The organism is Bacillus sp. BPN334 (assembly GCF_008368885.1).
GTDB classification, from domain to species: Bacteria; Bacillota; Bacilli; order Bacillales; family Bacillaceae_G; genus Bacillus_A; species Bacillus_A wiedmannii.
This window is the reverse complement of the sequence record NZ_QOZW01000005.1, coordinates 1-57459: the sequence shown is the minus strand read 5'-3', so window position 1 is coordinate 57459 and position 57459 is coordinate 1. Positions and strand designations below refer to the sequence as shown.

68 protein-coding genes, 2 pseudogenes and 1 riboswitch (1 of these 71 only partly in view) are annotated in these 57459 nt (G+C 34.7%); of the genes and pseudogenes, 49 read left to right on the top strand and 21 right to left on the bottom strand.

From position 1 onward, the window contains the following. Positions 1-591, top strand: the final stretch of a protein-coding gene (locus DN393_RS04505; protein WP_064476734.1) for an NAD(P)/FAD-dependent oxidoreductase. 603 nt of this gene lie to the left of the window's left edge; the window shows 591 of its 1194 coding nt (coding positions 604-1194); its start codon lies beyond the left edge, outside the window; its stop codon occupies positions 589-591. 23 nt (positions 592-614) lie between these two features. Beyond that, on the top strand, positions 615-1964 hold the full coding sequence (locus tag DN393_RS04500) for a TrkH family potassium uptake protein (RefSeq protein WP_001204688.1): 1350 nt from the start codon (positions 615-617) through the stop codon (positions 1962-1964). A 38-nt stretch (positions 1965-2002) separates the two neighbouring features. On the opposite strand, the gene DN393_RS04495 is transcribed toward DN393_RS04500, so the two are convergent. Continuing rightward, the gene (locus tag DN393_RS04495) at positions 2003-2338 is read right to left on the bottom strand and encodes a DUF3905 domain-containing protein (RefSeq protein ID WP_002070938.1); all 336 of its coding nucleotides are present in this window, start codon (positions 2336-2338) and stop codon (positions 2003-2005) included. Between the two features lie 147 nt (positions 2339-2485). Here DN393_RS04495 and DN393_RS31410 point away from each other — a divergent pair, with 147 nt between their 5' ends. From DN393_RS31410 to cbpA, 11 genes are all read left to right on the top strand, one after another. After that, positions 2486-2638 (top strand): hypothetical protein, encoded by a 153-nt coding sequence (locus tag DN393_RS31410; protein ID WP_000240799.1) that lies wholly within the window; start codon positions 2486-2488, stop codon positions 2636-2638. A gap of 228 nt (positions 2639-2866) precedes the next feature. Further along, complete coding sequence (locus DN393_RS04485; RefSeq protein ID WP_088048360.1) at positions 2867-3943, top strand: putative 2-aminoethylphosphonate ABC transporter substrate-binding protein; 1077 nt, start codon at positions 2867-2869, stop codon at positions 3941-3943. 24 nt (positions 3944-3967) lie between these two features. Beyond that, positions 3968-4969 carry a putative 2-aminoethylphosphonate ABC transporter ATP-binding protein gene (locus tag DN393_RS04480; RefSeq protein WP_064476731.1) on the top strand — a complete coding sequence of 334 codons (1002 nt, stop codon included), beginning with the start codon at positions 3968-3970 and terminating at the stop codon, positions 4967-4969. After that, complete coding sequence (locus tag DN393_RS04475; RefSeq protein ID WP_142315487.1) at positions 4970-6727, top strand: putative 2-aminoethylphosphonate ABC transporter permease subunit; 1758 nt, start codon at positions 4970-4972, stop codon at positions 6725-6727. Positions 6728-6748: 21 nt separating this feature from the next. Next, the gene (phnX, locus tag DN393_RS04470; RefSeq protein ID WP_064476729.1) at positions 6749-7543 is read left to right on the top strand and encodes a phosphonoacetaldehyde hydrolase; all 795 of its coding nucleotides are present in this window, start codon (positions 6749-6751) and stop codon (positions 7541-7543) included. Between the two features lie 15 nt (positions 7544-7558). Continuing rightward, positions 7559-8656 carry a 2-aminoethylphosphonate--pyruvate transaminase gene (phnW, locus tag DN393_RS04465; RefSeq protein WP_064476728.1) on the top strand — a complete coding sequence of 366 codons (1098 nt, stop codon included), beginning with the start codon at positions 7559-7561 and terminating at the stop codon, positions 8654-8656. Next, positions 8653-9837: a saccharopine dehydrogenase family protein gene (locus DN393_RS04460; protein WP_064476727.1), complete on the top strand. Its 1185-nt coding sequence runs from the start codon at positions 8653-8655 to the stop codon at positions 9835-9837. Before phnW ends, DN393_RS04460 begins: the two co-directional genes overlap by 4 nt. A gap of 40 nt (positions 9838-9877) precedes the next feature. Beyond that, positions 9878-10660: a DeoR/GlpR family DNA-binding transcription regulator gene (locus DN393_RS04455; RefSeq protein ID WP_000117658.1), complete on the top strand. Its 783-nt coding sequence runs from the start codon at positions 9878-9880 to the stop codon at positions 10658-10660. A 430-nt stretch (positions 10661-11090) separates the two neighbouring features. Continuing rightward, positions 11091-13391 (top strand): NEAT domain-containing leucine-rich repeat protein, encoded by a 2301-nt coding sequence (locus tag DN393_RS04450; protein ID WP_098625569.1) that lies wholly within the window; start codon positions 11091-11093, stop codon positions 13389-13391. 249 nt (positions 13392-13640) lie between these two features. Next, the gene (locus DN393_RS04445; RefSeq protein WP_064476725.1) at positions 13641-14270 is read left to right on the top strand and encodes a class II aldolase/adducin family protein; all 630 of its coding nucleotides are present in this window, start codon (positions 13641-13643) and stop codon (positions 14268-14270) included. A 124-nt stretch (positions 14271-14394) separates the two neighbouring features. Beyond that, a complete protein-coding gene (gene cbpA / locus DN393_RS04440; protein WP_064476724.1) occupies positions 14395-15018 on the top strand; it encodes a cyclic di-AMP binding protein CbpA in 624 nt (207 codons plus the stop codon). 67 nt (positions 15019-15085) lie between these two features. On the opposite strand, the gene DN393_RS04435 is transcribed toward cbpA, so the two are convergent. Beyond that, entirely contained in the window at positions 15086-15856 is a 771-nt protein-coding gene (locus DN393_RS04435) for a divergent polysaccharide deacetylase family protein (RefSeq protein ID WP_046958227.1), read from the bottom strand. A gap of 398 nt (positions 15857-16254) precedes the next feature. On the opposite strand from DN393_RS04435, the gene DN393_RS04430 reads away from it, so the two are divergent. After that, on the top strand, positions 16255-16536 hold the full coding sequence (locus DN393_RS04430; RefSeq protein WP_000495533.1) for an aspartyl-phosphate phosphatase Spo0E family protein: 282 nt from the start codon (positions 16255-16257) through the stop codon (positions 16534-16536). Positions 16537-16565: 29 nt separating this feature from the next. Here the strand turns inward: DN393_RS04430 and DN393_RS04425 are convergent, their stop codons facing one another. Continuing rightward, entirely contained in the window at positions 16566-18062 is a 1497-nt protein-coding gene (locus tag DN393_RS04425; RefSeq protein WP_149173334.1) for a DUF3149 domain-containing protein, read from the bottom strand. Between the two features lie 194 nt (positions 18063-18256). Here DN393_RS04425 and DN393_RS04420 point away from each other — a divergent pair, with 194 nt between their 5' ends. The 4 genes from DN393_RS04420 to DN393_RS31880 all read left to right on the top strand — a co-directional run bounded on the left by DN393_RS04420 (position 18257) and on the right by DN393_RS31880 (position 21448). Beyond that, positions 18257-18703 (top strand): MarR family winged helix-turn-helix transcriptional regulator, encoded by a 447-nt coding sequence (locus tag DN393_RS04420; RefSeq protein WP_000203340.1) that lies wholly within the window; start codon positions 18257-18259, stop codon positions 18701-18703. A 160-nt stretch (positions 18704-18863) separates the two neighbouring features. Continuing rightward, positions 18864-20558 carry a M3 family oligoendopeptidase gene (locus DN393_RS04415; RefSeq protein ID WP_064476721.1) on the top strand — a complete coding sequence of 565 codons (1695 nt, stop codon included), beginning with the start codon at positions 18864-18866 and terminating at the stop codon, positions 20556-20558. A 139-nt stretch (positions 20559-20697) separates the two neighbouring features. Further along, positions 20698-21231: a DinB family protein gene (locus DN393_RS04410; RefSeq protein ID WP_064476720.1), complete on the top strand. Its 534-nt coding sequence runs from the start codon at positions 20698-20700 to the stop codon at positions 21229-21231. A 100-nt stretch (positions 21232-21331) separates the two neighbouring features. Beyond that, the gene (locus DN393_RS31880) at positions 21332-21448 is read left to right on the top strand and encodes a DUF6254 family protein (protein WP_000038254.1); all 117 of its coding nucleotides are present in this window, start codon (positions 21332-21334) and stop codon (positions 21446-21448) included. A gap of 11 nt (positions 21449-21459) precedes the next feature. Here the strand turns inward: DN393_RS31880 and kinB are convergent, their stop codons facing one another. Next, positions 21460-22668 (bottom strand): sporulation sensor histidine kinase KinB, encoded by a 1209-nt coding sequence (kinB, locus tag DN393_RS04400; RefSeq protein WP_064476719.1) that lies wholly within the window; start codon positions 22666-22668, stop codon positions 21460-21462. A 207-nt stretch (positions 22669-22875) separates the two neighbouring features. Next, positions 22876-22919, top strand: a riboswitch (PreQ1 riboswitch). A 93-nt stretch (positions 22920-23012) separates the two neighbouring features. Here kinB and queC point away from each other — a divergent pair. From queC to queF, 4 genes are read left to right on the top strand one after another with little or no spacing between them, the layout of a single operon-like run. Beyond that, positions 23013-23675 carry a 7-cyano-7-deazaguanine synthase QueC gene (gene queC, locus DN393_RS04395; protein WP_000711595.1) on the top strand — a complete coding sequence of 221 codons (663 nt, stop codon included), beginning with the start codon at positions 23013-23015 and terminating at the stop codon, positions 23673-23675. Continuing rightward, entirely contained in the window at positions 23675-24166 is a 492-nt protein-coding gene (gene queD / locus DN393_RS04390) for a 6-carboxytetrahydropterin synthase QueD (RefSeq protein ID WP_149173333.1), read from the top strand. Before queC ends, queD begins: the two co-directional genes overlap by 1 nt. After that, positions 24159-24875: a 7-carboxy-7-deazaguanine synthase QueE gene (gene queE / locus DN393_RS04385; protein ID WP_000036302.1), complete on the top strand. Its 717-nt coding sequence runs from the start codon at positions 24159-24161 to the stop codon at positions 24873-24875. Before queD ends, queE begins: the two co-directional genes overlap by 8 nt. 18 nt (positions 24876-24893) lie before the next feature. After that, positions 24894-25391: a preQ(1) synthase gene (gene queF / locus DN393_RS04380; RefSeq protein WP_064476718.1), complete on the top strand. Its 498-nt coding sequence runs from the start codon at positions 24894-24896 to the stop codon at positions 25389-25391. Between the two features lie 55 nt (positions 25392-25446). Here queF and DN393_RS04375 read toward each other — a convergent pair whose 3' ends face one another. Continuing rightward, positions 25447-25632, bottom strand: coding sequence for a YkvS family protein (locus DN393_RS04375; RefSeq protein WP_001165081.1), 186 nt, complete (start codon positions 25630-25632; stop codon positions 25447-25449). Between the two features lie 264 nt (positions 25633-25896). Between DN393_RS04375 and DN393_RS31405 the strand changes: the two genes are divergently transcribed. Further along, complete coding sequence (locus DN393_RS31405) at positions 25897-26052, top strand: hypothetical protein (RefSeq protein ID WP_064476896.1); 156 nt, start codon at positions 25897-25899, stop codon at positions 26050-26052. Between the two features lie 88 nt (positions 26053-26140). Next, on the top strand, positions 26141-26743 hold the full coding sequence (locus DN393_RS04370; RefSeq protein ID WP_064476717.1) for a hypothetical protein: 603 nt from the start codon (positions 26141-26143) through the stop codon (positions 26741-26743). Between the two features lie 35 nt (positions 26744-26778). On the opposite strand, the gene DN393_RS04365 is transcribed toward DN393_RS04370, so the two are convergent. Next, complete coding sequence (locus tag DN393_RS04365) at positions 26779-27357, bottom strand: GNAT family N-acetyltransferase (protein ID WP_064476716.1); 579 nt, start codon at positions 27355-27357, stop codon at positions 26779-26781. A gap of 244 nt (positions 27358-27601) precedes the next feature. Here DN393_RS04365 and DN393_RS04360 point away from each other — a divergent pair, with 244 nt between their 5' ends. The 12 genes and pseudogenes from DN393_RS04360 to DN393_RS04300 all read left to right on the top strand — a co-directional run bounded on the left by DN393_RS04360 (position 27602) and on the right by DN393_RS04300 (position 37469). Beyond that, positions 27602-27796 (top strand): hypothetical protein, encoded by a 195-nt coding sequence (locus DN393_RS04360; RefSeq protein ID WP_000344283.1) that lies wholly within the window; start codon positions 27602-27604, stop codon positions 27794-27796. A gap of 26 nt (positions 27797-27822) precedes the next feature. Beyond that, complete coding sequence (locus DN393_RS04355; protein WP_064476715.1) at positions 27823-28140, top strand: hypothetical protein; 318 nt, start codon at positions 27823-27825, stop codon at positions 28138-28140. Positions 28141-28616: 476 nt separating this feature from the next. Next, entirely contained in the window at positions 28617-28976 is a 360-nt protein-coding gene (gene nrdI, locus DN393_RS04345) for a class Ib ribonucleoside-diphosphate reductase assembly flavoprotein NrdI (protein WP_000634376.1), read from the top strand. After that, positions 28963-30090: pseudogene (locus DN393_RS04340) on the top strand (ribonucleotide reductase N-terminal alpha domain-containing protein); the annotation flags it as partial. The gene nrdI and the pseudogene DN393_RS04340, both read left to right, overlap by 14 nt. Before the next feature lie 382 nt (positions 30091-30472). Then, positions 30473-31423: a ribonucleotide reductase large subunit gene (locus DN393_RS04335; RefSeq protein WP_308665587.1), complete on the top strand. Its 951-nt coding sequence runs from the start codon at positions 30473-30475 to the stop codon at positions 31421-31423. 93 nt (positions 31424-31516) lie between these two features. Beyond that, a complete protein-coding gene (gene nrdF, locus DN393_RS04330; RefSeq protein ID WP_048561423.1) occupies positions 31517-32485 on the top strand; it encodes a class 1b ribonucleoside-diphosphate reductase subunit beta in 969 nt (322 codons plus the stop codon). A 216-nt stretch (positions 32486-32701) separates the two neighbouring features. Beyond that, positions 32702-33082 carry a GntR family transcriptional regulator gene (locus DN393_RS04325; protein WP_000687513.1) on the top strand — a complete coding sequence of 127 codons (381 nt, stop codon included), beginning with the start codon at positions 32702-32704 and terminating at the stop codon, positions 33080-33082. Further along, positions 33079-33777: an ABC transporter ATP-binding protein gene (locus tag DN393_RS04320; RefSeq protein WP_064476714.1), complete on the top strand. Its 699-nt coding sequence runs from the start codon at positions 33079-33081 to the stop codon at positions 33775-33777. Before DN393_RS04325 ends, DN393_RS04320 begins: the two co-directional genes overlap by 4 nt. Next, the gene (locus tag DN393_RS04315; RefSeq protein ID WP_149173332.1) at positions 33774-34568 is read left to right on the top strand and encodes an ABC transporter permease; all 795 of its coding nucleotides are present in this window, start codon (positions 33774-33776) and stop codon (positions 34566-34568) included. The genes DN393_RS04320 and DN393_RS04315 overlap by 4 nt, the downstream gene beginning before the upstream one ends. Before the next feature lie 14 nt (positions 34569-34582). Beyond that, positions 34583-35485, top strand: a complete 903-nt coding sequence (locus DN393_RS04310; protein ID WP_000528799.1) for an ABC transporter ATP-binding protein — start codon at positions 34583-34585, stop codon at positions 35483-35485. After that, positions 35485-36261: an ABC transporter permease gene (locus DN393_RS04305; protein WP_064476712.1), complete on the top strand. Its 777-nt coding sequence runs from the start codon at positions 35485-35487 to the stop codon at positions 36259-36261. Before DN393_RS04310 ends, DN393_RS04305 begins: the two co-directional genes overlap by 1 nt. Before the next feature lie 194 nt (positions 36262-36455). Further along, complete coding sequence (locus DN393_RS04300; RefSeq protein WP_000558815.1) at positions 36456-37469, top strand: CPBP family intramembrane glutamic endopeptidase; 1014 nt, start codon at positions 36456-36458, stop codon at positions 37467-37469. A gap of 29 nt (positions 37470-37498) precedes the next feature. Here DN393_RS04300 and DN393_RS04295 read toward each other — a convergent pair whose 3' ends face one another. Together DN393_RS04295 and DN393_RS04290 are read right to left on the bottom strand one after the other, a co-directional pair. Continuing rightward, positions 37499-37681, bottom strand: coding sequence for a DUF3913 family protein (locus tag DN393_RS04295; protein ID WP_000707104.1), 183 nt, complete (start codon positions 37679-37681; stop codon positions 37499-37501). Positions 37682-37781: 100 nt separating this feature from the next. Continuing rightward, the gene (locus DN393_RS04290; RefSeq protein WP_001175491.1) at positions 37782-38234 is read right to left on the bottom strand and encodes an Lrp/AsnC family transcriptional regulator; all 453 of its coding nucleotides are present in this window, start codon (positions 38232-38234) and stop codon (positions 37782-37784) included. Positions 38235-38357: 123 nt separating this feature from the next. On the opposite strand from DN393_RS04290, the gene DN393_RS04285 reads away from it, so the two are divergent. From DN393_RS04285 to DN393_RS04275, 3 genes are all read left to right on the top strand, one after another. Further along, positions 38358-38771, top strand: coding sequence for a carboxymuconolactone decarboxylase family protein (locus tag DN393_RS04285; protein WP_098653912.1), 414 nt, complete (start codon positions 38358-38360; stop codon positions 38769-38771). 10 nt (positions 38772-38781) lie between these two features. After that, positions 38782-39336, top strand: a complete 555-nt coding sequence (locus DN393_RS04280; protein WP_064476710.1) for a cysteine hydrolase family protein — start codon at positions 38782-38784, stop codon at positions 39334-39336. Between the two features lie 85 nt (positions 39337-39421). After that, positions 39422-39820 (top strand): SseB family protein, encoded by a 399-nt coding sequence (locus tag DN393_RS04275; RefSeq protein WP_000435201.1) that lies wholly within the window; start codon positions 39422-39424, stop codon positions 39818-39820. A 27-nt stretch (positions 39821-39847) separates the two neighbouring features. Here DN393_RS04275 and DN393_RS04270 read toward each other — a convergent pair whose 3' ends face one another. Next, positions 39848-40768, bottom strand: coding sequence for a S66 peptidase family protein (locus DN393_RS04270; protein WP_064476709.1), 921 nt, complete (start codon positions 40766-40768; stop codon positions 39848-39850). 115 nt (positions 40769-40883) lie between these two features. Here DN393_RS04270 and DN393_RS04265 point away from each other — a divergent pair, with 115 nt between their 5' ends. After that, the gene (locus DN393_RS04265; protein ID WP_064476708.1) at positions 40884-41978 is read left to right on the top strand and encodes an NAD(P)H-dependent flavin oxidoreductase; all 1095 of its coding nucleotides are present in this window, start codon (positions 40884-40886) and stop codon (positions 41976-41978) included. A 17-nt stretch (positions 41979-41995) separates the two neighbouring features. On the opposite strand, the gene dltD is transcribed toward DN393_RS04265, so the two are convergent. The 5 genes from dltD to DN393_RS04240 form a co-directional block, all read right to left on the bottom strand. Continuing rightward, a complete protein-coding gene (dltD, locus tag DN393_RS04260; protein WP_064476707.1) occupies positions 41996-43171 on the bottom strand; it encodes a D-alanyl-lipoteichoic acid biosynthesis protein DltD in 1176 nt (391 codons plus the stop codon). After that, the gene (gene dltC, locus DN393_RS04255) at positions 43168-43407 is read right to left on the bottom strand and encodes a D-alanine--poly(phosphoribitol) ligase subunit DltC (RefSeq protein WP_000807310.1); all 240 of its coding nucleotides are present in this window, start codon (positions 43405-43407) and stop codon (positions 43168-43170) included. Before dltC ends, dltD begins: the two co-directional genes overlap by 4 nt. Before the next feature lie 68 nt (positions 43408-43475). Beyond that, the gene (dltB, locus tag DN393_RS04250) at positions 43476-44642 is read right to left on the bottom strand and encodes a D-alanyl-lipoteichoic acid biosynthesis protein DltB (RefSeq protein WP_064476706.1); all 1167 of its coding nucleotides are present in this window, start codon (positions 44640-44642) and stop codon (positions 43476-43478) included. Beyond that, positions 44639-46153, bottom strand: a complete 1515-nt coding sequence (dltA, locus tag DN393_RS04245) for a D-alanine--poly(phosphoribitol) ligase subunit DltA (RefSeq protein WP_064476705.1) — start codon at positions 46151-46153, stop codon at positions 44639-44641. Before dltA ends, dltB begins: the two co-directional genes overlap by 4 nt. Before the next feature lie 12 nt (positions 46154-46165). Continuing rightward, positions 46166-46312 (bottom strand): teichoic acid D-Ala incorporation-associated protein DltX, encoded by a 147-nt coding sequence (locus DN393_RS04240; RefSeq protein WP_000440293.1) that lies wholly within the window; start codon positions 46310-46312, stop codon positions 46166-46168. Between the two features lie 328 nt (positions 46313-46640). Here DN393_RS04240 and amaA point away from each other — a divergent pair, with 328 nt between their 5' ends. The 5 genes from amaA to DN393_RS31395 all read left to right on the top strand — a co-directional run bounded on the left by amaA (position 46641) and on the right by DN393_RS31395 (position 49710). Continuing rightward, positions 46641-47810 carry an N-acyl-aliphatic-L-amino acid amidohydrolase gene (amaA, locus tag DN393_RS04235; protein WP_064476704.1) on the top strand — a complete coding sequence of 390 codons (1170 nt, stop codon included), beginning with the start codon at positions 46641-46643 and terminating at the stop codon, positions 47808-47810. Positions 47811-48036: 226 nt separating this feature from the next. Next, entirely contained in the window at positions 48037-48213 is a 177-nt protein-coding gene (locus DN393_RS31400) for a hypothetical protein (protein ID WP_064476703.1), read from the top strand. Next, positions 48206-48652, top strand: a complete 447-nt coding sequence (locus DN393_RS04230) for a flavodoxin (RefSeq protein WP_000041146.1) — start codon at positions 48206-48208, stop codon at positions 48650-48652. The genes DN393_RS31400 and DN393_RS04230 overlap by 8 nt, the downstream gene beginning before the upstream one ends. Positions 48653-48676: 24 nt before the next feature. Continuing rightward, positions 48677-49450 carry a hypothetical protein gene (locus DN393_RS04225; protein ID WP_048561412.1) on the top strand — a complete coding sequence of 258 codons (774 nt, stop codon included), beginning with the start codon at positions 48677-48679 and terminating at the stop codon, positions 49448-49450. 98 nt (positions 49451-49548) lie between these two features. Next, positions 49549-49710: a hypothetical protein gene (locus DN393_RS31395; protein ID WP_064476702.1), complete on the top strand. Its 162-nt coding sequence runs from the start codon at positions 49549-49551 to the stop codon at positions 49708-49710. A gap of 2 nt (positions 49711-49712) precedes the next feature. Here the strand turns inward: DN393_RS31395 and DN393_RS04220 are convergent, their stop codons facing one another. Beyond that, positions 49713-50615 carry an aminoglycoside phosphotransferase family protein gene (locus DN393_RS04220; RefSeq protein ID WP_064476701.1) on the bottom strand — a complete coding sequence of 301 codons (903 nt, stop codon included), beginning with the start codon at positions 50613-50615 and terminating at the stop codon, positions 49713-49715. An 83-nt stretch (positions 50616-50698) separates the two neighbouring features. Here DN393_RS04220 and DN393_RS04215 point away from each other — a divergent pair, with 83 nt between their 5' ends. Continuing rightward, a complete protein-coding gene (locus tag DN393_RS04215; RefSeq protein WP_064476700.1) occupies positions 50699-51217 on the top strand; it encodes a hypothetical protein in 519 nt (172 codons plus the stop codon). A gap of 63 nt (positions 51218-51280) precedes the next feature. Here DN393_RS04215 and DN393_RS31390 read toward each other — a convergent pair whose 3' ends face one another. The 3 genes from DN393_RS31390 to DN393_RS04205 all read right to left on the bottom strand — a co-directional run bounded on the left by DN393_RS31390 (position 51281) and on the right by DN393_RS04205 (position 53057). Beyond that, a complete protein-coding gene (locus tag DN393_RS31390) occupies positions 51281-51430 on the bottom strand; it encodes a hypothetical protein (protein WP_064476699.1) in 150 nt (49 codons plus the stop codon). 18 nt (positions 51431-51448) lie between these two features. Further along, entirely contained in the window at positions 51449-51622 is a 174-nt protein-coding gene (locus DN393_RS04210) for a hypothetical protein (RefSeq protein WP_064476698.1), read from the bottom strand. 70 nt (positions 51623-51692) lie between these two features. Continuing rightward, a complete protein-coding gene (locus DN393_RS04205) occupies positions 51693-53057 on the bottom strand; it encodes an MATE family efflux transporter (protein WP_064476697.1) in 1365 nt (454 codons plus the stop codon). 181 nt (positions 53058-53238) lie between these two features. On the opposite strand from DN393_RS04205, the gene uppP reads away from it, so the two are divergent. Further along, entirely contained in the window at positions 53239-54033 is a 795-nt protein-coding gene (gene uppP / locus DN393_RS04200) for a bacitracin resistance undecaprenyl-diphosphatase (RefSeq protein ID WP_064476696.1), read from the top strand. Positions 54034-54062: 29 nt separating this feature from the next. On the opposite strand, the gene DN393_RS04195 is transcribed toward uppP, so the two are convergent. Both DN393_RS04195 and DN393_RS04190 read right to left on the bottom strand, forming a co-directional pair. Next, a complete protein-coding gene (locus tag DN393_RS04195) occupies positions 54063-54650 on the bottom strand; it encodes a thioredoxin family protein (protein ID WP_002070995.1) in 588 nt (195 codons plus the stop codon). A gap of 33 nt (positions 54651-54683) precedes the next feature. Then, positions 54684-55114 (bottom strand): annotated as a pseudogene (locus DN393_RS04190) (regulatory YrvL family protein). A gap of 162 nt (positions 55115-55276) precedes the next feature. Here DN393_RS04190 and DN393_RS04185 point away from each other — a divergent pair. Beyond that, positions 55277-55696, top strand: a complete 420-nt coding sequence (locus tag DN393_RS04185) for a MarR family winged helix-turn-helix transcriptional regulator (RefSeq protein WP_000081442.1) — start codon at positions 55277-55279, stop codon at positions 55694-55696. A gap of 136 nt (positions 55697-55832) precedes the next feature. Further along, positions 55833-55988 (top strand): hypothetical protein, encoded by a 156-nt coding sequence (locus DN393_RS04180; protein ID WP_000184929.1) that lies wholly within the window; start codon positions 55833-55835, stop codon positions 55986-55988. A 22-nt stretch (positions 55989-56010) separates the two neighbouring features. On the opposite strand, the gene DN393_RS04175 is transcribed toward DN393_RS04180, so the two are convergent. Then, positions 56011-57246, bottom strand: a complete 1236-nt coding sequence (locus DN393_RS04175; RefSeq protein ID WP_098111732.1) for a dicarboxylate/amino acid:cation symporter — start codon at positions 57244-57246, stop codon at positions 56011-56013. Between the last annotated feature and the right edge of the window lie 213 nt (positions 57247-57459).

The following is a 57459-nucleotide window of genomic DNA, read 5'->3' as shown; positions in this document are numbered from 1 at the left end:
GAGCATACAGAGGCCATACATATAAAAAAACGCCAAAATGATTTAATTTGTTACACGAAAACAGGAAATCAAATTGTAGCAAAGAATATTATTATGGCGACAGGATATGAAGCACTTTTCGGAAAGAAAGAAAAAAATACAACAGTGGAAACATCATATGCAGTGGTGACAAATAAGGTAGATTCATTTGAAGGCTGGCATGAACAATCATTAATTTGGGAAACAGCACGGCCTTACTTATATTTTCGAACGTATCAAAACCGTATTATTGTAGGCGGATTAGATGAAGCGATGAAAATTCAAACAATCGGTGATACGAAATTATTGCATAAGCGTGATATCCTTATTAACATTGTAAAAGAGATGTTCCCGCAGTATAAGAATATACAGGCAGAGTACTATTGGGCGGCAGCATTTGGCGGTAGTCATGATGGTCTCCCTATTTTAAAAGAAGACAAAGAGATACATAATTTATTTTACGCATTGCCGTATGGAGGTAATGGAACTGTGTATGGAATGGTATTTGCCAAATTATTTGAGCAGTTATTTACAAATAAAGAAAGTGAAGATTTTTCTTTATTTAATCGATAGAAAAAAGGTAGCGAAGTGATGGAATGAGAGATATAAAAAAGTTTTTACAAAAATTACGTCCTGTACAACTTATTGTTTTGTTTTATTTATTAGCAGTAGTTGTATCGGTGATATTGCTTAGTTTCCCGTTTGTTACGAAGGCTGGTGTGAAATGGACATTTATCGATGCCCTCTTTACATCTGTTAGTGCGGTAAGTGTTACGGGACTGTCTGTTGTTACAATTTCAGATACATTTACTACGGCAGGAATTATTATGTTAGCCCTTATTTTACAATTAGGCGGCTTAGGAATTATGGCACTTGGTACATTTGTTTGGATTATAACGGGGAAAAAAATCGGTTTGCAGAGAAGAAGACTCATTATGGCAGACCATAATCAAGGGAATTTATCAGGCCTTGTAGAATTGATGCGTTCTATTTTAATTGTAATTATTTCGATAGAACTTATTGGAGCAATACTATTAGGTACAAGATTTCTACTTTATTTTCCAACTTGGCAAGAAGCTTATTTCCACGGTTTCTTTGCCGCTGTTAGTGCAACTACGAACGGAGGATTTGATTTAACTGGACAATCACTAATTCCGTACAAAAAAGATTATATTGTGCAAATGATTCATATGTTACTTATTATTTTAGGAGCGATTGGCTTCCCGGTGTTAATGGAAGTAAAGCAATTCTTTAGTAAAAGGAGACAGCAACTATTCCGCTTTTCGTTGTTTACAAAATTGACGACAACGACATTTTTTGCACTCGTTATCGTTGGAACAATTATGATTTTTCTACTAGAGCGAAATCAGTTTTTAGCAGGAAAGTCATGGCATGAAACAGTTTTTTATACATTATTCCAATCTGTGACGACGCGAAGTGGTGGACTGGCTACAATGGATATACGTGAATTGTCACAACCGACGCTTTTATTTATGAGTATATTAATGTTTATAGGGGCATCTCCAAGTTCGGTTGGGGGCGGAATACGTACAACAACATTTGCTGTTAGTATATTATCGTTATACACTTTTGCAAGAGGTGGAAGAACGGTCAGAGTCTTCAAACGTCAGTTACATGAAGAGGACGTGCTAAAAGCATCTGTCGTTATGACGATGGGGATTTTATTATGTGCCACAGCACTCTTTATTTTATCTATTACGGAAAATGTACCGCTTATGAGTTTAATTGTTGAAGTGTGTTCTGCTTTCGGGACGACAGGGCTATCGACAGGTATTACGCCAGATTTAACAACTGTTGGTAAACTTGTACTCATTGTACTTATGTTTATTGGGCGTGTCGGTATTTTAACATTTATACTGGCTAGTGGGGGAAGAGAACAGCCACCTCGCTATAAATACCCGAAAGAGAGAATTATTATTGGATAGTATGAAACCATTCTACCTATGTGAGGTAGAATGGTTTTTTAGTCGTTAATGCCAAATTGCGGATGCATAAAAGCGTCATTCTTATTATCCACTTCTTTTTTTAGCAACTCTTGATTTTCTTCTGAAATCCACCCAATATCATTTGTAGGATGAATCCATTCTTCTCCAGCCATAATGGCAGGGTCTACTTCATCAGTCCAATTGTGAAGTGGACTATTCTCGGAATCATATTTACTGTCTCCGATTACGACGTCATATTGATTTATGAAAGGTTGTTGCATCTTCTTTCCTGTTCCTTTAAAAGATGGGAAATTCATTTGATGCGGGAGCGTTTCATCTAAAATTGGTGACTGAATTTTATCTTTCTTCTTCAAAATAATCGCCCCTTTTATAATACTTTCTTCATAGGTAGTATTTCCATCTAGCGGCTCTTATGTACTTGTTAACACTTGCCAGTAATAATTATTTAATGTTGCTTCAAACTAGGGTAGAAAGTGAATTCTTGAGAGCAGGTGAATGTATTGGTAAAAAGAAAAGTGAAACAAAATGCGGCAATCAACAATAATAAAACTCCGAAAGAAAGCTTACCAGATGCAGAATTTGCATTAGAGTATGAAGGAGAAAATAGCGCGAAGTATGCAAATCGTAATTCAAAAAAAGGTAAACAAAAATGAGGCGTTTTTTACAAACGCCTCATTTTTTTGTGGGATTATAAAGGTTTTTTTAATTATTTGTAAATTTAGTGTTCATTATTGGCAGAAAAATGCGAAAAAACATAGAAATAGCAACGTATTACACAAAAACAAACAACAAACAAAAGATTAATGTTGGTTTAATACTGCTTTTACACTAGTTGTTTATATTTGAGTTGTACATAAGATTTATAAAAGGAGAGAGAGACAGTGAAAAAAACAATCTTTAAAGCTGTAGCAACTGGAATGGTATTTTCGTTATTAATGGGGTGTGGTGCAAAGAAAGAAGAAAGTGCTGGGGCAAAAGTAAAGGATGATAAATTATCTGGATCATTAACTGTTTACACAGCGATTGAAGAAGAACTTGTACCAATTTATCTTGATTCTTTTAAAAAGAAGTATCCAGATGTGAAACTGAACATTGTTCGTGATTCAACTGGAGTTATTACAGCGAAATTGCTAGCTGAAGGAAAAAATACACAAGCAGATGTTGTATGGGGAACAGCAGCGTCTAGTCTATTAGCTTTAGATAAAAAAGATATGTTAAAAGGATACTCTCCAAAAGGCGCAGATCGTGTTCTTCCGCAATTTAAAGATGATAAGCAACCAGAAAAATGGGTAGGTAATACGGCATTTATGACGGGGATTGCTATAAATAAAGAAGAATTAAAGAAGAAAAATTTACCGATGCCAGAATCATACGAAGACTTAACGAAACCAGAATATAAAGGAACGCTTGTTATGCCACATCCAGCTTCTTCTGGAACAGGATTTTTAACAGTTTCTGCATGGTTACAAATTATGGGTGAAGATAAAGGCTGGGATTACATGAAGAAACTTCATGATAATATGGCAACTTATACTCATTCAGGTTCAAAACCAGCGAAATTAGCAGGCGCAGGTGAATATCCAGTTGGCGTATCAATGGTTTATAGTGCTTTGAAAGAGAAACAAAAAGGTGCACCGGTTGAAGTTGTATTGCCGAAAGAAGGATTAGGTTGGGAAGTAGAAGCGAACGCACTTATTAAAAAAGATAATGCAAAAAATGAAAAATTAGCGCAAGCATTTTTGGATTGGGCAATTACTGATGATGTAATGAAGTTATACTTCGAGAAAAATGGATTTGCGACAATTAAAAATGATTATAAACTTCCAGATGGATTCCCTAAAGATGTGACAGAAAAGTTATACAAAAAGAATGACTTTAAGTGGGCAGCAGAAAATCGTGACAAAATTTTAGAAAAATGGGAAAAAGATTTTGGCCAAAAAGCAGAACCGAAAAAGTAAGTAAGTGAGTGGGAGAGAGAAAAAATGAGCGAATATTTATCAATTCAACACATTCAAAAAAAGTTTGATGCATTTACAGCGTTAAAAGATATTTCTTTTACTGTGAAAAAAAATGAGTTTGTATGTTTATTAGGCCCAAGTGGTTGTGGGAAAACAACATTGCTTCGAATTTTAGCAGGGCTAGAAGAGGCAACAACAGGTAGTATAGCTGTGGATGGAAAAGATATTACAGCATTACCTCCTGGAAAGAGGAATTTCGGAATGGTGTTTCAATCGTATGCATTATTTCCGAATTTAACAGCACTTGAAAACATTGAATACGGCTTAAAGACAAAAAAATATGGAAAAGCAGAAGTAAAAGAGAAAGCGTTAGAGGCGTTAGAACTTGTAGATTTGCTGAATGTAAAAGATAAATATCCTGCTCAAATGTCTGGTGGACAACAGCAGCGAGTAGCACTTGCACGTGCGCTCGCTCTGTCTCCGGATATTTTGTTACTCGATGAGCCGTTATCTGCTTTAGATGCAAAAGTGCGTGAAAAGTTACGTAGAGAAATGCGTGATTTGCAAGAAAAAGTAGGAGTAACAACTATTATGGTTACGCATGATCAAGAAGAGGCATTAACGATGGCCGATAAAATTGTTGTAATGAATCATGCGGAAATTATGCAGATTGGCACACCAGAGGAGATTTATCAAAGACCAGCCAATCCGTTTGTGGCAGATTTTATTGGTTCTATTAATTTCTTTTCGAAAAACAATGAAGAACATGCAATTCGTCCTGAGCATGTAACAGTTGTACAAAAGGATGGTATTAAAACGGTTGTTGAAAACATGGAATTTCGCGGATCTGTATATCGGACGGAAGTGCGAGTCGTAGAAGAAAAAGCACATCTTTATAACGAGAAAATTGTAGTGGATATATTGGCATCAGAAGTAGAAGCAACCGCAATTAGAAAAGGAAAGCCGATTCAAATCTCTTTCTCAGAAAATCATATGTTGTCATATGGAAAGAAGGTCATTGTATAGATGGAGATGTTAGAAGATTTCAAGGTAGAAAGTACGAAAAAAAAGATTAAGAGACGTATCGGTAAAGAAGAGTGGATACAAAGACTATTAATTATTGGTATGCTTCTCGCGTTTTTGATCATGCTTGTATTACCTTTATTACAATTGTTTACACAAGCTTTTTATGATAAAGATGGAGCTTTCATTGGTGTTGCGAATTTCAGTAAATATTTCACAACACCAACGCTAGTTCAATCATTACAAAATACGATATGGATTTCGGGCGCGACAACAATTATTGCAGTGACACTCGCTTTCGCTTACGCCTATGCGATCGCTCGTACGAATGTGTTTGGAAAGCGTGTATTTCAATATATTGCGTTGTTACCATTATTCGCACCTACGATGATGCATGGTATCGCACTGACATATTTATTTGGTAATCAAGGGTTAGTAACGAAAGGAATGTTTGGTTTGTTTGAAGGGATACAAATCCCTTTATATGGACCAGTAGGAATTGTAATGGCTGAAGTCATGTATACATTTCCGCAAGCATTTCTTATATTATTAATTGCTTTTCAAGGCTCTGATTATCGTTTATATGAAGCTTCTAATATGTTAGGAGCGAGTAAAGCAAAGCAATTTTTCACTGTTACTTTACCTAGTGTAAAGTACGGATTAATTAGTGCGATGTTCGTTGTGTTTACACTTAGTTTCACTGATTTTGGGGCACCAAAAATTGTTGGTGGGCAATATAATGTACTTGCTACTGACGTATATAAGCAAGTAATTGGGCAGCAAAATATGCCGATGGGTGCAACTGTCGGAATGATTTTATTAATCCCAGCTATATTTGCCTTTGCAGTTGATCGCATTACGCAAAGAAAGCAGGCGAATCTTTTATCTTCCAAATCAGTACCTTACAGAATAATAAATAATAAGAAAAGAGATGTTATTTCATTCGTATATTGTAGCGTAGTAACGCTTATGATCATTCTATTATTTGTGGCAGTTGGTATTGCTGCAAGTGTGAAAGTATGGCCATATAATATGAGCTTTACATTTGAGCATTTCAATTTTTCCAGTTTAACAGGAGATGGACTTGGAGCATTTAAAAATAGCGTAATTGTTTCAGCGATTACTGCAGTAATTGGAGCGGTTTTAACATTTATGTTCGCTTATGCGATTGAGAAAATAGATCAGCTACAATTTTTCCGAAAAGCAGGTTACTTTTTCTCTATCGTTCCTTTAGCGATACCAGGTTTAGTACTTGGGGTAGGCTACGTCTTCTTCTTTAGTCAACCAACAATACAAATCTTTGGACTTTCCGTAACGAACCCGTTCCATTCTCTATACGGAACAATTGCTGTGCTAGTACTAGTCAATATCATTCATTTTTATTCTGTAACATTTGTTACGGCAACGACAGCTTTAAAGAAATTAGATCGAGAGTTTGAACTTGTTTCACAGTCGATGGGGATACCGTTTTATAAAACATTCTTTCGAGTTACGGTACCGATGTGTTTACCAGCCATTTTAGAAATGGTAATGTACTACTTCGTAAATTCAATGGTAACTGTCTCAGCAGTTGTATTCCTGTATGCAGCTGATTTTAAACTAGCTGCCGTATCAATTGTAAATATGGATGATGCAGGAAATGTAGCACCAGCAGCTGCAATGAGTGTACTTATTGTTGTTACAAATATTGTAGTGAGAGTTGTATATGAATGGGGAACGAAAGCACTTCGTAACCGAACGTCACAATGGCAAAAAAGATAAATAAGAAGGGTGATGGATTGAATGAAAGTAGAAGCAGTTATTTTTGATTGGGCAGGTACAACAGTTGATTACGGATGTTTTGCACCACTGGAAGTATTTATGGAGATTTTCCATAAACGCGGTGTTGCAATTACTGCAGAAGAAGCCCGTAAGCCAATGGGATTATTGAAAATTGATCATGTTAGAGCATTAACTGAGATGACTCGTATTGCAAGTGAGTGGAATCGTATTTTCGGACAATTACCAACAGAAGCAGACATTCAGGAGATGTATGAAGAATTCGAAAAGATTCTCTTCGCTATTTTACCGCGCTATGCGTCGCCGATTAATGGAGTAAAAGAAGTGATTGCTTCTTTACGTGAAAGAGGAATTAAAATTGGTTCAACGACTGGTTATACGAGAGAAATGATGGACATTGTAGCAAAAGAAGCAGCACTACAAGGGTATAAACCGGATTTTCTTGTAACACCAGATGATGTTCCAGCAGGTCGTCCGTATCCGTGGATGTGCTATAAAAATGCGATGGAGCTTGGTGTATATCCAATGAATCATATGATAAAAGTTGGAGACACAGTATCAGATATGAAAGAGGGAAGAAATGCTGGTATGTGGACAGTAGGTGTAATTCTCGGCAGTAGCGAACTCGGCTTAACTGAAGAGGAAGTGGAGAATATGGATCCGGTAGAACTTCGTGAAAAAATAGAAGTAGTTCGCAATCGTTTCGTTGAAAATGGGGCGCACTTTACGATAGAAACGATGCAGGAACTCGAAAACGTAATGGAACATATCGAGAAACAAGAACTTATTATTTCATAAAAGGGGAATAGGATCATGACTGAAAATCACTATTTATTATTAACGCCTGGACCATTAACAACAACCAAAACAGTAAAAGAAGTTATGTTATACGATTGGTGTACGTGGGATGCTGAATATAACACAATGGTACAAGAGGTAAGAGCTAAACTTGTATCGTTAGCAACGAAAGAAGAGGAGAAATATACAACTGTTTTAATGCAAGGAAGCGGTACGTTTTCAGTTGAAGCAGTGATTGGATCTGTCATTCCTAAAAACGGAAAGCTGCTCGTATGTACAAATGGTGCGTACGGTAAGCGAATTGTACAAATGGCAGAGATGTTACATATAGATGTGGTGGTCAGTCAAACAGAAGAGTGGGAGCCTACTAATATTGCAGAAGTAGAAAGGATATTGCAACAAGATAAAGAGGTTACACATATTGCAGTTGTTCATTGTGAAACAACAACAGGTATTATCAATCCAATTGTAGATGTATGTAAATTAGGGAAGCAATATGGAAAAGTAACACTAGTTGATGCAATGAGTAGTTTTGGTGGTATTGAAATAGATATCGCTGAGTTGCAAATTGATTTTTTAATTAGTAGTGCGAATAAATGTATTCAAGGTGTTCCTGGGTTCGGCTTTGTTATTGCAAAGCGTGCTGAATTGTTGAAATGTAAGGGACAGGCACGTTCATTATCATTAGATTTATACGATCAGTGGGAAACAATGGAAAATCAAAATGGGAAATGGCGTTTTACGTCACCTACACATGTTGTGCACGCTTTTTATCAAGCACTACTTGAATTAGAAAAAGAGGGCGGAGTAGAAGCTCGTTACAATCGATATTATAACAATCAAAAACTATTAGTGAGTAGAATGAGAGAAATCGGATTTAAGCCACTAGTAGATGAAAAATATCAATCGCCTATTATTACATCCTTCATTTATCCAGAAAAAGGATTTGAATTTCAACAGCTATATAATGAATTAAAGCAATATGGATTTGTTATTTATCCTGGTAAAATTTCGAAAGTAGATACGTTCCGCATTGGAAATATCGGTGACGTACATGAGGAAGACATAAATCGTTTAGTAAATAGTATAGCTGAAGGAGTTGCTATAGGATGAAAGTATTTTGTTTAGGTGGAGCAGGTAAAATTTGTCGTGAAGCAATTTTAGATTTAGTACAATTTTCATCTTTTGAGGCGATTACAGTAGCTGATTTTAATGAAGAAGAGGGCCTGAAAGTAGTAGAATGGCTCAACGATCCTCGTGTTGATTTTGTGAAAGTAGATGTAACAAATCACGAGGATACGGTTGCAAAAATGAAAGGTTATGACATTGTAATGGACGGTACGACAATTAAGTTAAATGGATTGTCTACTCGATGTATTGCAGAAGCAGGTTGTCACGGTGTGAATTTGAATGGATTTGGTGAAGAAAATGAATTTCATTCTATATTTGCTCAAAATGAAAAAACGTGTTTACCTGGTTTTGGTATGACGCCAGGTGTAACGCAAATGATGGCAATGCATGCAGCAAATCAGCTAGATACTGTAGAGTCAGTACGTGTAAGTCATGGCTCGTACCGTCCAATTGCTTTTTCTGCATCAATTACAGAAACAACGACATATGAATATGATCCACATTTACGATTGCGTACAGTATATGAAGATGGTGAGTTTAAGCAAGTACCGCCGTTTGCGCGTCCAAGAGAAATTGAATTACCGGCGCCTTATGGTAAGGCAACGCAGTATATAATACCGCATTCTGAAACGATTACGTTAGCAAAAGCACTAGAAAATAAAGGCGTCAAGCTGATAGAGACGAGAGGAACTTGGCCAAAGCAAAATATGCAGCTCGTACGTGCTTTATATGATTATGGTATATTGCGTAATGATCGGGTTGACATAAATGGGAAAGAAATTGGCATTATGGATTGTATTTCGAAGTATTTATTGCAATCGAAAGAAGGGCAAGAAACAGAAATTTACGGTTATGCACTTCATGTAGAAGTAATAGGTGTGAAAAATAATGAAAAACAAAGGCACGTATTATATCATACACACCCGTTATCTGATGGTTCTGTTGTAGGATGGGAAAAATTAAGAGCTTATACGAGAAACGTCGGTATTCCATTTGGGATTGCTACAGAGTTAATCGCAAAAGGGAATGTAAATAAAGCTGGTGTTGTGACACCTGAGGAAGCTTTTGTAAATCCACAAATCATTTTTGATGAACTAAAAAAGCGTGGTATTCATATTCATGAAGAAGTTTTCACTGAAAAAGAAAGTTATAACTTTGTATAAGTAAGGCAGTTTATGAGGTAGAAATCAATGGGGTGAAGCTATGTCTGTAGTAGGTGAAGAAAGAAAGCGAACCATTCTTGAGAAGGTAGAGTTTAAAGGGAAAGTAAAAGTTTCAGAGTTAGCGAGAGAGTTTGCTGTATCAACAGAGACGATTCGTCGTTATTTAGAAGAATTGGATCGTGAAAAGAAGTTGAAGAAAGTGTATGGTGGAGCCGTCCAACTTCCGGGAGCTGGAATAGAGGCACCAATGCTAGAACGAGAGATGCTGCATATAGAAGAGAAGAAGAGAATTGGGTATAAAGCAGCAACGTTTGTGGAAGATGGAGATGTGATTGCGATTGATGATGGAAGTACACCGCTTCAAATGGTGCCATATCTTGTTCATCGTAAAAATTTAACGATTGTAACAAGTTCATTTCCAGTAGCTACACAATTAATTTCTTCTATTAATAAAAAGATGTTTCACGGTGAAGTTTTATTTATTGGTGGAAAAGTGTCTCCAAAGCATTCACGTGTGTCAGGGTCTATTTCGCAGCAAGTAATCCAGCAATTTCATTTTCATAAAGCATTCGTTTCGATTGATGGATTGTTACCTGGTTTTGGGGTTTCTAGTTTTGAATTAGAAAAGGCGAAACTGTCAGAAGCGATGCTGAAATTAGCGGAGAAAACATATATTTTATGTGATCATACAAAAGTAGGGGTAAAAGGAAATTACCGAATAGCAGCATTTTCACGTATTCAACATGTAATTTGTGATAAGAAAATGCCCTATAGTTTTGAAGAGGAAGTCAAAAAGCATAATATTCAATGGACAATTTGCTAAATAAATTGAACTCCCACCTGTTTTTGAGGTGGGAGTTTTACTGTCCGCAAATAGCAGGATAAAAGATTTGTATGTATGCAAAAAGTGGACACATTTTCTCATCTCTTTCATATAATTTACCAATACAAAAAAAGTTGGTCGAAGGAAAGAAGGGAGAAGCATGTCAGAACGGATATATAATAAACTTGTATTGTATGCAAATATTTTGCAAAAAATTGGTTTTATTAATGAAAAAGAAAAAAGTGAAATTCTTCATACGCTAGGTAAAAAGGCCCTTTGATTAAAGGGTTTTTTATTTTTTATCTTTGGAAATATAAACTTAATGTAATATTATCATTGACAATGATAATGAGATTCATTATCATTTATTTTGTAAGTAATTGATAACATTTATCAATTATAAAAATTATATATGATAGGGGATATTATTTTGAAAAAAAGTTATATTAAGGCGCTAGTAGTAGCCACAACATTAGCAATTCCATTTGCTACATACTCTACTCCAGCATTAGCAGCACTAAAAGCTGAAGCAAACCAGTCGGTGGCAGCAGCTAGTGAACGTACATACGATACTGAGATTAAAATATATAAGGATCAAAAAGATGAGCCATCTATGGTTTCTCAGTACATAAAAAATCCTAAAGTAGCAATTGAAGATGGGAAAAAAATCGTTACTGTAACAATACAAGATAGCGATTATTTTCAATATCTTAGAATAGAGGATAAAAACCAACCTGGTGTATTTCAAGATGTGAAAGTTTTATCAGAAGATAAGAGGAAAAATGGAACGAAAGTAGTCCAATTTGAAATTGGCGAATTTGAGAAGAAGCATAATATGCAAATGCATATACTTATTCCGGCCATCGGATATGATCACAAATATCAAGTTCAATTTGAAATTAAAGATCCAACTGTAGGTGACAAAGAAACAGAGAAACCAGATGATAACGCTAATTCAGGCAATACGGAAACGGATCATCCAATTGATAGTCAAAATATGATAACAGATAACAAATTAAGAGAACTTGTTAATAAAAAAGTATTTAATAGAAAAGATTTAAATACACCAATTACGAAAGAGGAGTTATTACAAGTAAAGGACTTGTTTTTAAACACGAATGAGATTCTTGATTATAGTGCATTAAAATATATGCCAAATTTAAAATCTTTAACAGTTGCGAATGCGAAGATAACAGATCCATCGTTCTTTGCGAATTTAAAGCAATTAAATCATTTAGCTTTGCGTGGTAATGAATTTTCAGATGTAACACCACTTGTTAAGATGGATAATTTAGCATCTCTTGATTTGAGTAATAATAAAATTACAAACGTTGCACCACTCATTGAAATGAAAAATGTAAAAAGTTTATATCTATCAGGCAACCAAATAGAAGACGTAACAGCATTAGCGAAAATGGAACAACTAGATTACTTGAATTTAGCAAATAATAAAATTACGAATGTTGCTCCATTAAGCGCATTGAAAAATGTAACATACTTAACTTTAGCAGGTAATCAAATTGAAGATATTAAACCGTTATATTCATTACCTTTAAAAGATTTAGTATTAACGCGTAATAAAGTTAAAGATTTATCGGGTATTGATCAAATGAATCAATTAAATAAATTATTTATCGGTAAAAATCAAATTGAAGATGTGACACCACTTGCTAAAATGACTCAGCTTACAGAATTAGATTTACCTAATAATGAGTTAAAGGATATTACTCCATTATCAAATCTAGTAAACTTACAAAAACTTGATTTAGAAGCAAATTATATTTCAGACTTATCGCCAGTTAGTAAGTTGAATAAGTTAGTATATTTAAGTTTTGTTGCAAATGAAATCCGCGATGTTAGACCAGTAATAGAACTAAGTAAGAAAGCTTATATTAATGTTCAAAACCAAAAAGTCTTTTTAGAGGATACAGAAGTAAATAAAGAAGTAAAAGTACCTATATACGAAAAAGACGGCGAGGTATCTACAAAAATCCGTCTGAAGAGTGATGGTGGTACGTATAGTAATGGTGTAGTGAAATGGAGTACACCAGGTGAGAAAGTATATGAATTTGGAGTGAAAGATCCATTTGCGGATACAGGAATCTTTTTTACAGGATCTGTAATTCAAAATGTAGTAGAAAGTAAAGGGGACAACAATTCTAAAGAAGACAATACTTCTAAAGAAGATGAAAAAGTAGAAGTAGTAGAATTTAAAGATGTACCAAAAGGACATTGGTCAGAAGAAGCAATTCATTATTTAGCGAAAGAAAATATTTTCAAGGGATATGGAAATGGACAATTTGGATTTGGGGATAGTATTACTCGTGGGCAAGTTGCGTCTTTAGTACAAAGGTACATGAAATTAGAAAATAAAGTAGAGCAGAAAGAGAGATTTACAGATACGAAAGGGCATATGTTTGAGCAAGATATTGCCACAGTTGCGCAAGCTGGAATTATGCAAGGAGATGGTACTGGGGAGTTTCGTCCAGATGGAGTATTAACTCGATACGAAATGTCTGTAGTATTATATAAAGTATTTCAGTTAAAAGAAGATAGAAATAATAAAGTGAACTTTACTGATGTACCGACTGGTCATTGGGCAGAAGGATATGTGAAAGCGTTAGCGGATAATAATATATCAAAAGGTAATGGAAAAGGAAACTTTTTAGGTGATGATTTCGTAACACGTGAACAATATGCACAGTTTTTATATAATGCAATAAAGAAATAAAAGATGAGAAAATACGTTATTCTTTGATTTAAAAAGAATAACGTATTTTTTTATGTACAAAATGAAGTAGGGAATAGACAGAAGTATAGATATATGAATGGCCCATTTTAAAGAAGAGCTGTGAAACTATATTGACAAAAAGGCGTTCTCATGTGATAATTCAATTAAATTTTTAGAATAATCAAAAAATACTCCTTTTACATAGAAAGGATTCGAACATTATATAAATATTATGCCGGGGGTGACGAAATGTTATTTTTTCTAAAAAAATGGAATGAATTAAAAGATGTGAAATCTGAATTGGCACTTCGTGATTGGTTTTATGGTACAAAAATTAGTTTATCACTCTGTACGTCAAAAGAGCCGTTAACTTTTTTAGTAAACGTTGAGGGAAGAGATAAAGGGTTATTTTCAGAAGAAGACTTTATTGTTGTTAATTGTATGTGTGAGCCAGTATTTGAAAATGAAGAAAAACCAGCTGCAGAATCATTTATGCATGCGGATATTTATAAAAAAAGTAGTGCAGAATGTATTTTACAAGTGCAGACTGTAGATAGCCATTTAATATCAGAGTTATATGGAGAAACAGGGGAAGTAACATTCGATAAACGTAGCGTGGAACGTGTTTTTGGAAAAGAAGGTATAACAGAAATGACAATTCCTATTGTAGAAGATGAGAAAAAATTCGCTGATTTATTAGAAAATAATGTACCGAATTTTATTGAAGGTGGAGGAGTAGTTCTTGTTCATAATTATGGCATGATTGTGTGGGGGAAAACTCCAGAAGAAGCGAAAAAATGGCTAGAGGGTATAGAATATTTAATGAATTACCATGTAAAGTTGTTAATGATAAAAGGTGCAAAGAGCTCTGTTATATAAAATGTTTGTGATGTCGTTACAAGTCAATAAAAAATGAAAGCGTTTTAAATGTAATTTTACTCATAAAATATAGGTCTCCTTATTATATATAGATTACATGTTGACATGTAAGGAGGAACATATTTTGCGAGTTAAATACCATTTTCTGCCGAAACAACAAGTAACATTTTGCAAAATGAACGATTCAGGTGAAGAGGCTTTGCACATTATGAATGAAACGGGATTTCGAGCAATCCCTGTATTAGCAGAAGATGAAAAGAAATTCATAGGGATTATTTATAAAGTAGACCTTTTAGAAAAGAAGTGTAATAGCGGATTAGAGAAATTAAGCACGGAACATATGCTGGAAGATTCCTCTGCATTTATTTTTGAAAAGGATTCTTTTTTTAGAGCATTTTATGTTATTCGTCGACTTCCATTTTTAGCTGTGTTAAATGACTATAATGAATTTGTCGGTATCTTAACGCATTCCAATATATTTGATGTTATTGAAGATTCATTCGGTATGCGGACGGGTGGTTATATATTAACAATTGCAACACAAGATTGTAAGGGAACGATTAAAGAACTTGGGACATTGTTGAAAGCATTTAATATCGGTGGATTATTTACGCTAGATAACGGTGATCAGTATATTCGCCGCGTTATCGTAAATATAGCAGATGAGTTAAATGAAAAAAGATTAAAGCAATTAATCGAAAAAATAGAGAAAAAAGGATTCAGGGTGAGTCATGTAGATTATATTTAAGGTGAAAAGGAAAGGTACCAATTTGCTATATGCAGATTGGTACCTTTTTTAGTGCGAGTAATGAATCTTATTTTGAAACAGGAGGTGGAGATAATGCTAAATCAGATAAAAAAATAAAATCTGCATGTGCGCGAATGTTAGGAATAGAAGTTTCTATAACACGTGATGTAATTTCACCTGGAGGTCCAACGTGTCCGATAGCTACCATAATCGGTTTTTCTTGAAGCTTTTTAATGAGTAATTGGGCTTGTTTTGAAATATGTGCCGCTGTATACACATCATCAAAAAATAATTGATTTTCAATAATAGGCACTCCTAATTCTTTCCCGATTTTTGGGACAACACTCTTAGGATTTGTTTTGCTATCCAAATAAAATAAACCGTGTTTTTTACAAGCTGCAAGTATAAGTCGTACAATTCTTTCGTCCGCGGTCACTTTTGAGCCCATATGATTGTTCATCCCAATTGCATGCGGTACTTCTTGAATCGCTTGTTCGAGTCGGTTATTTATTTCTTCGTCGCTTAAATCAGTTGTAATTGCTTTTGGTCCAAGCCATTCTTTTTTACCTTTAATCGGTTCCATTGGCATATGTATAATAACTTCGTGCCCTTTCTTATGAGCCGCTATCGCATCTTCCTTTGTGGAAGGGAGAAAAGGCATAACGGCAACAGTCAGTGGAATAGGAAGTGATAACATTTTATCAGTCCCCTTCATATTATTGCCGAAGTCATCAATGACAATAGCGACTTTGTTTGTATGGGCCTTTGCTTGAACAGGAAACAAGAAGGATGGTAAGAACATAGTAAATATAAGCAATGCAATCGTATATTTGCGCATATAAATATTTCCTTTCTATTTTTTCCCGCTATTTGCGAGCAGTGAGGAATGAACAAAATCCCCCAATGATTAAATTTCACTTTATCAATCATCATTATGTTTTGCGTTTTTATATAAATTAAACAAAAAATGTCGAAGAAAAGTATATAGAAAATAGAGAATCCGCTATTTAATTGGTATTTGTAAAAAAAGAAGATGAAAAAAATGTCTATTATTGCGAATGTATTTACAAAGATAGAATAATTTGTAATAATTCTCAAAGTGAGGGTAAAGATTTGTAAATTACAGGGAGAAAATGTTAAATTTTCTGATTCTTCAAATTCAAATATGATTAAGTAGTTAAAAGGCCGATGGAGAAGTAAAGTTGAAAGCATGGAAGTATAATAAGGGGGATATGAATGTTTACCGTAAAAAGGAAGTACACATTAGAAAAGCTTTCACGTGATATTCATATGAAACGTGAAGAAATGATTCAATTAGGTTTAACAAGTGGGTTAAATAGTATGGAGACAATTCAAGTGAGTCAAGAATTGGACAAGCTTATTTTACAGTACCAGCGTTATAAAGAAAAACAAACACCAAAATGGCTATCAATTATTAAGGTACCTATTTTTCAAATTGGGTATGAAGGGAAATCAAGTAATTTTTGGCGAATGCTTGTGGCTGGTTTTATGAAATAAGTATAATTACCCTTTTGGGATAAGGATAATTATACTAGGTGTAACGGAATTTCGATATGAACTGTCGTTCCTTCGTTTTCTATACTATCAATAAAAATATGCCCATTGTACATCTCTACAATTCGTTTACATATGACAAGTCCAAGACCGGTTCCAGTATCTTTATTAGTAAAGAACGGATGAAAGAGGTGTTTTTGAATATGTTTTGGAATCCCTTTTCCAGTATCTGTAATTCTCAATTGTGCGTGTGTTTCATTGTTTGTTACGGAAATGGTCAGTGTGTCACCAGAATTCATGGCTTCAATTGCATTTTTTGTAATGTTTAAAACCACTTGTTTCATATGGTCTTTTGAGCAACGGATATGAATAGGATGGTCTGGCAAATGTAAATGGAATACAATGTTATGTAGATTCGCCTCAGATTGAATAATTAATGATACCTCATTTAGAATAGTTCTCACATCATATGTTTGTTCAATGATAGCAGTTGGCTTTCCAAGAATAAGAAATTCGCTTACAATTTCATTAATCCGTTCTATTTCTTGTTCGATGATGGAAAAATAAAACTGATCTTGTTCATCTTTATATTTCTCTTTTAATAGAGCGACGAGCCCTTTAATTCCGGTAAGAGGATTACGGATTTCGTGGGCTGTACTAGCTGCAAAAGTTCCAACCAATTCAATTTTTTGTAGTTCATTTTGTTGTCTTTCCAGTTTTGTTTGACGTTTTAACAACATATATTGAGCAAGTAAAAATAAAATAGACATTAAAAATAAAGTAGCTATACACTCTATTGCAACCCACTGATATAAAGTTTTTTGATGGATAGGCAAAGGAGAAACAGAGACCTTCCAATTTAATCTTTTGAGTGGGGTAGTAAGCATATTAGAATGCGCAGCACTTGTTTCGTTATTATCATCGGTGAGAAAAACTACATCATGTTTATCAGTTACTTCAAAATGGTATTGTGGCTTAATGGCATTTAAAGATGATGAAATGTAGTCAAAGCGTAAACTTGCTAACAATAAGCCTGAGATTTCCTTCTGTTTATTGAAAATGGGAGAAGCAATCATAATAGCTTGATGTCCAAGAACACGATCTGTAATGACTGATGATACAGTTGTTTTCTTCGTTTGCAATACGTCTTGAATATATTTGCGATCTGAGACATCAACAGGTGGTCGGTCGCCTTCGGATGCGATTGTAATGATTCCTTCTGGTGTAGCGTAGTATAAACCAGAAAAACGTGCATCGTTTCCATCTGTATCATGTACAATTTGTTTAACTCCATTTATATTTCCAGTCTCGGTTCCTATGACCTTTGAGAGCATTTCTAATGCGGAAATTGCTTCACCAAGGTGATGATCTAAATAGTCTCTATATAAAAAGAGAACCGTGTGAGCAGATAGTTTGTTTTCCTGCTTCATTTTATACGAATGATATGAATAAAATGTAGCACCAATCCCTATCGTTGGTAGGATAACAAGTAATATATATAAAACTATGCTGTGGAATTTGACTTTCAAATTTGGTACTCCTTCTTTTTTATTATCATTATATATAAACTATGTTAAAATTGTCATGTTTTTATTCAAGAATCATTCGTAATATATTTGGGGAGAGGAAATGAATGAGTGAATACTCATTCGGAATTTACATGAAGTACTAAGCTGTTTTTTCTTTTTATTACTGAGAATTTAAGTGAAGGGTTGAAAGTTGTATGACATCAAATAATGAACGAGAAGATATTTCTCAATCTCTAAAAGTATTTATTGCATTATCTCGTGTACATCGTTCTGTTATGGATACTACAAATAAATCTATACAAAGTAACGGGTTAAATCCAACTGAATTTGCTGTATTAGAACTGCTATATCATAAAGGCGGTCAACCACTTCAGCAAATTGGTGAGCGTATTTTGATTGCTAGTGGCAGCATTACATATGTTGTAGATAAGCTAGAGAAAAAGGGACTAGTAAAGAGAATTCCGTGCCCGAATGACAGACGTGTTATTTATGCACAATTAACTGAGTCTGGAGAGAACTTTATTGCTTCTATTTTTCCAGGGCATGAGCAAGTTATACATCAGTCTTTTGAAATGTTAACGAAAGAGGAAAAGGATGAATTACTTGATCTATTAAAAAAGATTGGAAAGTATGAAAAATAATAGTATGTTCCAAAGGAGCTTTGGATAAAGAAATCCAAGGCTTTTTTGTTTACATGTAATTATGACAAAATATGCCGTATTTTGCTGAAGAATAAGAGGAGATTTGTAAGTAAGCATTGAATTATAGTAAGGATGCATATAATGGAGAGGAGGCTCGTTCATGTCATTTAAAGACTATGAATATAAACGGCCAAATATTGAAGAATTAAAAGAGAAGTTTACTGTTGCTTTAGAGAAGTTTGATAACGCTAAAACTGTAGAAGAACAAAAACAAGTCATCAATTCAATTAACGAAATTCGCAACGACTTCGGTACAATGGGGAATCTTTGTTACATTCGTCATTCTGTTGATACGACAGATGCTTTTTATAAGGACGAGCAAGATTTCTTTGATGAATTCTCTCCAGTTGTACAAGGTTATGGTACAAAGTATTATAATGCGTTAATTCATTCTCCATTCCGTGAAGAATTAGAAGCGTATTATGGAAAGCAATTATTTGCTTTAGCGGAGTGTGATTTGAAAACATACTCTGATGAAGTTGTGAAAGATTTACAATTAGAGAATAAATTATCTTCACAATATACGCAGTTATTAGCATCTGCAAAAATTGACTTTGCAGGAGAAGAAAGAACGTTATCGCAGCTTATTCCATTTATGCAAGGGAAAGAAAGAAGTGAACGTAAAGTAGCAAGTGAAGCATATTACGGATTTTTAGCTGAGAATGAGGAAGAGTTAGATCGTATTTATGATGAGCTTGTTAAAGTGAGAACGAAAATCGCCAAATCTTTAGGTTTCAAAAACTTTGTTGAACTTGGATATGCAAGAATGTACCGTACAGATTATAATGCGGAAATGGTGGCGAATTATCGTCAGCAAGTACTTGATTATATCGTTCCAGTTACAACGGAATTAAGAAAACGACAACAAGCACGTATCGGTGTAGAGAAGTTAGCGTATTACGACGAAAACTTTGAGTTTGCTACTGGTAATCCAACTCCAAAAGGAGATGCGGATTGGATTGTTAATCATGGGAAAACGATGTATAAAGAGTTATCGGCTGAAACGGATGAATTTTTCAATTTCATGCTAGATAATGATTTATTAGATTTAGTTGCGAAAAAAGGAAAAGCTGGTGGCGGATATTGTACATATATTGAGAATTATAAAGCGCCATTTATTTTCTCAAACTTCAATGGAACATCTGGCGACATTGATGTATTAACACATGAAGCTGGTCATGCTTTCCAAGTATATGAAAGCCGTAAGTTTGAAATTCCAGAATACAATTGGCCAACGTATGAAGCATGTGAAATTCATTCTATGAGTATGGAATTCTTTACATGGCCATGGATGAAGTCATTCTTTGAAGAGGATGCAGATAAATATTATTTCTCTCACTTAAGTTCAGCACTTCTGTTTTTACCGTATGGTGTATCTGTTGACGAATATCAACATTATGTATATGAAAATCCAGAAGCATCACCAGAAGAGCGTAAGACAGCATGGCGTAATATAGAGAAAAAGTATTTGCCGCATCGTGATTATGAAGATAATGATTATTTAGAGCGCGGTGGATTCTGGCAACGTCAAGGACATATTTATAGCTCGCCGTTCTACTATATCGACTACACATTAGCACAAATTTGCGCACTGCAATTTTGGAAACGTGCAAGAGATAATAGACAAGAGGCGTGGGAAGATTATGTAAATTTGTGCCAACAAGGTGGAAGTAAATCATTCTTGGAATTAGTAGAAGTTGCAAATTTAACATCACCATTTGCTGAAGGCTGTGTGAAAAGTGTCATTACAGAAATTGAAGCGTGGCTACATGCGATTGACGACACAAAATTGTAAAAAACATGCGCTTTTTTTCACATGTTTAACATCGACATAATGAGAAAATGATGAGATAATAAAAGAAAATTCAGAATACTAAAGAGGTGTTTCTAATAAGGAGCACCTCTTTTCACCAACAAAAAGGGGGGAAAGAAGTATGCTTCAATCAAATATGGATGTGAGTTTAGAAAATTTGGTGAACTCATTACAGTCTACTCGAAGCACGCTATTATCAGAAATTGAAATGTTAAATGATACAGAAGTGAATGTAAAGCCACGCCGTGATAAATGGAGTATTATTCAAATTTTGCATCACTTGCATTTAGTTGAACAATCAGTTACGTCTGCCCTTGTATATGCTTTACAAAAAAATGAAAGAAACACGACTCCATTTAAAGACCTCCAACTTACGCTTGATCGCACATATAAACGAGAAGCTCCTCAGCAAATGCAACCAACAGAAACGTTAATGAAAAAACAGCAAGGAATTCAATTACTAGAACATTCACGACAAGAGCTATTACACGCGCTTCATAGTGTGATAGATGAAAAAGATTTATTTGAAAATGGATTAAAGCATCCTATTTTTAATGATTTGAATTTGTATCAGTGGGTTCAATTTCTTGATTTGCATGAACAAAGACATCTTACGCAGTTAAAAGAGGCGAAACACGCAATTTTGCAACGATAATTAGAAGGAAGTGGGAGACCACTTCTTTTTTGATGCGTGCATAGTTTTCTTTCTTATTTTGGAATACTACATGGAGAAAGAACAGAAGGAGTTGAAATGTATGTCCAAGAAAAAGAAAGAAGAAGAGCGCGCGTGGAAAGCACGTAAAGAAAATCAAAAACCACATGGTAAAGTGAAAGCCTTTGCTGAATTAGTTGAAGGAACAGAAAAAACGTGATGAGTATTTCATCACGTTTTTTGTATGAGTGGAAAAGTTAATAAGAAGGTTGTACCTGTACCTTTTTCGCTTATAATATCAACTTTTCCGTTCATAGCTTGCACAACACTGAATACGACCATCATTCCAAGACCAGTACCTTTTTCTTTTGTTGAGTAGAAAGGGGATCCAAGGCGTTTTACTTGTTCTTGATCCATACCAACTCCTGTATCTTTTATATATAACTGAATATGCTTATGATCAGGAACTAATGAGAAATAAAGATCACCGCCTTTTGGCATGGCCTCAATGCAGTTTTTTAAAACATTTAACAAGCATTGATTTAGTTTTTGTTTTTCTCCCGCGATAAAAAAAGAAGTGCTTTGCTTTATATAATGAGTACGCACATTTGCTAAATTAGCAAGAGGTGTAATTAACGCTAATGCGTGTAGTAGTTCTTCTTCTAACTGTAATGTTTGTTCTTTTTCAATACTTGGTTTTGCAAAGGTTAAATAATCTGTAAGAACGTGATTTGCTTGTTCGATTCCGTTAATGGCTATGTCGATATATAATTTTCGCTCTTGCTCAGTGCATGTATCTGACTGCAAAAGTTGTAAAAAGCCTTTTGTTGAAGTTAATGGATTACGAATCTCATGAGAAATGGACGCTGCCATTTCTCCAATTAAATGAAACTTTTCAGCATTCATAAGTTCGTTTTGAAGACGAACTTGAGTTTGTAATATGTGTAGTAAATATAAAATAAGTATCGTACCAAGTATCGTACATAACTCATACACAATAATATGTGGTATATAATCAGTCTTATTTGTAACCTTTGAAAGGAAGAAAGGTATCCAACTAAATCCGTATGTGAGACTGTAGATAATGGCAAGTGCTACTTTTATACGATTAGAAGTTCGATTGAAAACTTTATATGTAAATAGTAGGACAATAAATAGAAGGATAGAACCGATAAGCGATGGGAAAACACCGATTCCTCCTAATAAGAAGCGGTATATATTTAATACAACTAATATAGATCCACCAGCAATAGGACCTCCTGTTAATGTACCGACAATTAATACGATATGGCGCATATCAAATTGAAATCCATAATTTGTTTTTGCTCCGAAAGTAATACATAGTATGGTTGCGAGGCAACATAATGCAATAAATATAGCTGAGTTTAATTTAGGAGAACGTTTCCCTTTTTGATTCCAAAATAAATGGTATACGAGCATTGTAACAAGAATGAATAATATATTTAAAAAGAGATAAATAATAAAGGGTTTCAGTGGGATGCCTCCTCTCTTCTCACATTAAATTAATCATACTATAAAATGAAAGAAATAAAATGAGAAATAGCGGAAAAATCAGAAATTTTTTCTGGTAGTATACAATATGTTACAATAAGCTTTGTCAATGAAAGAAGGAATTCCGTGCGATGCGCGGGAGAGGTTCGCGAACTCCCTCTATAAAAAACTATGGAAACAACAATATCTTTAGGTATTGTTTTGTTTTTTTATTGTGACAGTTCAAGAACGTTCTTTCTTCTTATTCGTAGTAGAGAAGGAGAATGAGTGAAATGAAAAAAGAAAAGGCAGTTGTTGTTTTTAGTGGAGGACAAGATAGTACGACATGTTTATTTTGGGCAATAGAGCAGTTTGCAGAAGTAGAAGCTGTAACGTTTAATTACAATCAACGTCATAAACTAGAAATTGATTGTGCAGCGGAAATTGCGAAAGAACTAGGAATTAAACATACGGTACTAGATATGAGTCTATTAAATCAACTTGCTCCAAATGCGTTAACGAGAACGGATATGGAGATTACACATGAAGAAGGTGAATTGCCATCGACGTTTGTAGATGGACGAAATTTACTATTCTTATCATTTGCTGCTGTATTAGCAAAACAAGTTGGGGCACGTCATATTGTAACGGGTGTATGTGAAACTGATTTTAGTGGTTATCCAGATTGCCGTGACGTGTTTGTGAAATCGTTAAACGTTACTTTAAATTTATCCATGGATTATCCGTTCGTAATTCATACACCACTTATGTGGATTGATAAAGCGGAAACATGGAAATTATCAGATGAACTTGGAGCATTCGAGTTTGTTCGAGAAAAAACATTAACATGTTATAACGGAATCATTGGTGATGGTTGCGGTGAATGTCCAGCATGTCAGCTTCGTAAAGCAGGATTAGATACGTACCTACAAGAACGCGAAGGAGCAAATAACTAATGGATAATTTCTTTGGATTTCGCATCGTAGAAAATTTGCAAAAAATGGACAAGGATATTCAGCGTAAACAGCTTAAATATCATAATAAAAGAGTAATGGTCAGCAAGGAATTTACATTTGATGCAGCACACCATTTACACTGTTATGAGGGGAAATGTAAAAATTTACATGGTCACACATATAAAGTTGTATTTGGGATTAGTGGATATGTAAATGAAATAGGTCTTGCGATTGACTTTGGAGATATAAAAGAAATTTGGAAGAATGAAATAGAAATTTATTTAGACCATCGTTATTTAAACGAAATGTTACCAGCAATGAATACGACTGCTGAAAACATGGTCGTTTGGATTTATGAAAAGATGGCAGAAGCATTACTAAAAGATAATCGTGCGAACGAATATAAAGGAGCTCGTGTTGAATTTGTTCGTCTTTTCGAGACGCCGACTAGTTATGCGGAAGTAAGACGGGAGTGGATGCTCGATGAGTAAGATCCCTGTCTTAGAAATATTTGGTCCGACTATTCAAGGTGAAGGAATGGTTGTGGGACAAAAGACGATGTTTATCCGTACAGCTGGCTGTGATTATAGCTGCGCATGGTGTGATTCTGCTTTTACGTGGGATGGATCGGCTAAGGAACAAATTAGACAGATGACAGCAGAGGACGTTTGGAACGAGCTTGTGGAAATTGGTGGCGAAAATTTTTCTCATGTTACGATTTCAGGTGGAAATCCAGCATTGTTGAAAAATATTGAGTTTCTTCTTTCTATATTAAAAGAGAATGGAATGCGGACGGCAATCGAAACGCAAGGGAGTAAATGGCAAGATTGGTTACTTCAAATTGATGAGATAACGATTTCTCCAAAACCACCAAGTTCGACGATGAATACTGATTTTCAGAAGTTAGATGCTGTTATTCAGAAACTAGCAGGAAAAGATATTAGTTTAAAGGTAGTAGTATTTGACGATTATGACTTTGAGTATGCAGTTAAGATGCACGAACGTTATCCAGATGTTCCATTCTTCTTACAAGTAGGGAATGATGATACAAAAACTGTGGATGATGCGATGTTGATTAAAAAATTATTAGATAAATATGAGTGGCTTATTGAAAAAGCGGTTAACTGTAAAGAAATGAATAATGCAAAAGTATTGCCGCAGCTTCATGCGTTAGTATGGGGAAATAAACGCGGAGTATAATGAGAAGGGATGTTTAAAATGGCAGGAAGATTAGATGAAGATTTAAAAGATGTAACATTATTAGGAAATCAAAATACAAAATATTTATTTGAATATAGCCCAGAAATTTTAGAGGTATTTGATAACAATCATCCAAACCGTGATTATTTTGTGAAATTTAATTGCCCTGAATTTACAAGCTTATGTCCGAAAACAGGTCAACCAGATTTTGCAACAATTTATATTAGCTACATTCCAGAACAAAGAATGGTAGAGAGTAAATCTTTAAAGCTATATTTATTTAGTTTCCGCAATCATGGTGATTTCCACGAAGATTGCATGAACGTTATTATGAATGATTTAATTAAATTAATGGATCCGCGTTACATTGAGGTATGGGGGAAATTCACACCACGTGGAGGGATTTCAATTGATCCTTACTGCAACTACGGTCGCCCAGGCACGAAGTATGAAAAAATGGCAGACTACCGCATGATGAACCATGATCTATATCCAGAAACAATTGATAATCGTTAATATATAATAGAAAGAAAGGATCTGTATAACATACAGATCCTTTCTTTCTATTATATTATGCATTTTGATTAATGACAGTATAGTTTTTATGACTTACAACTGTAAGAGGTTCCATATCTAGTTCTCTAAAATTTTCCATAATTGTTATATCTACAATAACGGAGTTTTGATTTACTTTTTGAACACGGCCTTGCATTCCACCTTTAAATTCAATGATATCTCCAGTTTCTGCGATCTGCATAAGCAACTCTCCTTGTTACAGTTTTCCAAAAAAAGAATAATTTTGGTTTTTTTTTATTTCCTCTTATTTTGAACCATATTGTCTAGTTTGTAAATGTTTCCAAAGTAAAAATTCGAAAAATATTCACATTTTGTAAGAAAATATGCAAGAACTCCAAGTTATTAGAAAAAAAGAACGGTTTAAATGCGTGCATCTTTATATAGGGGTATAATGAAAAATATACAATAACCTACTAAAGTGGGATAAATTAGAGGCGGTAAAATGATGTTTGAATTTGTGGGGAGTGTTATAGCATTAACTTTATTTGTATTTTCTTATATAAATTTAAAAAAGATTCGTCATCATGAAACGACTACATATTTTGATGGGATGGATGGTATACATGCTGGGGTCACACATGAGAGTGGCGAGGATATGTAAAGGTGTATAACTTTCTTTTTTTGCGTGGTATGATATTTAAAAATAGTACATAATAGAGTTCGTAAGTGATGAATGGAGAGTGGAAAGAATGAAGATTTCTTTTATTCGTCATGGTCGCTTAGATCGTACTATAGAACCAATGACGGTTACATCCTTTCATGAATGGATGAAAGGATATGACTTACATACTATAACAGAAAAAGCACCTATACCAATGGAAACAATGGAAGCGGTTGAAGCAGCAAAGTTGATTGTAACGAGTGATCAAAGGTGTGCTATACAGTCAGCAGCTGAATTAATGAATTCTTTATCTTTTATGCAAAATTCTCTTTTTAGGGAAGCTGAAATTCCGACGAGTTTTTATGCTCCAACATGGTTGAAATGTAAACCTAACGTATGGATGTTTATCGGGCGAACATTATGGATACTTGGTTACCATAAAGATGTTGAGTCTTATAAGGAAGTAAGAGAGAGGGCAAGGCAAGCGGCTTACGTATTACACCGTTATGCTCTCGTACATGGAAGTATTGCTCTTGTAGGTCATAATTACATTAACGCAATGGTTGGTGCGGAGCTGAGAGCGATGGGATGGTCTGGTACGCCTATTTTGCACAGAGAGCCATGGGGATGTACAACATATACATTTCACGAGGCGATGAATGGAAATGTATTGAATACGAATTTAACATAAAAGCACACGATTTATATAAATCGTGTGCTTTCTTTTTAAGATACAGAAACTTTGATGTTTAATGTTTTTACGAGATGTGCATAAGGTTCGCCTACGAGCATAATGATTTGATCTTTTTTATAACCTAGTTTTTCGTATAGTGAATAGGCACGTTTGTTTTCTAAATTAACAAGTAATGCGATTTTTTCATACATCTTTTCAGTTGCATGGATTTCAGCAGCTTCAATTAATTGAGAACCAATTCCTTTTCCGCCATATGCACTTGAAACTGATAATGTATCAATGTAATATTCATCAAGCTCAGCTTCTTTTTCTAACGTAATCGATTCATCTTTATGTAATTCTCTTAAGTGATGTACAATTGGTGCATCAAGCATTGTTGCTTCACTACCATGATAAGCGACAATAACTCCAACTGCATCCCCGTCTTGCTCATATACAAAACAGTTTTCGTAGCTCAGTCGATTTCTCTCTTTTGAGAACCATGTTTCAAGTCCTAGTAATACTTCTGTTTCAACAGTGCTACCTGTGATTTTTTCAGCAATTTCGTGCAGAGCGTTATACAATAAAGGCGCAATTGCCTTCGCATCTGTCTTTTTTGCTTTCCGAATCATAGTATCCCTCCTAGTTCTATTTATATATTGTAGCATAGTGGTATGGAACTTTGCATAATTGAATGTCGAAATGTTTGATATAGAGAAGTAGCTATGTTAGTATATGATATTTAGTGGACATATAGTAAAGTGATATCGTTTGTGAATAATGAAAATAAAATGAAGGTATAGCATCTGGATAATTTTACAGTTGTTGACCTATAGAATATACGATAAAATAAAATATTGCATAGAGGTGAAATACATGGATGAACAATTAGCAAATACAATTTTGGATCAGCTGAAAAATGGTGAAATAAAGGAGTATGTTGCAACGAAAGATGTATTTTATACGTTTAGGAAAGTTGTAGTAGGGCGTGAAGATTTTAAACATATTATTGGAAACGCGCAGCGCGGCGGACAAGTAATTTATACATATTCAGAAACGCCACGTTCGTAACTAGAAGAATATAGGGGAGGAGAATTATGGGCGATTTTAAACAAGGCATATTACCGCATTGGGATTATATGTGGAAAGATAGAGCCGGCAATAGGTTTATGGGGATGGTCATGTACCCAGAGAAACGAAAGTGTTCGGCAAAAATGCTTCAGAAAATAAAAAGAGCATATGAAGAGGCTGTAGAAATTAAAGTAACTGTACAAGTTCAACATACATTTCAGTACGTAGAAGGAATGATTGTGTACTTTGATGAAGAAGCTCCTGTATGTACAATCATTGATAAAGATGAAAATCCACATCATATATTTGTAAAAGATATTTTGCGTATTGAGCACTCTGAATAATCTTTTCATAAATAAATTGAATTTCCATAATAATAATCTTTTTCTATAATAGTTATCTTTTAGTATGTAACGCGAACCGAAAGTATATGTATAATATTTAATAAAGTAAAATTGATAAATGTAATCGTTTTTTAGAACAGATTATCGTTTCATGTCTGTTCTTTTTTTCGTGATGCTGGAGAAATATATTCCTCCAGCATTTGCCGTTTTATGACAAAATATATTGGTAACTTTTTTTAAAATAAGGTTAAATTCGTTGACAACTTTTTTGAAAAGCACTTTATTGACATGAGTTTTAGAATGTTGTTTCATAGTCATTGTATTGAAAAAAATCGACTGTCTTGTCGAAAAGTAAAATTTAAAAAAAGAAAGAATTTATACATATATCTTGTGTCTTATTTTGAAACGTAATACAATATATAGAGAAATCAAGAAACAACATACAGAGAGTATAGATTGGAGAGGGAGGGTCGGAAATGATAGTTGCATATGATTCTATGACAGGAAACGTGAAGCGTTTCATTCACAAATTAAATATGCCGGCCGTTCAAATTGGTGAAGATCTAGTAATAGATGAAGACTTTGTTTTAATTACGTATACAACAGGTTTTGGCAATGTACCAGAACGTGTTTTAGAATTTTTAGAGCGCAATAATGAAAAATTAAAAGGCGTATCTGCAAGCGGCAATCGTAACTGGGGAGACATGTTCGGTGCAAGTGCTGACAAAATTTCTGCTAAATATGAAGTGCCTATTGTATCAAAATTTGAGTTATCAGGAACAAATAACGATGTAGAATATTTTAAGGAAAGGGTGCGGGAGATTGCGACACATTGAACTGAATAATGAAATCACGCAAATGCAGGACGGTTTTTATCAGCTTCATAAAGATAAAGAGGCATTAGAAGTCTTTATGGAAGAAGCTAGAGAGAATACCGTTCATTTTAATAGCGTGGCAGAGCGAATGGAGTATATGAAAGAACATGATTACTATTACAACGTTCTGGACGAGTATAGCTTGGAGGAAGTAGAAGAGGTATATAACATCGCTTATGGTGAAAACTTCGAGTTCCAATCTTATATGGCAGCATCTAAGTTCTACAAAGATTATGCGTTAAAAACAAATGATCAAAAACAATACTTAGAAAGCTATGAAGATCGTGTAGCAATTGTTTCATTATACTTAGGACGCGGTGATGTTGCGAAGGCAAAACACTTCGCAAGCATGATTGTAAAACAAAACTACCAACCAGCGACACCAACCTTTTTAAATGCGGGCCGAAGCAGAAGAGGAGAAATGGTGTCTTGTTTCTTGTTAGAGATGGACGATAGCTTAAATTCAATCGGCTTTAACATTAATACTGCAATGCAATTATCAAAAATCGGCGGTGGAGTAGCTTTAAACTTGTCTAAGCTACGTGCACGCGGTGAGCAAATTAAAGGTATCGATAACGCTGCAAGTGGTGTAGTACCTGTTATGAAATTACTTGAAGATTCGTTTTCATATGCGAATCAACTTGGGCAACGAAAAGGTGCCGGCGCAGTATACTTAAACATTTTCCATTGGGATATTATTGAATTCCTTGATACAAAAAAAATAAATGCCGATGAGAAGAGCCGTATTCAGTCTCTATCAATCGGAATTATCGTTCCAAGTAAGTTCTTTGAGCTTGCTGAGAAAAACGAACCTTTCCATGTTTTCGCGCCTTATACGGTGTATAAAGAATACGGAAAGCATTTAGATGATATAGACATTGATGAAATGTACGATGAATTAATGAGCAATCCGAAAGTGAAGAAGAAGCCGCTAGATATTAGTGCACGTGATATGCTTATTAAAATTGCTATGATTCAGCTTGAGTCTGGTTACCCATACTTAATGTTTAAATCAAATGCAAATAACCAACATCCACTGAAGGATATTGGAACTGTGAAGATGTCGAACTTGTGTTAAATATGTAGCACCTTCTAGTAGAAATGCTAGTCGAAAACTCCGTTAAACGGGGAAAGCCTCAAATTTGAGGTAACCTACCGTGCTAAATCTTATCTTAGAATGAAAATATAAAAGTTCAGAATGTATCTTATTATTTTGTATAGCAGAGTTATGGGACAACATAAAGTAATAAGAGACTTTCTGAAAGATTAAGATAAGTAAAAGCCTAACGACTATCCCTTATGGGAGTAGAGCGCAAGCGATTGGCGTTCGAAAAGCGGAGCACCTAATCAGGTAATGCTGTAGGTGATGATATAGTCTGTCCTGTATGGTGACATACAGCAGTTGCATGAGCAACGGACTGAGGAGTAGCGGACTCGGTTGAACATTCGAGACAGAAATCTTCCAGCTTCAAGAAACTTCTGAAATAAATGATTACGGTACAGAGGATATTATCCGTCGTGATATTAACTGTAACTTAGGATCGTTAAATATCGTAAATGTAATGAAAAATAAAGAAATTCGTGAAGCCGTTCATGCGGGAATGGAAGCTTTAACAGCTGTTTCTGATATGACGATTATTCCGAATGCACCAACTGTGAAAAAAGCAAATGATGAGCTTCATTCAGTTGGACTTGGCGCAATGAACTTACACGGATATTTATCAAAAAACAAAATCGCATATGAAAGTGCAGAAGCGAAAGAGTTTGCTCGTACATTCTTTATGATGTTAAATTACTACTCTATTGAGAAAAGTATGGAAATCGCTAAAGAAAAAGGCGAAACATTTAAAGACTTCGATAAGTCTGATTATGCGAATGGCACATACTTTGAAAAATACGAAACGACAGATTACAGCCCAGTAACTGAAAAAGTTCAGCAACTATTTGAAGGAATTCATATTCCAACAAAAGAAGATTGGACAAGTTTAAAAGAGCAAGTGAAGAAGAATGGATTATATAATTCATACCGTCTTGCTATCGCTCCAACACAATCTATCAGTTACGTTCAAAATGCAACTTCAAGCGTAATGCCGATCGTAAGTCAAATCGAATCAAGAACATATGCGAATGCGACAACATATTATCCAATGCCGTATTTATCAAAAGATACGTTCTGGTACTATAAATCTTCTTACGATATGAATCAGTTTAAATTAATTGATTTAATCGCAGAAATCCAAGAACATATTGACCAAGGAATTAGTACAATTCTTTACGTTAATAGTGATATTTCAACACGTGAATTAGCACGTTACTACATCTATGCACATAAAAAAGGTTTAAAGAGTCTTTATTATACGAGAACACGTAAGTTAAGCGTGGAAGAGTGCGTAGCTTGTACCGTTTAATATAAAAATTGAGACAGCATGAGCAGGGTTTTCTGAACCCTGCTCATGCTTAGTTATCAATTTTTCATGTTTATTTAGAGAAGGGGCGATTGAATGCGTGCGGTAAACTGGAACAAAAAAGAAGATGATTTTAGTTTAATGTTTTGGAAGCAAAACATCGCTCAGTTTTGGACAGAAGAAGAAATCGCGGTATCTTCTGACAAAAATACTTGGGCACAATTATCAAAAGAAGAGCAGGTTGCTTATAAGCGTGTATTAGGTGGTTTAACACTTTTAGATACGAAACAAGGTGGCGAAGGGATGCCTCTTGTACTTGTTCATCTTGAAAATTTACAAGCAAAAAGTGTATTAGCTTTCATGGGAGCTATGGAAGAAGTACATGCGAAGAGTTACAGTCATATTTTCACAACGTTAGCTACTGAAGAAGAAATTGATGATATTTTTGAATGGGTAGACAATCATCCATTACTTGAGAAAAAAGCTGGTATTGTTACTAGTTACTATCGTCGTTTATTAAAGCCTGAAGTAACGAAAAAAGAGTTATACATGGCAATGGTAGCAAGTGTATTCTTAGAAAGTTACTTATTCTATAGTGGATTCTTCTACCCACTTTACTTAGCAGGTCAAGGTAAATTGACGGCAAGTGGTGAGATTATTAACCTAATAATTCGTGATGAGTCAATTCACGGCGTATTCGTCGGTATTTTAGCACAACAACTCTTCGTAGAACTTTCTGCAGAAGATCAACAAGAAGTGCAAAAAGAAACACAAGAGTTATTAATGGAATTATATGAAATTGAAATGGCATACACAGAAGAAATTTACACTTCTATCGGTCTTGTAGAGGATGTAAATCGTTTCGTTCGTTACAATGCGAATAAAGGACTTATGAACTTAGGACTTGAGCCGAAGTTTGAAGAAGAAGAAATTAACCCAATCGTTTTAAATGGTTTACGTACAGATACGAAAAACCATGATTTCTTCTCTGTAAAAGGGAATGGTTACGTAAAAGCAACGAACGTTGAAAAGTTATCTGACGATGACTTCGTGTTTAATTTTTAATATACGATTATAAAGAAAAGCTGTCCTATTCATTGATAAGACAGCTTTTCTTTATGAATTTGTTTACATAACACTATTATTTTCGTATAACGAGTTCTGTTTAAAAAGTTCTATCCAGCAAAGGGATAGAACTTTTTTGTAATTAAATGGGTATTTACAAATTATTTGTATTAGTGTATTATTTAACTAGTACACCGATACAAAAGGAGGGAAGAAATGAAAATAGAGTTTTCTCCAAATACACCAATTTACATTCAGGTAATGGAATACATAAAAAAAGAAATCGTAACAGGACATTTATTGCCTGGTGATAAAATTCCCTCTGTACGTGAATTAGCGAGTGAATTACAAGTAAATCCAAATACGATTCAGCGTACATTTCAAGAGCTAGAACGGGATGGGGTTGTTGTAACGCGTAGAGGAATGGGACGATATGTAACGAATGAAGGGGAGAAAATTATGGAGCTGCGAAAAGAGATGGCGAAAGAATTACTTCATTCTTTTATAGATGGAATGGACAATTTAGGTTTTTCAGAAGAAGAAATTCTTACAATCCTTCGTTCTTCATTACATGAGAAGAGGGAGGAGAGCGAATGACAGAGTTATTAAAAATAGAAAACTTATGGAAGAGATACGGATTAAAAGCAGTGATCCGTGAATTAAACATAGAGATTACGGAAGGGAAAATTATAGGACTCGTTGGAGATAACGGGAGTGGGAAAACGACGTTATTGAAAATGATTGCCGGTCTGCAGCATCCTTCCGAAGGCAGTATTACAATCGCTGGTAAAAAGGTAGGATTAGAAACGAAAGAAATTGTTTCTTTTATGTCGGATAAACCAGTATTTGATGATTGGATGACGGTAAAAGATTCTTTATTCTTCTATCGAGATTTTTATAAAGACTTCGACATTCAAAAAGCAGTAGATACAATTGCGGAATTTAAAATACCGTTAGAAGAAAGAATTACAGCTTTATCAAAAGGTATGGTTGAAAAGCTACAAATTATTTTAACATTTTCGAGGAAAGCAAAGTTATACGTACTAGATGAACCGCTGGGCGGAATTGATCTTGTTTCTAGAGAACACGTATTAGAACTTATTTTACAGTTTTATCGTGAAGATTGTACCATTTTAATTGCAACACATTTAATTGGAGAAGTGGAAAATATTTTTGACGAAGTAATCTTTTTAAAAGATGGTGAGAGTGTACTACATGAAAATGTAGAGGAGTTACGCTTTCAGCGAGGAAAAGCTGTCACAGATGTGTTTAAGGAGGTGTTTAGTAGATGAAGGCCAGTTTAATATATATGTACAATGCGAATAAAAAACAAATTTTCATTTTGTTATTGTCATTCATATTTATTGTAGCTGTCGCTTTTGTAAGTATGGGAAATTATATTAAACAAGAATCAGGAGAAGTAAGGCAAATGATTACGATTGCCTTAGTATTCTTAGTTTATATAATTTTTGCGGTACTTGTATTGCTGCAGGCGATGTCTGCATTTGGCAAAATGACCGAAAGTACATTATTTCGATTAACACCGATATCTGGTAAAAAAATTGTTTTGGCAATATTGTCATATGCGGCAATTAGTTTAATGTGTTTTGAAGTGATAGGTACTATATTTGTCTATAGTATTTCGATGAAAGTAATAAAAGGTACAGAACTCTATGGAATGTTATTTACGGAAAGTACAATTGAGCTAGATATAGTAAAACAAGTATTTAGTAGTGTGTTATATGTATTTAATTTATCAAGTATATTGTTGGTTTTACTTTTCACAGTAGCTGGTGTTAAAGTATTTTCTTTGAAAAAGAAAAAAATGGAGTATGTAATTATTTTCTTCTTATTTTTATTAGTAACGAAAGCAATCAATATGATATATGAAATGCTAGGCCGACTTGCACCTACATCTACTTTTATTAGGAAGTTAGTTTATATAGATGAATCAGTGGATATAAATCTTATACTATATCCAGAAAGTCTTATGAATTTATATAGTATTGCTTTTTCAATCGGTATATTTGTTTTACTTGTTTATATAACAGGTCGCATAATTGATAAAAAACTAGAAGTCTAAAGGAGGAATCAGCATTGGGAAATGTAGTAGTAAAGTTAGAGAATGTTCGAAAAAAGATTGGTGGAACGGAAATTATCCGTGGTTTATCATTTGAAGTTCGTGAAGGGGAAGTGTACGGGTTTCTTGGACCGAACGGTAGTGGTAAAACGACGACAATTCGTATGATGACAGGTCTTATATCAATGACAGAGGGCGATATTACAATTTGCGGTCATAGTATTCGCACGGAGCGTGAAAAGGCGCTAGAGCAAATTGGGGCGATCGTAGAAAATCCTGAACTATATGATTATATGACTGGAATGCAAAACTTAAAGCATTTTGCGAACATGGCAATTACACCAATTAGTAAAGAGCGCATTGCTGAGATTGTAAAGCTTGTTGAATTAGAGCACGCGATTCATAAAAAGGTGAAAACATATTCACTTGGTATGAAACAACGTTTAGGAATTGCACAGGCATTACTTCATCAGCCGAAAATCTTAATTTTAGATGAGCCGACAAATGGATTAGATCCAGCTGGTATTCGCCAAATTCGTGATTATTTACAACGTTTAGCGAAAGAAGAGAATATTGCTGTAATCGTATCAAGTCACTTATTAAGTGAAATTGAACTCATGTGTGATCGCGTCGTTATTATTAAGCAAGGTGAGTTTGTGCAAGAGTACAACTTACACGAACAAGCGAAACATGATGAGACAGTAGTTGTAGCGTTTGAAGTAGATCAAGTACAGAAAGCAAATGAAATCATTAAAGGTAAGACGCAAGGAAATGTAATTGCAGTATCTGTAATGAAAGAAGAAATCCCACAACTTGTAAAAAAACTTGTGAATGACGATGTTCTTGTATACGGAGTTACTGTTCAAAATAAAACGTTAGAGGATGAGTTCTTAGCGATTACAGGGGGAGTGAAAGCGTAATGTTTAAATTAATTCAAAATGAATTTTTAAAGTTACATGCGAAAAAAGGTATGTATATTTTAATTGGTGTCATTGCAGTATTGGAGATTTTGGGAGTTTTAGCGATGCTGAAATGGGGAGACGGAAGTGAATTTAAAGGATCATATTTAGATTTTGCAAGTTCAGAGATTGGTTTAATTACTTTGTTTGCAACAATTTTTGGGATTACGATTGCTTCTCGTATGATTACTGATGAGTTCCAAAAAGGTACAATTAAGCAGTTATTAATCCGTCCAAGAAAACGAATTACAGTTTTATTCTCTAAATATATTACAGTGTTACTTACTATAGTATTTATCATATTTGCTAGCACGTTAATTGCAATGATTGTTGGCGGAATTGTAATGGATGGTAGTAAAACAGAATTAACGGTAGGAATCGTAATGAAATCTACTTTATATCAAGTACTTTCACCGTTCTTCTTTGCGACACTTGCATTTTTCTTAGCAAACGTGTTTAGAAAGTCTGTATTACCATTAATTATTACGATGTTCCTCTTCTTCTTACAAGGACCAATTAATATGGTACTGATGATGTTTGCAAAAGGTGTAGCTAAATTTGTAGTGTTTTTCCATTTAAATTTAAGTGTGTACGATAGTAATAAACTAGTAAGTGGTGGAACGGAACCAACATTTACAGAGTTTACATTTACAACTTCATTATTACTTGTAGCTGCATACTTTGTTGTATTACTTGTAGCATCAAGTGCATTATTCCAAAAACGTGACGTATTATAATAGAAGAAATCCCCGCTTGTAAAAACGGGGATTTTTATTACATAACTTTCTCGTAGATTTCAATTGAAAGAAAAGAATGATTACTATATATGTTGTTCAAAAGTGTTTGAGACAAACAGGAAGAATTTCAACTATATTCATATTATAATTTAGTTATCACACCATTTATTTTACTATCTTTGGGGGTGTTCTATATGCACTATGCATTTTCACGTATAAGACTACGTAGCTTTTTTGGATGGATGATTATAGGGGTGTTCCTTACGATGATTCCATTAGGTCTATCAAATGTTTCTGAGAATACGATGGAAGTTATTTCACAAATAACATTATTTTTTGTATTTCCGTTATTTTGGTTATACGTAAAAACAAATAAAAATAATGTTGTATTTAACAGTTTTTTTGATAAGCCAGGACGTTTACCGTGGGGATTAATTGTATTAGCAACGATAATGGGAATGATTTTTTCAGTTGGTATATCTCATATTCAATTTTACATATTAGCACATACGTTACCGAATTTCTTAGTTACTATGTTAGAAGACGGAAATATTATTAACACGAGTAACGTATATATGACGATATTTACTTTCATTTCAGCATGTGTATTAGCACCTATTATGGAAGAGGTTATTTTTAGAGGCTTCTTTTTACAGCGCATGGCTTATAAATGGGGCATTAAAAAAGCTGTAATCGTATCTTCACTTATTTTTGGTCTAGGACATTTTGATGTTATTGGTGCGTTCATGTTTGGTGTTGTAATGTGTCTTTTATACATAAAGACGAAAAATATATGGACGAATATCGCTGTGCACGCTCTAAATAATTTAATTGCAACAAGTATGCAATTTGTCGGTGGAGAAGAGAGTAGCGCAATCTCAATTACTGAATTACAAACACAAAGTAATTTATGGATCGGTATCGGTCTTACAGTTGTTGGGTTACTTTGGTTAATTCCTTACGTTTGGAAGCAATGGCGTACAGTAAAAGAAGTAGGTGTGCCACCAGTACGCTTTATAAATGAGGAAAAAGTAGTGAGTGCATCACAAGAAAATGAAGTGTATAGTCAAGTAATTGTAACAGATAGACTGATGGCTGTAGAGCTACCAGATGAGGCTGTAAATAAGCTTCGATTAGAAGAAAATGATTATGTAACAGTATCTGTAGAAGAAGATAAAATTGTTATAAAGAAAGCACAGGATAGATAATTAAAAAGTAGCTCCTAAAGAGCTACTTTTTAATTTGTAATAATTTCTACACGAAAATTATTACCGTTCTTTACATATTTAATATCTGTAACGATACGGACTGTTTTTAAAATCTCCACTTTTTCACCAATTCGAGGGATAGTGGGAACATTATCCCAAATGCCAAGCAAGTCGTCTAATTGTGCCGTTTTTTCATAAAACCAGATTTTCAATGTAAAGCCCCTTTCTCGAACTTTATGTATTTTAATACATAATATATTATTTTTATTCTTATTGTAAGGGGTTTTTTTGTATTTTATGAATAAAAATAAATTAAGCTTCTGGGAAGATATGTTCAATATCAGGAGTAAGAGATACTTCTGATAATACGATATGAGAAACTGTCGTTGCATATGAAGAAACATCATTGATAAAATCTTCAAGTTCAACGAGTGAAGGAACAGAAATTTTTACAATGTAGCATAAGCTTCCTGTTACTCGGTAACAAAAACTTGCAGATGGATAAGACTGAATAAACTGTTGCATACGTGTTGTATCACCGTTTTTTAAAGTGATTTCTAAAATACAATCTAAAACAAGTCCTGCTTTTTTATAATCGATATCGATTGTGTACTTTTGAATCACGCCTTCACTTTCAAGTTTGCGAACACGTTCTGCAGTAGACGGAGCAGATAAGTTTACTCGTTTCGCCAATTCACGCATGGAAAGGCGACTATCATTATATAATTCATTTAAAATCTTTCGATCGACACGGTCTAGTTGCATTTGTAAATATACCTCCAGTAAAATAATGATTTTTGTAAAGAAAAAATATGAATTAAGATTCATATGAAATGTAAAGTGAACTTCATTTATTTTACAATAAAACAGAAGGAAATAGGAGGGAAAATGATGGAGAGAATTTCATTATCAAATGTAGGAGATACAAAGTTTCAAAATTTATTAGGCCATAATCTGGATATATTACATTCGTGGAGTACGTTAGAGGATACACTGTACAATAAAGGAACACTTTCAGCAGAGTTGAAGGAGCAAGTGAGAAGAACATTAGCGTATGGGAATGAATGTCCGTACTGCATGGCAAAGGGAAGACCTGATGATGTGCAAAAGGCAGAGGAGATTAGTGTAGCCGTTACTTTTGCGCATACATTTGTTCATGATCGAAAGGCGATAGATGATAATATGTTTCATGTATTAAAACAATATTGGACGGAAAAAGAAATTGTAGAACTTTGCGCTTATATTTGTTTTATTACTGCGTCGCAGCAACTTGGTTTTGTATTTCAACTACAACCAAATTAAGGAGAAAATGATGACTAATCAAATAGCACTTATCATAATTGATGTACAAAAGGCGTTTCAATTACCATACTGGGGTGAGAGAAATAATCTTTTTGCTGAAGAAAATATGAAAAATTTATTAGAAGAATGGAGAAGAAGGAAGCGACCAGTTTTTCATATTCAACATGTAAATAAAGAAGATGTTCAGTCGATGTTTTATCAACAAGCAGAAACAGTAAACTTTAAAGAAGAAGTGAAACCACTGCCAGATGAAATAATTATTCGGAAATCCGTTAATAGCGCGTTCATTGGGACAAATTTAGAAGAACAATTAAGAGAGCAAAAATGTAATACGGTAGTGATTGTAGGATTAACGACAAATCATTGTGTGGAGACTACAACACGAATGGCAGGTAATTTAGGATTTACAACGTATTTAGTGAGCGATGCGACGGCTACATTCAATCGTAAAGGTCTGGACGGGGCAGAGTATAGTGCAGAGGACATTCACAATATGACACTTGTAAACTTACATGATGAATTTGCTACGATTGTAACGAAAAAAGAAGTATTAAAATTATTTTAAGAAAATAATTGCGAATTATGTAGAAAAAAATAAGAATATTTCGTATAATCTAAGTACAATCATTTTGAAATAGGGGTGGCATCATATGGAGCAAATTCCGGTAAAGAGAATAGAAGAAGTACTTGTTGTAGCAGGGGACGATAAACAGAAGCAAAAGGAATTTTATGAATTGCTCTTATCTACTGAGTTTTATGTTGCTGGTTCACTAGAAGCAGAGGACGGGGCAACAGAAGGAATACTTCGCTTGCGTCATTTCCAAGGAGAGGGTAGATGGATCGTTCCGTTCTTTACACAAATGGAATTTGTAAAAGACGTGTTGCCAGAAGGAACGCCCCTTATTACGATACGTGGAAAAGAATTATTTGGTAGCATTGAGAAAGATGCTACAGCAGTATTAAATGTTGGCACTGATATAAGTAAAACATTTATTCCAGAAGAAGTTGCAGATATCGCATCTGGACGAATTTTTAATTATTATAAATAAAAGGAAAAGCGGAATCGCTTTTCCTTTTTAATTTGAATACGGATTGGCTACGCCAGAAGAAATAGAGAGTGTTTTATTATTTGTATTTATTGTCGCTGTAGCTCCAAGAGGAATCCCGATGTTTGGGTTTATATGTCCAATCGGTAAACCGAATAGGACAGGTATATGATATGGTGCGAAATATTCATATAGTATTGTTTGCAATGATTGAGATGGTTTAGAAGGAGTGCAGTCGTGACAACTTGTAAAAATAACACCGCTACATTCATTAAACTTGCCAGATAAAAGTAGCTGATTTAACATGCGGTCAATGCGATACGGTTCTTCCCCAATGTCTTCAAGCAACAAAAGTTTATTAGCCGTATTTATCTCATAGGGTGAGCCAATTATACTCGTTAATACAGTTAAATTCCCTCCCGCCAATGTGCCTGTAACTGTACATGGAGAGGTAGGTACGATACATTCTGAAGCAGATAAGATGTTTGAATACGGATGGAATAGTTGATTGAAAGAAGATAAAGAAAGAGAATCTACACCTTTACCTAATTCTTCAACCATTGGACCATGAAAAGTAACAAGCTTTGCATAACGTGAAAAGGCAGTATGTAAAGCTGTAATATCGCTATATCCCCAAAAGATTTTTGGATTCTGCTGAATGATTTCATATTGAATGTGAGGGAGGAGACGGGCACTTCCATAACCACCTCGTGCACAGAAAATGGCCTTTACTTCATTATTTGTAAATGCTCCATGTATATCATCGAGCCGAACTTGATCACTTCCAGCTAAATATCCATATTTCTCATAAACACTCTTCCCGATTACTACAGATAAATCCATTTCTTGTAATAGGGTTACCCCTTTTAATACATTTTCAATTGTTGGTGGGCCGGACGGTGCAATAATCATTACTGTATCACCTTGTTGTAACGCATTTGGATATATCATTGTTTTCAGCCTCCTTCCCTTTCAATATATTCGCTTCCTATGAAGTTCAACCCTTGTAAAAGAAGGGGAAAGTTTGTCAAATAAAGAAGATATAAGGGGAATAGGAGGAGAAATGATGTTTACAAGTCGCGTAATAGATCTATTACAAATTAAGTATCCCATCATTCAAGCAGGTATGGCAGGTGCGATTACGACGCCTGAGCTTGTTGCAGCTGTAAGTAATAGCAGAGGACTAGGAACGCTTGGAGCAGGCTATATGAGCCCTGAGCAAATTCGTGAAGCAATTTATAAAATAAGGGAACGAACTGATAAGCCTTTCGGTGTTAATTTACTGTTAACGAAAGAGATACAGATAGAAGAAGAGAAAGTAAACTTGGCAAAGGTATTACTTAGCGGGATGAATAGAGAATTCGGTATAGGGGAAGAAGAGGCGATAAAGCTCCCCAAAAGCTATAAAGAACAATTACAAGTGTTAATAGAAGAAAACGTACCAGTCGTTAGCTTTGCATTTCAAACGTTAGAAAAAGAAGAAATAGGTGACTTAAAAAGAAGAGGAATAAAAGTTATCGGAACAGCTACTCATGTGACAGAGGCGAGGGTGCTTGCTGAATTAGGAGTAGACATTATTGTCGGTCAAGGTAGTGAGGCAGGAGGGCATAGAGGAACGTTTATTGGGAAAGAACAGGACGCTATGATTGGTACGTTTGCATTAATTCCACAGTTAGTAGCAGCAGTCCCGCATATCCCGATTGTTGCAGCAGGTGGTGTAATGAACGGACAAGGGCTTGTTGCAGCATTTACACTGGGGGCAGAAGCTGTTCAAATGGGATCAGCCTTTTTAACGAGTGAAGAAAGTATTACGCATGATGTGTATAAAGAAGCAGTGTTACATAGTACAGATACGAGTACAACTGTGACCCGTGCGTTTTCCGGGAAATATGCGCGGGGTATTCGTAATGAATTTATAGAGAGACATGAAGGGAAAGAAGAAGGGCTTCCGATGTATCCAGTGCAAAATGTATTAACCTCTAAAATACGCCAAGAAGCAGCAAAACAAAATAAAGGAGAATACATGTCGCTTTGGGCAGGGCAAGCGTCATCATTAGCACGAATAGAATCAGCTCAGCATGTAGTGGAGCGAGTTATGAAAGAAGCAGAGAACGTAATCGAACAATTACAAAATATATATAGAAAAAGACCACTTGAATAATTCAAGTGGTCTTTTCATTAGTTTGCTTTATAAAATTGTTGGATGGCCTCATCGATATAAACCCAGCCTTTCCAACCTAAATGCATATGATCTTTTAAGAAGTATTTATCATACTCATGATTCGAGAAGTCGGCAATTGGATAGCCAGCTTTCTCAATTTGCTCATGAACTTTCTTATAGTACAATTCGCGACGTTCTTTCGGGAATCCAGCGTAATCGTACCAAGGACCTTTTACAGGAACAGAAATGAAGAGTGGTTTTGCACCAGATTGTTTTAATAAATCAAGTACAATTTTTAAATCTTCATATTCTGGCGATTGATCATAAGCATCATTTTTTAAGTAGCCTTCACGTTGCTTTAATTTCTTCTTAATTTTGCTATTGAAGTAATCATCTTCGATACCATATTCGTTAGATCCTGATTCTACTGCACCCGTTTGATCTGCATGTTTACGAGCCTCGTCCCAATTCATTTGTTTTAATGAAGGGTCAAGTTTTTCTTTATGCGGTTTAATATTAAACATTGCTGTAAATAAATCTTTACGATCTAAAATGTTACGATAAATATAAGCGAAAGGTTTAGCAGCAAGTGCTTTTACTTTATGCTTTGTATCATCATAAACGATACCTTCAAGCGAAATTTTTAGTAAAGTTTCTTTCTTAACAATCTCAAAGTTTAATAAACGTTTTGCGATTTGCTTTTTCATTTCAGGCTTTAAGTCATCATTGAAAAGCAAGTGATAGCCTTGTTGTTTTGAGAAGTTAGGTGCAAAGTGTGTTTCATCAATACCTTGTGGTACAAACCATTGCGGAGAAAGAACGAATACCATTTTCTTATCTTTCAATTGATCCATAGTAGATGCAAAGTTTAACACATGTACAAGGTCTTGTGTTCCCCCGCGTCCAAGCAGGAATGGTGTGAACCCTTCAGGCTTTACTTTGAAATAATTTGATGGATGGAAAGCATCCATACGTGCGAATTCCGATGAACCGTACATCGGAAGGTATTTCGGGTCTGCTAACATCTTTTGCTGTAAAATCATACTTTGAATCTTTTCTTCTTTTAAAGAAGTGGCAGCTTGTTCTACTTTTTCATCACTTAAAAGTGGAAGTAGGAAGCGCGTTGGAATAAGTAAGAATACAGCAAAAAGGGCCAATGCTAAAAGCATCGGACCGAATTTTGCTTTGTTCATCGGATTTCTTCCAACTTCTTAATAACCATGTTTGGTGTAGCCCACTCGTCACGGTCAAAATCAGAAATAGAAACTTCAATATCTAAACGCTCTTGGAATTCAACTAATAAAGATACTACAGCGAAAGAATCAAGAATACCTTCTTCAAATAATTGAACATCTAAGTTTTCTTTCACAATATCGTTTTCACATACTTCTTCTAAAATATCTAATACTTGCTCTTTGAATTCTGCCATTTTTAAAATCTCCTTTATATCCGAAATATATTATATGTGCAACTTCTTACTAGTATAAGAAGGGTGCATTAAAAGTATCTGTTAAGGTGTCCAGAGAAAATTAGGAAACCGAAACATACAACGTGGAACGTAATTACAATCGCAAGGACATGTGTAAATTTATTGTTTGGCCAAAACTTATGCTTCTTGTTTTTTCGTTCGAAAATATCGAATAAAATAAACAGTGCGGCATGATATAGACCATAAATAACATACTGCGCAACAGCGCTTCCTTGGATGTGCCAAATTCCCATGATGAAGAAGTTTAAAAATGCACCGATATACGAAATTGTGTAGCGGTTTTTAATTAACTTTTTCTTCGTTGCAAAAAAGACGAAACGCATGTAAATAAAATCACGGAACCAGAATGATAAACTCATGTGCCAGCGGTTCCAGAAGTCTTTAATGTTACGACTAAGGAATGGCTTATTAAAGTTTTCAGGAGTTTTAATTCCCATCATGTAACTGATACCAATTACGAACGCACTATAACCTGCAAAGTCAAAGAATAATTGCATGCTAGTAGCGTACATAAAAATCGTATTAGATAAAAGTGTATCTTGATTGGCGAATACTGCCTTTACAAGATATGTTGTTATCAAGTGCGCGATTATAAATTTATACAGAAAACCTTGAAAAATACGGTTAAGCCCTGTATATAGTAACTTTTGATATTCTTCAGCGCTAGGTGGCTTTTGGATATCTTTTTGGAATCTACGGTAACGATCGATAGGTCCGCTTGAAATCGCAGGGAAGAATAAAACAAACTCCCAGAAATTAAAGAAGGAAAGTTCTTTAATTAAATTATCACGAACTTCAAAGACCATTTGTACAGCTCTAAATGTTACGTAAGACATACCTGCGAAAACAATAAAATGTAATTCAGGTACAAATGGTGCGATTTTTGCCAAAATAAGTGGCAAAATCGATAAAATAACAGCTATACAAAACATGAATGTACTATTCTTTTGTTTTCTTAAAATTAAATAGCCTTTAATTAGGGCATATTGCCAAATAATAAATGCGGCTAACATAATCGCTTGCTTCGGTTTATCCGAGAAGATAATAGCAATCATGACTAATGTTAAAACGGCATTATATTTACGCAACATTTTACCTTTTAATCCAGCTATGATAGTAGGTATTAATAAAATGCCCACTATAGCGAAAAAATAAAATGATCCATATGCGGTCATGCTGTAACCTCACTCAATAATTTTTTGCGATCTACCTTTCCATTTGGTGTCATTGGAATAGAAGATTGATACATGAATTTACGTGGAATCATGTAATTTGGTAATCGCTCATTGAGTTCTTTTTTGATTGCAGATGTTAATTTGAATTCTTTTTCAAACGAATGCTCTCCAGGAACAACAACCGCTAATAAGTAATCATATTTTTCACCTTTTTTAATTGGAACAACAACTGCACCTTCTACGTAAGAACACGCGCGAAGATGATGTTCGATTTCTTCTAATTCCATTCGATAACCATGAAGCTTAATTTGGAAATCAAGACGACCATTATAGAATAGAAGACCATTTTCTACATAGCCAGCATCACCTGTTTTATAGGCACGCTCACCATCAATCATGGTAAATACTTTTTCTGTTAATTCAGGGCTTCCTAAATAGCCAACGCTTACGCTTGGACCGACAATTACGATTTCACCTTTTTCACCGTCAGGTGCAATTGTACCATCTTCTTTCATAATAAGAAGGCGACAGTCTGATTTACAGTAGCCAACTGGAAGTGATTTGTATTGATTAAGCACTTCTTCTGTAACGTGAATGCCTGTTACAGCAACAGTAGCTTCTGTTGGACCGTACGTATTCATAATTGCTGCTTTCGGGAAACGCTCAATTAATTTTCTAGCTACTTCATTTGGCAACACTTCACCGCAGAATAAGAATGTTTTCATGTTTGGTAGCATACTTTCAGAGAAAGAGGCTTCCATTAAACACATTTCTGCGAAAGATGGTGTCGAAGTCCATACTTGTATATCCGATTGCTCTAAAGAAGCAAACAAGTCTTTTGGACGTGCAATCATGTCTTTATCGATTGCCCATAGTGTGCCACCCGTTACTAATGATGGGTAAATATCCATTACAGATAAATCGAATGAGAAAGGTGCTTGGTTTAAGAATACTTGCCCTGTTTGTAAGTTGAAATCTTCTACAGCCCATTTTGTAAAGCTAACAAGACAGTTATAAGTAATCTGAACCCCTTTCGGATTACCTGTACTTCCTGATGTGTAAATAATGTAGAAGTTCTCATCACCTTTTACCGCATGTTCAGGATTTGGAATGTTCCCTTTATGAGTAAAGAAAATATCTTTTAAGTTGTCTTCACTTACGATACGAACTGGTAAATCAGTTACAGTTACTTCAGTTCCTGATAAAAGTAGTTTCGCACCAGAATTTTCAGCGATACGTTGTACACGATCAGCTGGGATAGATAAATCTACAGGAATATAAGCATGCCCAGCTTTTACACATCCTAAAAAGTTAATAATCATTTCAGGTTGCATATGGCCATACACCATAATTGGTGAACGATCATCTGGATACTCAGAAGAAATCCAATGTGCTAACGCATCAGAATCTTCCTTTAATTGTTTGTACGTAATTTTCGCATCTCGCCAAACAAAAGCAGTTTGATCAGGCGTTTCAATAGCCCACTTTTCAATTTGTTCTAATAACTTCATAACGTTCCCACCCTAAAATTCGTTGTAAATAAATGTACTTGTGTTTGTATCATGGAATCCATACAACCAAAGCAATGCAAATAAAATTGCAAGGTAATAAACCGTCTTTGCAACCCATTGTGTGAGTGGTCGAGACCATATCTCTTTTAATCTTTCCATGTCTTTCCCTCTCTTAATGAAATGATAGCTCTTTGTAGGTATCATGTCCTACATTATTGTGAAAAAAACAAAATTCCACATTTTAGGTAAAAATAAGTCAAAAGGCTCTTTTCTGATATTAGCACTAAATACTAAAAAAGAAAATCCCTAACTTAGCAATTATATTACATTCAGTATGAATTTGTAATGGGTTTGACATGTAAATAGGAAGTGGATTGTGTGAATGTATAAAAGTGGTCTGGGAGAATGTATAGAAATGTAATATTTGTTTGAGTTTTTCATAGTTAATGTATGAATTGTTAAAGTTTCATAAGAGGAGGAATTTCTGATGAAGAGGATGTGGAAGGATCTTATTTCAGAAGAAAACATTATTAAGTGGAGACAGCATTTTCATAAATATCCGGAATTATCATTTCATGAAAAAGAAACTTCACAATTTATATATGATACATTATGTTCATTTTCTTCTTTTGAAGTAACGAGACCGACGAAGTATAGTGTACTAGCAATTAAAAGAGGGACGGGACAAGGGAAAGTAGTTGCGATTCGAGCTGATATAGATGCTTTACCAATTCAAGAAGAGACAAGGAAATCTTATACGTCTGCGAATAAAGGAATGATGCATGCATGTGGGCATGATGCTCACGCAGCTATTTTGTTAAGTACAGCGGAGGTGCTATCAAATATAAAGGAAGATTTCGTAGGTGAGATTCGTCTCTTCTTTCAGCACGCAGAAGAGGTGTATCCTGGCGGGGGACAAGAAATGGTTGAGGCAGGCGTGATGGATGGTGTTGATTATGTAATAGGTTTACATGTTATGTCTGGATTGGAGAGCGGGAAAATCGGAATTGCGTATGGACCGATGATGGCGGCACCAGACGTATTTACAGTTGAAATTCAAGGGAAAGGAGGGCATGCGGCGAGGCCAGAAGAAACGATAGATCCTATTGCTATCGGAGCGCAGATTATTACAAATTTACAACATATCGTATCAAGAAATACAAGTGCTTTCATGCAAAGAGTTGTTTCAGTTACGCAGTTTCATGGGGGAATGGCTGATAATATTATTCCTAATGCAGCAACTTTAATGGGAACTGTGCGTTCTTTTAATCAAGCGTTAAGAATAGAAGCAGAAGAGAAAATTGAGAAAATCGTGAAAGGAATCACAAAGGCACATGGAGGAAAGTATACATATACGTATCGATACGGATATGATCCGGTTATTAATGATGAATATATTACGAAAGTAGTAGAAGAAAGTGCACTACATTTGTTTGGGAATGAGCGTGTTGTGAAGCTTGAACCTTCTATGGGAGGAGAAGATTTTTCAGCATATTTAAGAAAGGCACCGGGTTGCTTCATTAAATTGGGGACGGGGAATGAAAAGGTAGATACTTGTTATCCGCATCATCATCCGAAATTTGATGTAGATGAATCAGCTTTAATTTATGGAGTGGAATTATTTTTAGAGACAGCGATAAGACTACTAAAATCATAGAAAAGTATAAAAAAAGGCAACTGCGCTCTATCGCAGTTGCTTTTATTTCTTTCCGTCAGAGAGGGCTGAGAAAGAACTATGCTCATTTATAGTATATGAATAGCTAACGGACAAGCTTGTACATTTTAATCATTTTTTAAAAAATAGTTATTGACATTGATAATCACTGTCAATTAATCTAAGGGTAGTTGAAATTGATAATTATTATCAATAGGATGGATGAGACATGTTAATGAGAAAAAAATTTCACCTTCTGCGGAGGGGATTAAAAGATAAAAATAAAGATGTTGATCAGCATATGGAATGGCAACGAAATGTAATTCGTTCTGAATATGTAGATGAGAAGAGTACGCTTCCAACAGAAAAAGAGATACAAGGTAAAAGGAGAGATTTAGTTGAGTAAGTTAGTAATGATTTTTGCAAGTATGAGTGGAAATACAGAGGAAATGGCTGATCATATTGCGGGTGCAATTCGTGAAACAGAAAATGAAATTGAAGTTATCGATATTATGGATTCACCAGAAGCTTCTATACTAGAACAGTATGATGGAATTATTTTAGGTGCTTACACTTGGGGAGATGGTGACCTTCCTGATGATTTCTTAGATTTTTATGATGCAATGGATTCTATTGATTTAACCGGGAAAAAAGCGGCAGTATTCGGATCATGTGATTCGGCTTATCCGAAATACGGCGTGGCGGTTGACATTTTAATCGAAAAGCTACAAGAGCGCGGAGCTGCAGTTGTGTTAGAAGGACTAAAAGTAGAATTAACGCCAGAAGATGAAGATGTAGAAAAATGTTTACAGTTTGGAGCTGAATTTGTAAAACACCTTTCTTAATGGCAGAAGGGAGATGAAGAGCAAGTGCATGAGAAAATCGCAATCAAAACGATGACAGATTATCATTTGTATGATTTTATGCGTTGTCCGCATAAATTTTATTTCCGTCATATAAAAAGAAGAGAACCTTCTTCATTTGAATGGCAACAAATCGCACAAATGATTGTGAATCGAATTATTAATGAATATTACACACTACCTGCGGGCCAACAAACGAAAATCGTACTTTTAATATTAATAGAAAAGTATTGGAAAAAAGTAAGGATTAATATGTTTGCTTCAAAGACGGAGTATTATATTGTGTTAGCGAAGTTAACGGATCACTTATTACAGTTTGTTGAAAGAGATGATAGTCAGACACCGCCGTTATTTTTATATGAAAAATTTCAAACATATATGGAAGAGTTAGGTGTCCACATGTCATTGACATTAGAAGTTGGTGAGTGGAGTACTGAGTCGTTTGTAATTAAAAAGTATGTTGTCGATGCGGATGAGGAAATGCTTGCTCTTTGTCAAAAGTTAATGACAGTATTCAGTTATAAAGCTTTCGGAATTCTTCCCGGAAAAATTGAAGTTATTAATTTAATAGAAGGAACTAAGTATGAGTACATTCCGAAACAGGAAGATATTATAACTGGCATGGCTGATTTATCTAGAATGAAAGAAATGTTGCAACAACCTGAGCATTATACAGAGCGTCATTTTCGTTCTGAGTGTATGAGTTGTGCGTTTCGTAGGGAATGCCAAGGGGAAGAAGTAAAGAAAGAAGCGAAGCAGAAGAAAAATATCGTACATTAAAGGATGCAATTTTGCATCCTTTTTTGTTATTGACATGAAAAGCTTTTCATCATTTACCGTATATTTGTAGCAGATTTTAATAAAGGGAGGAATAATCAATGGAAGATGAAATGAAAGTATTTCAATGGTTAAAAGAACAAAATGCTCCTTTTGGGATTCAACTACAAATTTTACAAGCATTTCAACTGTATAAAGTCATTGTTGAAATGGATAAAAAGTTAATGATGTATGAGGAAAGAGAGTATAGGGAGAGAATATAATCTCATCCCTGTAGTATTAGTTTCAGTTTTTTAGTACCTGCTAGGAATTCAAGTTCATTCTTTGTTTCAAAGTTATAAATAATATTATGTAGTAAAGGGCTGTACCGATAAAAACTCGTGATGCGGTGAATGAGTAATGGATCATGGTGTGAAGTAAGTGTACAGTATTGTTCATATACTGATGTAGTAAATTCATGCCCGAAATCATAATATAGCCCAGCAAAGTCAAAGGCGGGATCTCCAATTTGAGCATCACCCAAATCGATAATCCCTGAAATATCTTTATTTTGGTTATCAAATAAAATGTGATGATGTGTAAAATCAGCGTGAATAATTGTATTTTGAAAAGTGGTTGTATCGATACAAGTAAAGAAATTTTCGAACAAACGATTTAAAGATGATTGCTGGAACGAAGTAAGACTATTAGTAACATACTGATTTAACTTAGTTTGTAGCTTTTTCCAGTAGGTAAGTGTTTTTTCAACAGGGAATCCTAACGTTGTACCTTGTTTTAAAGGAATACTATGTAGAGTCGCAAGGAAGGTGGCTAATTGTGTAATAAGTGCTTCCCGCTCTTGTTTTTCTAGTGTAGTAACTATTTCTGGTTTTAACGGCTCACCATGAATGAGTGTATAGTAACTACAAAGTGGAACCGCATCAGCATTATTGCTATATAATAGGTGATACTGTGGGACCTCAATTTCATGTAGTGAACAAGAGAGAAGTGTGCACAGTTCTTTTTCTAACGGAATTCGCATTGCATATTCCTGTTTTCGCGGGAAACGAAACAGTAGTTCATCATTGATAATAACCGCTACATTATCCCATCCTTCTTCATTTTGTTTATATGAATGTATAGAAAGATTAGGCAAAGCTTCTTTTATATATTGTTTGTAAGAGTCCATAATTGTTCCTCATTTCTATGTTAACTTATTCCACTTTATGATATCAGAATTTTCTTTCTATATGTTAAAATATACCTATCATTATGAAGAGGGGCGGGAGTATTATGAAGAAAAGACTATTCATCACTTCTTTATGTATCGCTTTTGGATTGTTTTGGTCATATAAAGAAGAGGTTTTTGCTAGCTTTAAACTGATTGATCAGTACGGATTAAATAATGAATTAAAGAACAAAAGTATAGAAACTTTAACTCATAATGAAATGAAAAAGGTAGGAGAACATTTTGTGACAGAGCAATTATCAGTGTTTGGGCTTAATAATAAAGAAGATGTGAAACGAAAAGGTGAAGAACTATTTGTAAATAGAGGATATGAACAATTAATAGGAAATTATTATCCAAATCGGTTTCGGGATTTAGAGTATAAATTTATAAACGAGGACATACGTGAAGTGACGGATGAAAGTTTTCGTTATCAAACTGCAGCGTACGTTGCGGGTACTGAAAATGGTAAGAGAAGCGAAATGAAATTGAATTATGAAATGAAAATTGTAAAGGTTAATAATATATTTAAGGTGTTAGAACAAAAACAGTATGTACAATAAAGTGAAACATGAATCAGTGCTACAAATAGCGGATAAAAAAATCCCCCAGTTCTTTGAGGGATTCTAAAGGTTTTCATTTTGTTGACCAAGTTCTTTTTGAGCAATATATAAATTTCCTTGCTCGACTTGTTTTTGAGTAAGAACAGAATCACCTGCATACCCTTTTTCTATTTTCACAGTTTTTTTTGAACGATTGGAATTTTGTTTCTTCATATAATAGACCACCTTCCATCAAAAATAAACGAAAATGATGAGTACGAGTAACACAGCGGCAAAAATGGTAATGCCCATTAAAAAAGAAGTGTTTTTATATTTAGGTGTCTTATGTACATCTTGCCGATATGCAGGTGAAATTTCAGGGGCGAATTCTTCATCGAATGATTGCTTTTTTTCTTTTTCGTCCATATGTATCCACCTTTCTTTTTCATTATGTTATACGTTCAAAGAAAAAATATGCATAAAGAAACCCACCCCTCTATCGTGAGCGGTGGTTTTCTGTTGTATATTTTCTTTGAACTTGAAAGAGACGGACAAGAAGGAAGGTGGCGCCAAATGCTAGACCGATAATAAGACCGATCCAATATCCTTTTGCTGCCCAGTCAGTGTAAGTTGCTAATATGTAACCGAGAGGGAGACCTATTACCCAATAAGCGATTAATGTCATAATTAAGGAAACATTTACGTCTTTATAACCACGTAGTGCCCCTTGTACAGGAGTTGCAATTGCATCTGAAATTTGAAATAAAATCGCAAATATAAGAAATTCTTTTGCTAAATGATGAACTTGTATATCTGTCGTATAAATAGAAGCAATTGCATCATCAAAGAAATAGAGAAGAATTGAATATAATAGGGCGAATGCAAGTGCTAAGCCAATCCCGATAAATCCATATTGTTTTGCGTTATTGAATCGCTTTGCTCCAACTTCGAATCCAACAGCGATGGTCATTGCCATTGCTAAACTTAAAGGAGTCATATATAACAAGGAAGCGAAGTTCATAGCTGCTTGATGAGCTGCGATTGTTGTCGTACTAAAATTACTCATCATAAGTGTCACTGCAGCGAAAATACTCGTTTCAAAAAAGATAGCAAATCCGATAGGGACGCCAAGTTTTAAGAATTCATTCCAACTTGAAAGAGAAGGACGATATAATTGTTTAAAGATATTGAAAGATGCGAAAGGCTCTTTCGTACGAATAATAATAACGGTAATAATTAAAATGCACCAATAGGTTGCTGCAGAAGCAATTGCCGCCCCAACACCACCGAGTTTTGGAAAACCGAAATGACCAAAAATTAATACATAATTTAATACTACGTTAATTGGTAATGATAGTAATGTAATGATCATCGTTGTGCGAGTTTTTCCTAATGCATCAATAAACCCACGTAAAACAGTGTAAGTAAATAAAGGGATAATTCCAATTGCAATAATACTTAAAAATTTTGCCGCAATACGTTCCACAGGTTCTTCCAGGCGCATACCGTTTAAAATAGGTGAAACAGCGAAGAAACCGATAAGGATGACCAAGGAACTAGCACAAATTGCTAAATATACTGCTTGTATGACAACTTGGGGAACATCCTCTTTTTTCTTGGATCCAATGAGCTGTGCAACAATTGGAGTGGTAGCCATTAAAATTCCTGTTAATCCGGTACTAACGGGAAGCCATATACTTGTTCCGATAGCAACACCCGCTAAATCAATAGGACTTGCGTGCCCTGACATTGTCGTATCGAAAAAACTCATTGCAAATAATGACATTTGCGTTACGAAAATCGGGAAAAATAGTAATACAAATTGCTTTAATTTTTGTGAGAATGAATTAGTTTCTTTCATAAAATCCCCTTTCCGCTAAAAAAACAAACTCTTACTATCATACAATTTAATCAAAAAATAGAAAAGAAATATGCGCATACAACATGTACAATCAATAAAAAAAGGATGCACTTTAAAAGGGGATAAGGTATTATGATAAGGTGTGAAAAATTACATATTCGTTATTAAGGAGGCACTACTCGTGGCTGATTGGTTAATTGGAATAATCATGGGGGCTGTTGAAGGTTTAACAGAGTTTTTACCAGTTTCATCAACAGGACATATGATTTTAACAGGTCATTTACTTGGATTTGACGACGAGAGAGCGAAAGTTTTCGAAGTTGTTATTCAATTGGGATCGATTTTAGCAGTTGTTGTTATATTTTGGAAGCGTCTATGGTCTTTAGTAGGTATAGGGAAAGTAACCGAGGGACCATCGTTAAATTTATTACATATTATTATCGGGATGATTCCTGCCGGCGTACTTGGCGTATTGTTCCATAGTGCGATTAAAGAAGTTTTATTTGGGCCAGGCCCAGTTGTCATCAGTTTAGTGGCTGGTGGTATTTTAATGATTGTTGCTGAGAAGTTTTCGAAACCAAGTACAGCAAGAACATTAGATGAAATCACATATAAGCAAGCTTTTACAATTGGAATGTTCCAATGTTTAGCGCTTTGGCCAGGATTTTCTCGTTCTGGTTCTACAATAAGTGGTGGTTTATTAGCTCGCGTGTCACATACAGCGGCGGCTGAATATACATTTATTTTAGCAGTACCAATGATGGTAGCTGCAAGTGGTTTAGATTTAATTAAAAGCTGGGATATATTAAGTACGGCTGATATCCCATTATTTGCAACAGGATTTATTACAGCATTCGTTGTTGCGATGCTTGCAATTGTTTCATTCTTAAAATTATTAGGTCGTGTAAAACTAACACCGTTCGCTTACTACCGTTTCATTTTAGCTGCGGTATTCTATTTCTTCTTCATTATGTAATAAAAAAACTGCCGAGTTCGGCAGTTTTTTTATTTTACTACTTTTTCCATCATGCTTTCCATTACATGTTCCCAAAGAGAAGTATCATCAGCTAATGTGGCACGGAAATTAGCGTACATTTCTTTTTGTTTCTCTTCGAATGTTGGATCTTCTTTTTCAGGCAATGTAGCGCGCATTGAAGTTACTAACTCTTGTACTTTTGGAGCGCGTGGTCCCCAAACGGCTTGTTCATTTCCATCTTTATCAATGAAAATAAAGATTGGAATGGCACGTGCTGTTCCATTTGTTAAATATTGATCCATTAATTCTAAGTTTTCATCGCGAATTAATAATCTCATATCAATATTTGCAACTTCAGAAATTCGTTTCATAACAGGTACGCATAAAAGAGCGTCACCACACCAATCAGCTGTTAATACGATAACACGCCAGCCATCATTTTGGCGTTCTTCTAATACAGGAAGTAATTCATTTGGAATTAAAAAGTTATTGTAAATGTGCAGTAGCTCGTATTGATTTACTTTCATTTCATTCACATATGTATCAAAGGACATACCTTTATCAGCCCATTGTTGTAAGTTCATAAGTAACACCTCTTTAGTATGATTTGTTTTCATTGTACCAATTTTTATATAGAAAAGCTTGTATTCTTACTCTTTCTTATCACTAAATAATTTATTGAGTGTGTAAAGGAATAGTGCGACACATAGTTCAGCTATGTTGGACATTTGTACACTCTCTATCCAGTCGTCGGCGGTATGTATGACAAACCAATCTAACGTAATTTCAATTATGGAGAGCAGAGCGATTGAGAGCCAATTGGGCATATTTATCATCATTGGATGAAAGAGCACTTTAAAGAAAATAAATATAAAATATGTAATACCATCTAATAAAAGAATAAGTAAAAAAAGAGTAGTAGAGCTGTTCTTGATGAATATTCTATACCTGTAATATGAAAGATTCCTACATATACAAAGAATATAAATGCAAAAATTATAATGAGAAACAGAATAACAAAACCAATAATCAAAGTCTTATCTTTTAGATTGAGATTAGAAAATTTGTCTTCTTCACTCATTATTCCATCCCCTTTTTCTGGAAAATCAACTTTATTGTATCATGAAATGTCTATTAAAAAACTACGAATTATGGGAAAATAAGGTGACAAAAAGTAAGATTTCATGTAAAATTATTAATAAGGTTTTTATTTAACTAAATGAAATAAAAGGGGCTGTCAAAGTTGTCTCAAAATCGAGAGCAATTAATGGAAGAACTATCGACAAATGTTTTTGCTATGTTCCGCACGTTGCGTAATGATATTGGAAAGATATTTGGTGGTTACATACCGTGGAATGAGTTCATCGTCCTTAGAATATTGAATCGTACGAATAAAGAAATGGTATCACGTGTAGCCAATGAGTTAAATGTGTCGAATAGTCATATTACAGCTGTTACAGAAAAATTAATTAATAAAGGCTTTGTAACCCGTTCACGTTCTACATCAGATCGCAGAGTTGTATATTTAGAGATTACAGAGCAAGGAAAAGATTTAGTTGCAAAAATGGAAGGGGAGAAAAAGAAATATTTACAAGAAAGATTCTCCGCGCTTTCAGAAGAAGAAATGAATATAATGATATCTATTTCTAAAAAACTTATTTAAGTCATTACAAGTAAGAAAACGCTTACGTATTGAAGAAGAAGGCTTTCCTTATATGAGGAAGGTCTTCTTTCGTATGTAAAAGATTATAAAAAAGAAAATATGTAACATACTACTAGTAAAGGAAGGGGGCAAAAATATGACAAATCGAAATGGTAGTAAAGGGAGCGGAAATCAAGGCTCACCAAAATCAGGACAATTTCAGCAAGAGTTTAGTGCGGAATTTGATACTGGTAATGATAACAAAGGAAAAGAATATCGTTCGAAAAAAGGAAGTAAATCAAAAAAGGAGTGAATCATTTCACTCCTTTTTTGATTTAAGATGCTGCAGATTGATCTGTATTATATTTTTCTTCTGATTTTGCGACGATCATTGCACAAATTGCATCACCAGAAATATTTACAGCTGTTCTTGACATATCTAGAATGCGGTCAATACCGATAATTAAGGCAATACCTTCTACTGGTAGATTTACTTGATTTAAAACCATCGTAAGCATTACAAGTCCAACACCTGGTACACCGGCAGTACCGATACTAGCTAGTACAGCAGTTAATACGACGACAGCTAATTGGGACATAGTAAGATCAACTCCGTATACTTGAGCGATAAACACAGTTGCTACACCTTGCATAATGGCAGTACCATCCATATTAATCGTTGCACCTAGTGGTTGTACAAAAGAACTTATCGCTTTTGGAACGCCAAGTTTTTCTTGTGCTGTTTTCATCGCAAACGGAAGAGATGCATTAGAGCTAGATGTACTAAATCCAATTGCCATTACCGGTCCGAAATGTTTAAAGAAACGGACAATACTTTCTTTTGCTAATACCTTTAATAATCCGCCATAGACGAAGACGCCGTGAATAATAAGTACTAGCATAACGACAATCATATACTTGAACATCGCAGCGACGCCTGCAAGACCCATTTTACCAACGGATGAAGCGAGCAATCCAAATGTTCCGATTGGCGCTAATTTCATAACGAGATTAACAAGATACATCATTAATTCGTTGCCCTGTTCAAGTAATGAATGGATACCTTGAACCCGTTTTCCTAAAATAGCTATACCGAGTCCGATTAATACGGCAAAGGCAATAATTTGTAACATGTTTCCATCAGCCATCGCTTTTGCTGGGTTATCTGGTACGATATTTAGCAATGTATCCACGAAAGATGTTTCGGTTTTTGCCCCTTCATATTTAAGCCCTTCTGTTTTAAAGTTACCGCCAGATCCTGGTTGAATAATCAGTGCAAATGTAACTGCAATAGAGATAGCAACGGCTGTAGTTACAAGAAAGAATGAAATTGATTTTAAGCCGATTCTTCCAAGTTGTTTCGGGTCTCCAAGCCCAGCAGCTCCGAGCACGATAGAAATGAATACAACAGGAACAACTAGCATTTTAATGAGGCGAATAAACAATTGACCAAGTGGATTGAACACATATTGGTTTAATGGTTCAAAAATGGATGGTGCAGCTAAATTTAAAGTGAGTCCAACAACTAAACCGAGAAATAATGCAATTAAGATTGCTTTTGTTTGTTTCAATAAAACCCCCCTTATTTTTGTGAAATTGCTTTCTACATTAATTGTACCGAAAAACTACTTGTTTTGACATTATTTTCTGAATATTTTGTATAAAAATTTGTATTTAAATATAGATTGCTTTTGCTAAAGTAAGCAAAAAAGTTGGGGAATCTAGTTAGAAAACAAAGTAGACCATCACATAAGATGGTCTAGGGAAGGGGACAATTTATGTCA

Coding starts and splice junctions, on each gene's coding strand:
- DN393_RS04500 (WP_001204688.1), top strand. CDS start 615: ATGAGAGATATAAAAAAGTTTTTACAAAAATTACGTCCTGTACAACTT.
- DN393_RS04480 (WP_064476731.1), top strand. CDS start 3,968: ATGAGCGAATATTTATCAATTCAACACATTCAAAAAAAGTTTGATGCA.
- DN393_RS04475 (WP_142315487.1), top strand. CDS start 4,970: ATGGAGATGTTAGAAGATTTCAAGGTAGAAAGTACGAAAAAAAAGATT.
- phnX (WP_064476729.1), top strand. CDS start 6,749: ATGAAAGTAGAAGCAGTTATTTTTGATTGGGCAGGTACAACAGTTGAT.
- phnW (WP_064476728.1), top strand. CDS start 7,559: ATGACTGAAAATCACTATTTATTATTAACGCCTGGACCATTAACAACA.
- DN393_RS04460 (WP_064476727.1), top strand. CDS start 8,653: ATGAAAGTATTTTGTTTAGGTGGAGCAGGTAAAATTTGTCGTGAAGCA.
- DN393_RS04455 (WP_000117658.1), top strand. CDS start 9,878: ATGTCTGTAGTAGGTGAAGAAAGAAAGCGAACCATTCTTGAGAAGGTA.
- DN393_RS04445 (WP_064476725.1), top strand. CDS start 13,641: ATGTTATTTTTTCTAAAAAAATGGAATGAATTAAAAGATGTGAAATCT.
- DN393_RS04435 (WP_046958227.1), bottom strand. CDS start 15,856: ATGCGCAAATATACGATTGCATTGCTTATATTTACTATGTTCTTACCA.
- DN393_RS04430 (WP_000495533.1), top strand. CDS start 16,255: ATGTTTACCGTAAAAAGGAAGTACACATTAGAAAAGCTTTCACGTGAT.
- DN393_RS04420 (WP_000203340.1), top strand. CDS start 18,257: ATGACATCAAATAATGAACGAGAAGATATTTCTCAATCTCTAAAAGTA.
- DN393_RS04415 (WP_064476721.1), top strand. CDS start 18,864: ATGTCATTTAAAGACTATGAATATAAACGGCCAAATATTGAAGAATTA.
- DN393_RS04410 (WP_064476720.1), top strand. CDS start 20,698: ATGCTTCAATCAAATATGGATGTGAGTTTAGAAAATTTGGTGAACTCA.
- DN393_RS31880 (WP_000038254.1), top strand. CDS start 21,332: ATGTCCAAGAAAAAGAAAGAAGAAGAGCGCGCGTGGAAAGCACGTAAA.
- kinB (WP_064476719.1), bottom strand. CDS start 22,668: ATGCTCGTATACCATTTATTTTGGAATCAAAAAGGGAAACGTTCTCCT.
- queC (WP_000711595.1), top strand. CDS start 23,013: ATGAAAAAAGAAAAGGCAGTTGTTGTTTTTAGTGGAGGACAAGATAGT.
- queD (WP_149173333.1), top strand. CDS start 23,675: ATGGATAATTTCTTTGGATTTCGCATCGTAGAAAATTTGCAAAAAATG.
- queE (WP_000036302.1), top strand. CDS start 24,159: ATGAGTAAGATCCCTGTCTTAGAAATATTTGGTCCGACTATTCAAGGT.
- queF (WP_064476718.1), top strand. CDS start 24,894: ATGGCAGGAAGATTAGATGAAGATTTAAAAGATGTAACATTATTAGGA.
- DN393_RS04375 (WP_001165081.1), bottom strand. CDS start 25,632: ATGCAGATCGCAGAAACTGGAGATATCATTGAATTTAAAGGTGGAATG.
- DN393_RS31405 (WP_064476896.1), top strand. CDS start 25,897: ATGTTTGAATTTGTGGGGAGTGTTATAGCATTAACTTTATTTGTATTT.
- DN393_RS04370 (WP_064476717.1), top strand. CDS start 26,141: ATGAAGATTTCTTTTATTCGTCATGGTCGCTTAGATCGTACTATAGAA.
- DN393_RS04365 (WP_064476716.1), bottom strand. CDS start 27,357: ATGATTCGGAAAGCAAAAAAGACAGATGCGAAGGCAATTGCGCCTTTA.
- DN393_RS04360 (WP_000344283.1), top strand. CDS start 27,602: ATGGATGAACAATTAGCAAATACAATTTTGGATCAGCTGAAAAATGGT.
- DN393_RS04355 (WP_064476715.1), top strand. CDS start 27,823: ATGGGCGATTTTAAACAAGGCATATTACCGCATTGGGATTATATGTGG.
- nrdI (WP_000634376.1), top strand. CDS start 28,617: ATGATAGTTGCATATGATTCTATGACAGGAAACGTGAAGCGTTTCATT.
- nrdF (WP_048561423.1), top strand. CDS start 31,517: ATGCGTGCGGTAAACTGGAACAAAAAAGAAGATGATTTTAGTTTAATG.
- DN393_RS04325 (WP_000687513.1), top strand. CDS start 32,702: ATGAAAATAGAGTTTTCTCCAAATACACCAATTTACATTCAGGTAATG.
- DN393_RS04320 (WP_064476714.1), top strand. CDS start 33,079: ATGACAGAGTTATTAAAAATAGAAAACTTATGGAAGAGATACGGATTA.
- DN393_RS04315 (WP_149173332.1), top strand. CDS start 33,774: ATGAAGGCCAGTTTAATATATATGTACAATGCGAATAAAAAACAAATT.
- DN393_RS04305 (WP_064476712.1), top strand. CDS start 35,485: ATGTTTAAATTAATTCAAAATGAATTTTTAAAGTTACATGCGAAAAAA.
- DN393_RS04300 (WP_000558815.1), top strand. CDS start 36,456: ATGCACTATGCATTTTCACGTATAAGACTACGTAGCTTTTTTGGATGG.
- DN393_RS04290 (WP_001175491.1), bottom strand. CDS start 38,234: ATGCAACTAGACCGTGTCGATCGAAAGATTTTAAATGAATTATATAAT.
- DN393_RS04285 (WP_098653912.1), top strand. CDS start 38,358: ATGATGGAGAGAATTTCATTATCAAATGTAGGAGATACAAAGTTTCAA.
- DN393_RS04280 (WP_064476710.1), top strand. CDS start 38,782: ATGACTAATCAAATAGCACTTATCATAATTGATGTACAAAAGGCGTTT.
- DN393_RS04275 (WP_000435201.1), top strand. CDS start 39,422: ATGGAGCAAATTCCGGTAAAGAGAATAGAAGAAGTACTTGTTGTAGCA.
- DN393_RS04270 (WP_064476709.1), bottom strand. CDS start 40,768: ATGATATATCCAAATGCGTTACAACAAGGTGATACAGTAATGATTATT.
- DN393_RS04265 (WP_064476708.1), top strand. CDS start 40,884: ATGTTTACAAGTCGCGTAATAGATCTATTACAAATTAAGTATCCCATC.
- dltD (WP_064476707.1), bottom strand. CDS start 43,171: ATGAACAAAGCAAAATTCGGTCCGATGCTTTTAGCATTGGCCCTTTTT.
- dltC (WP_000807310.1), bottom strand. CDS start 43,407: ATGGCAGAATTCAAAGAGCAAGTATTAGATATTTTAGAAGAAGTATGT.
- dltB (WP_064476706.1), bottom strand. CDS start 44,642: ATGACCGCATATGGATCATTTTATTTTTTCGCTATAGTGGGCATTTTA.
- dltA (WP_064476705.1), bottom strand. CDS start 46,153: ATGAAGTTATTAGAACAAATTGAAAAGTGGGCTATTGAAACGCCTGAT.
- DN393_RS04240 (WP_000440293.1), bottom strand. CDS start 46,312: ATGGAAAGATTAAAAGAGATATGGTCTCGACCACTCACACAATGGGTT.
- amaA (WP_064476704.1), top strand. CDS start 46,641: ATGAAGAGGATGTGGAAGGATCTTATTTCAGAAGAAAACATTATTAAG.
- DN393_RS31400 (WP_064476703.1), top strand. CDS start 48,037: ATGTTAATGAGAAAAAAATTTCACCTTCTGCGGAGGGGATTAAAAGAT.
- DN393_RS31395 (WP_064476702.1), top strand. CDS start 49,549: ATGGAAGATGAAATGAAAGTATTTCAATGGTTAAAAGAACAAAATGCT.
- DN393_RS04220 (WP_064476701.1), bottom strand. CDS start 50,615: ATGGACTCTTACAAACAATATATAAAAGAAGCTTTGCCTAATCTTTCT.
- DN393_RS04215 (WP_064476700.1), top strand. CDS start 50,699: ATGAAGAGGGGCGGGAGTATTATGAAGAAAAGACTATTCATCACTTCT.
- DN393_RS31390 (WP_064476699.1), bottom strand. CDS start 51,430: ATGAAGAAACAAAATTCCAATCGTTCAAAAAAAACTGTGAAAATAGAA.
- DN393_RS04210 (WP_064476698.1), bottom strand. CDS start 51,622: ATGGACGAAAAAGAAAAAAAGCAATCATTCGATGAAGAATTCGCCCCT.
- DN393_RS04205 (WP_064476697.1), bottom strand. CDS start 53,057: ATGAAAGAAACTAATTCATTCTCACAAAAATTAAAGCAATTTGTATTA.
- DN393_RS04195 (WP_002070995.1), bottom strand. CDS start 54,650: ATGAAAACAAATCATACTAAAGAGGTGTTACTTATGAACTTACAACAA.
- DN393_RS04180 (WP_000184929.1), top strand. CDS start 55,833: ATGACAAATCGAAATGGTAGTAAAGGGAGCGGAAATCAAGGCTCACCA.